We start from the raw sequence: 57,671 nt of genomic DNA on the forward strand, positions 1-57,671 counted from the left end.
CTTTCATTAATAAGTTTCTCTGTACTTAGATATTTATACTTATTGAGAAATTATAGGAGCAACTATATTTAAGCCAGTTCCGGATAAATTTTTTGATTCACTTCGTCACCAATTTGGAATTGGATAAATTAGATGAAGTGGATATCATCTTGCTTCAAGAAAAGAACTACTTTAAATATATAGACAATATGATCTTTAATTTTTTACAACCCTAAAAATTTAATTAGAAATTAAAGACCTTTAATGCTCTTATTAAAAGGCGATTAAATTTATACTTGAGCATTCCTTTAAGATTCTATTAACACTACATTTGTTCACCTGATTATATTAATTCTTTCTCCTGGTGTTCTTCTTTTCAGGTGTCCAATTCCTGTGTATCGACTGATATAATTCAACCAATTCATACTGGAAAAATCTTCAATGTTCTTTCGTGTTATCAACCCGGAATCCATAAACTTTTACACAAAAATTATCAAAATGAAAAGAATTAAACCTGCTATGAAGTATTTATGTTGTGCCCTGTTGGGCATTTTGTTTTTTAGCAGTGCGCAGGCACAAAATGTCGATTTCAAACAACCACGAAATGGAAAGGAATCGCCATGGCCAATTGCGTGGGTTAATAGTGTCTTGAACAAGACGCATTCAACGTATGAAGAAGGCATGTCGGTTCCTCAAAGAATCATTATCACTGGCGTAAAACCTACTAGCGATGGTGAGCACACACTTACTTTTAAGCATGAAATTAGTAGAGGTACCGCTTTTGCCTACGACTTTCTAACTTCATGGGATCAGGCGGTGTCAACGAGTGGGGGGAAATTGGACCAGCTAATGTCAGCCGCCTGCAATGATGACAATACTACGTGCTCGGATTTAAGAAAAGGGTCGAACATAGTAGCAGGTCAAATTAATGACAATGGAGGTGACCCGATAAACGGTCAGAGTATTTCTGATCGAATGGCTGCTTATGAAGCCTCTAATAGTGCACGGACGTTTAAAATTTATGGTGATGCCGGCTTTACCGGTATTCCTAGTATAAATTTAATTGCTTATGAGAAAATAGGAAATAACTGGTATGCTAACTATACTGTCAAATGGAATTCGTCCTCTTCAAGGGTTATGATTGAAGTTGCCGGCCATTTAGCTAAAACAGGAGATGGAACAGGTGAGACTTATACTTCTGGGGCCGGAACAATTAGCGGTGCTCCTTACCATTTTAAATTAGAAAAATTGGATGGTGCTTCCGTAGGATCCCGTGATAACCAAATTATGATTTCAAATTCTTCAACTACCACACCTTGCCCCGATATTGTTGCTAATAATCAGAACTTAACAGAATGTGAGACAAGTACTGTAGATCATACAGCTAAATTTAATTTATTTGCAACAGAAAATGACATTACAGGAAATGTAGATAACGTGACGTTGGAATGGTATGACGACAATAGCAATCAAATAACTTCCACATCTTCCTACACAGCGTCTAACGGCACAATTGTATATGCTAAAGTGTTTCCTACTGATCACCCGGATTGCTTTGCTTTGGCGATCGTTACATTAAACGTAAATCCACAAGCAACTGTAAGCACAGGTTCACCTCAAACTATCTGCTCTGATGGTACTGTTACATTAAATGGTTCAATCGGCGGAAGTGCCAACTCTGCAAAGTGGACAACAAACGGCGACGGTTCGTTTGACAATGATAGTAAACTAAACGCTATTTATACACCTGGTACTCAGGATAAGGCAAATTATTCAGTTACATTGACTCTTACAACTAATGATCCCGACGGGCCTTGTACAGCAACCCATGCTGATGTTATGATCACTATCAATCCGCAAGCAACAGTTAGCGTCACCACTCCTGCTACTAAGAATTGTGCCGGTGGTATTGCTACCTACTCTTTGAGCGGCTCAATAGGTGGCGGTGCTTCTTCTGCTACGTGGAGCACAAGCGGTGATGGAACTTTTAGTTCTACTACTAATCTTAACACAACCTACACTCCCGGCATTAAAGATCTGCAAAAAGGAACAGTTGACATCACTCTGACTACGAATGATCCCGCCGGCCCTTGTGGATCTGCATCAACAAAAGCATCACTATCAGTCGCTCCATGTGGTCCTAATTATTCTTATACTCAGGGTTATTATGGTAACACCGGCGGTACAGCTTGTACGCCTGGAGGTGGTAAATCAACGAGCGCTTTAATTGCTCAAAGTATTCAAAATATGAGCAATGGCAAATTGTCTTTAGGCAGTCTCACAAGATCATTTACAATGGGGTCAACAACCACAGAGATTTCAAATTTGATAAAATATATGCCTGGTACTCAAGCCGCCGGACTAATTACTCCGAATACCGGCACTAATTTATTGACAAACATCACGAATAATCTTCCAAAATTAAACAGTGGTAAGATATCTAATATTCTTCTTTCGCAATCTATTGCACTCGCTTTAAACATAAGTATAACTGGGAATACTTTAGGAAGTTTTGTGTTACAGGACGGCTATTTGACCACGATAACAAAATCTGGAACTTCATGTACATCGCCCGCAGCAACTTGTGCAACCGGTGGTACCTTAAGCAGCAAAAAGATTACAAGCAATACCACACTGATGAACTTGTTAAAAGGCAAAACAGTTAATGATTTATTGGCAATGGCAAGTAGTGCATTAGGTGGAATTCTTCCAGCCAACGTTTCATATACCGATATATCAAGTGCAGTCGATGTAATTAATAATTCTTTTGACGGTGGCCGTTATGCCTTAGGCTATTTTGGGGTGCAAAAAACTTGCAGCAGTGTTCTAGCTAAACCCGCATCGAATTATGTGACAACTGATCCAACCAGTAAAGACATTAGTGTTTCTGCTTACCCAAATCCTTTTACAAACCAGGTTAAATTCACTATTCAATCTCCTGTTTCCGGCAAGGGTTCTTTGGATATCTATAATCTTTTAGGACAAAAGGTTTACAGCGTTTACAAGGGATATGTTTTAGCAGGAAGAAAAGAAACAATAGAACTTAATGTTCCTTCTAAAAATAGTGGCAACCTGATCTATTCTTTTAAAGTAGGTGGTCATCAGGTAAATGGAAAACTTATACAGAATAAATAATTAAGGTTTTTATATTTTTAAGAGGCTGTCTCAAAAGGTCAGCCTCTTATGTTTTTATTCAATTCCGCTGAAGCAGACCCAGATGTCATTGAAAATTTTAAAAGCCCACCTTTGCCTTTGACCCATTTGTTCTAACTGGCTAGTGAGTTTTTAGAGGTGAATGATTTTATATTAGATGTAAAAGCAGTTTCAATAAATTCCTATACTTTTTGTTCTTTATCTTACTACTAATTTCACAGCTGGTGTTTTTAATAAAGTACCAAAAACAACGTTTTATATTATTAAAGTAATTAAGCAAGGTCCGTAAGTAAAAAAGTGATTTATAGCAATGATGAAGAATTTTAAATAACCAATCTTAGTCAAAAATGGGATTATTTTCACGATTTTTAGGTAATGCCGGAGTGGCAAATATGGATGAGGTACAGAAAGAATATGCAAAACTGCTGGCAGAAGAAGAAACTATTGAAATTGCTTTTAAAATATATCGTGATCTTATCATATTTACCGATAAACGATTAATACTGGTAAATAAACAAGGACTAACGGGAAAAAGAGTTGAGTATCTTTCTGTAAAATATCAAAGCATTTCAAAATTCTGCATTGCAACGGCTGGACATTTTAATTTGGAATCAGAGTTGAAAATCTGGATAACAAGTGAGGTTAAACCCAGTGTTGAAAAAAAATTTAACAAGCAGGTTAATATGTTTGACCTGCAAAAGATACTGGCACAGCACGTATTTCAATAAAACGTTTCAAAAAAATGTTCTATAATTATTAAAACTATTACGCAACTGATCCTACCGGATAGAATTCATATTACATCCAGCTCTTTTATTTCTGCCTTATATTCCCTGGGTAATATTACAGATTTTAAAAACCAGTCCATTTTTATCTTCCTTGCCAGTTTATAAATGGCAAGCACAGGCGTTAGAAGTGAAACTTTTCCGAGCTTCAACAATCTATTTACTTTCCCTGGCACTACAAGTTTTTGCGCTTCAACTAATAGCCAGAAACGCAAAGGCCCTAAATGTTTTTTATATTGCTTGTAAAGGTCAACAGTATAATTTCCCTTTACCAGATCCTGGCTTAAATGCTGCTCACGCATTACCAGCCATTCATCATAACTCTGAGGTAGTCCTTTTAAATTCATCCTGCTTCCCACCCTGTAAAATACATCAAACACCTCGTCCTTTTCAGCATTTGTCAGTTTTCTCTCAAGCACTTCGAAGGAACTTATTGAATAACCAATTAGCATAAACAAGACATCGCGGTAAGCCCAGTCAGGAATTTTAGCTCCACGTTTTGCTTCAACTGCGGAATGGATTGCGGAAATTTTATCAATAGCACAATAAGCAGCACTTATTTCAGAAAAAACAATTTCTCTTGCATAATTCACCGTAGAGAAAAGCCTTCCTAAAGGGTCTGCAGGAAGCCGGCCGGTAAAGTACAGCCAGTCGACCGCTTTGTTTAAGGCGAACTCAGCAGAAGCACCTGCGAAAATGAAAAGAATAGTATCTCCTTTTCCCCATATCTCTCTTACAACAGAGTTTTCACTTACAAAAAATTTCATATCTATATAAATGTAAAGCCTGTTTTTTAAACTATCAATTATCAAAACAAATTTTAGATTTTTTATAATTTACGAAAAGTGGTTAGAGATTCATTAAATGCGATAATTTGTACATCTTATCTAATACGGTACTTAAAGTAATTCTTAATAGAAACAAATTTTTAAATATGTTTTTGGCATAAATTTCTAATTTTAAATAGTAATGATAAAAGCTTATAAAATATACACGGGCTCTGACGGACATTCTCACATCGTTTCCGGCTCTGTCAGTGAAAGCTATTTAACAAGCGTAACTGCCATCAGTTTCAACGAGACTAAGGCATGTTCTTCTTACGACTGGCATACTGCCCCTCTCACACAATATGTCATCTGTCTGACAGGCACACTTCTGTTTGAAACCCGGCCTGGTGAAACATTTATACTTCGGCCTGGTGAGATTTTAATTGCAATGGACACAACGGGAACAGGGCATAAATGGAAGTTGATAGATGACCAGCCATGGAGACGCGCATATGTTATTTTTGACGACACTGCACAAATAAACTTTGTAGAAGACGAGTGAAAACGAAGTTTTCTATTGCCAATAATTATAATCCCCTGTCATATTTTATCCTCTTTTTTCTCAAAAATGTCATTTCTGCAGATTATTTTTTCTATTATAAACAACGGTTAAGTACAACTGTTAGAAATTCGTTATAAGTAATGTTCGAACATTAATTATGCATATAAATTGCTTTCATAATCATGTAAAAAATTAATTATGAAAAAAATACTTATAGCATTGCTCTCAATAGGATTGACATTGGGGGCATCAGCTCAACCAAAGATTGGTGGAGGGTTTCGTGGAGGTGGTAGCATAGGTGGAGGCGGTGTACATTACGTAAGACCAAGAGTAACAGTAATAGCTCCTTATACATATGTCTCACCTTATTATGGTTTAGGATACAGATTTGGATATTCACCTTTTTATGATCCTTTTTATCGATATCCCAGATACGACGAAAGACCATCGCAGTTAGACTTGCAGATAGAAGATATCAAAAATGATTTCAGCTACCAGATCTCTACTGTGAAACATGACAAGAGCCTGGCTAAAGATGAAAGAAAGCAAAAGGTGCGCGATTTGAAACACCAGAGAGAAGATGCTATTATCGAAGCAAAAAAGAATTACTACGCGCAAAAGAATAATGACAAAACAAGCTAATCCCCCAATTACAAAAAATAGAGATCCGCTTTTTTAGCGGATTTTTATTTAATAAGAAATTTTAGTTGCGATACAAGTATTTGATACAAGCAAAAATTTTTTAAACGACTTTTTTCTATTGACTCATTGTGGTAAGAATGTCTTTTTCGCAAAACCAATCAATTCATCACCAGCTTGAAATTTGAATACTAAATCTACTTCTCCTTATTAGTTTAGTTAGGTTCTGATAAATTCTTCAATTGTTCTAACACATTAACCTGTATATCCCTCAACTACAATCATTTTTGTATTTGAAGAACGTTGGCGAATTTCTTTCGCAGGCAAATACTCGTTTGAATTCCACCATTCTTTTGCTTTTTCTACTGAGGGAAATTCTAACATCACTATTCTTTCCGGATCCCAATCGCCTTCCAGTGTCTCTGTCTCCCCTCCTCTTACTATAAACTTTCCGTTATAAGCTGCGACGGAGGCAGGCGTCAATTTCTTATAATCATCGTAAGCTTTTGCATCATTTATTTGCACATCAACAATTATATAAGCTGGCATAAGGGATATTTTATATTTAAAGTGACGTTTTGCCGATGGGTTGTACGAATAAGTTGTGTCTTACCCATACAATTTTGAATAAACTATTGCCTGATACAAAATTTTCAAAGCGCGGTAGTGTTTTTCCATTTTCAGGGCAAAGAACTGAAAGATCTGCTATATAAACATTTAAGCTTCCGAGGTCTCAGCAGGCAGCGTTATGATAAAAGTAGAACCTTCATTGAGGTTGCTTTGCGCCGTTATAAATCCGTTGTGCTTTTCAACTATTTTTTTACATATTGATAAACCAATACCAGTGCCCTCAAATTGATGATACGTATGCAGCCTTTTAAAAACTACAAATATTTCTTCCGCGTATTTTGAGTCAAACCCAATACCATTGTCTCTTATATATATTTTATAAAAATTCTGTTCAAATAATTTTCTGTCGATCTCAGGTATCATTGCTCCCTTTGTAACTTCTGCCTGAATATTTATTTCAGGAGTGTTGTCTGGTTTAGAAAATTTAATAGAATTACTTATCAGGTTTTGAAACAATTGCCGTATCTGGCTTGGAATTGCATAAATAACAGGCAGATTATCGGCGACTATTTTTACATTCTTTTTTTGAATATCAGTTTCCATGTCTGATAAGACATCATTTAAAACGTCGCTTAAATTTGTCTGTTCAAAATCTGTATCCTCACTCGTTTGTCGCGAAAATTTAAGGAGATCATTTACCAACTGCTGCATTCGCTTTGATGCACTTCCAATCTTCTGCAAATACAATTTAACTTCATCATCCAGCCTCTCACTCATTTGGTAAATCAGCTTATCTGTAAACAATTGTATTTTACGCAGTGGCTCCTGCAGGTCGTGAGACGCAACATAGGCAAAACGGTCTAACTCCTGGTTGGTTGATTGAAGGTGTGCATTATTCTCTATCAATTGCAGGTTAAGAACTCTTATTTTTTCCTCAGATATTTTTCGTTCCTCTATTTCTTTTTCTAAACTTTTATTTGCAGACAAAAGCTTTTTTTCCTGCTCGAGCAATTTGTGGTTTCTCCTGTACAATTCTACAAAAACACCCACTTTTACTCTTAACAATTCAGGATTAATGGGTTTGTAAATGTAATCGACCCCGCCCATCTGGTATCCCTTAAAAATATATTCTTCTTCGTAGTTATGCGCAGTTATAAAAATAATAGGTATATGCTTCAACTTCTCTCTTTCAGAAATAAGCGTAGCGGTTTCAAGGCCGTTCATGCCGGGCATTTGTACGTCCATCAGTATGAGTGTAAAATCATGCTGGTGCAACAATATCTTTAGGGCCGCCCTTCCAGAATTTGCTTTGACCAATGTATAGCCATCTTTTTCCAGGATGGTTTCAATTGAAAACAGGTTATCTTCCCTGTCATCAACAACCAATATCCTGACATCCGATTGCCGGAAAGGTGTTTCCTTTGTTAATTCCATTTCTATCATATATTATTTATACAGCCATACCCGCATCAAAGATAGTAACTGATCTATTTTTACAGGTTTAGTTATATAATCAGAAGCGCCAGCTTCAATACATTTTTCACGGTCACCTTTCATTGCCTTAGCAGTAACAGCAATAATGGGAAGATTGTTATTCTTATGTTCGCGCCTTATTTTTTGGGTAGTCTCATATCCATCCATCTCAGGCATCATTATATCCATAAGCACAATATCGATCTTATTATTCTCTGCAAGAATATTTATTGCTTCCTGCCCACTTTCTGCAGTAATAGTATTAACTCCGTAACGTTCAAATGCTGTAGTAAGTGCAAAAAGATTTCTCACATCATCATCAACAATAAGAACATTTTTATTGGTAATAACATCTACACGTGAATTTAAGTTGTCTATTATTTTTCTTTTTTCGGGCAAAAGGTCTTTGTGGTCAATATGCAATTGCATTATTGTTTCTTCAAGCAGTAGATCAAGTGAGTTAACGTCTTTTAAAAGAATTCGATTTGCATATTGTTTTAACTGGTTTTTCTCTTTATTAGAGAAGTCTTTTGCAGAGTAAATAATTATAGGTGTAAGCTGTACCTTACTCATGTGGTTGATTTCCGAAACAAACTCCATTCCGGCAATATCAGGAAGCATAAAATCAACAATAATGCAATCAAATGAATTTTTATTTATAAGTTCTAATCCTTCCTTGCCCGTGCTCGCTATTTTGATATCAATCAGTTCGCCATTGTCCAGCATCTTAGCTATTTGGGAAGACTCTAATTCGTTGTCTTCTACAATAAGAACATTTTTTGTTTTTCTTGCATGAAATGTTACAATATCATTAAACAATACGTTTAATGCTTCATTCTTCAGTGGCTTCAGGTTAAAGCTTCTTGCACCCCGCTGCATAGCGAGCAACCTGTTTTCTTCACCTGAAATAAGGTGAACTGGAATATGTTTAAAGTTGATGTCATTTTTAAAGAGATCTAATATTTTCCAACCGCTGGCATCCGGTAGCTTTACATCGAGTGTCACTGCAACTGGGTTGAACTTATTCATCAACTCAAATACATCACCAAATCCTTTTGCAACAACTACTTTCAGGTTCATTTCATGCGCCTTCTCAATCATAATCTTTGCAAAACGCATGTCATCCTCTACAACCAACAATACCTTGTCGTGACTGAGAATATTATTTCTATCATCACCTGTTTCATTAATGATCTCATTTAAAAGGTTCAATTCCTTCGTTTCTGACACTTTTATAGTAGGCACTGATTGAATAGCGATGTTTTCATCATTTTCTGCCAATTTATATTGACTTATGGTAAGACTACTCTGCTTTTCTTTTTTTACATTGGCTGGATTATAATTAATTGGCAGGAACAAGGTAAACGTACTTCCTCTTCCAGGTTCACTTTCCAGTTCTATAGTACCTCCTAACAGGTCGGCCAATCCTCTGCTGATAGACAAACCTAAGCCTGTTCCTCCGTATTTGCGGCTGGTAGATCCTTCGGCCTGCTGAAAAGCTTCGAATATAATATTTTGTTTGTCTTTCGAAATTCCAATCCCGGTGTCTTTAATTTCAAATGCTACTACTTTACCCGCATTATCAAGACTGAATGTACTTGATTTCCAATTATGCCTTGCTTCGTATATTCTGAGTTTTACTTCACCTTTGTCGGTAAATTTAAACGCATTTGATAACAGGTTCTTCAATATCTGGTTGAGCCGTTGTATATCAGTTTCAAGACTATTTGGTAATTTTTCATCCATTTCAATACCAAAACGAAGATTCTTACTTTCAGAAATATGTTTAAAAGTCGTTTCAACAAAAGAAGTAATCTCGTTAAACCTCACGTTTATAAAGTCTGTAGAAATATAACCAGATTCAATCTTGGACAGGTCAAGAATATCATTGATTAACTGGATAAGGTCATCACCGCAACTGTGAATGGTTTTAGCGTATCGCACCTGTTTTTCTGAAAGGTTGCCTTCCTGGTTTTCGAACAACTGCTGTGCAAGAATTAATAAAGAGTTTAAAGGGGTTCTCAACTCGTGAGACATGTTTGCCAGAAACTCCGATTTATACTTTGAAGTAAGCTGCAATTGCTCCGCCTTTTCTTCAAGAGATTTTCTTGCTTCCTCCACTTCTTTGTTCTTTGCTTCCACTTCTTCTTTTTGTTTTACAAGAAGGTGGGCTTTATCCTGCAATTCTTCGTTTGTTCTTCTTAATTCATCGGCCAGGGATGTGGATTGCTCCAGCAGGTCCTCAGTTCTTGAGTTAGCTTCTATCGTATTGAGTACAATACCAATACTTTCCGTAAGCTGGCTTAAGAAGTCAAGATGTGTTTCGCTAAATGCATCGAACGACGCAAGTTCAATTACTGCTTTGATTTGAGATTCGAACAATACCGGAAGTACAATTAGGTTTAATGGTGTTGCACCGCCTAACCCCGATTCGATTTTAATGTAATCTCGCGGTACTGAGGTCAGCAAAATTCTTTCTTTCTGCAATGCACACTGTCCAACCAATCCTTCACCAAGCGAAAATTCTCTTGACGCATCTATTTCTTTACCGTAAGCATACGCTGCAAATAGTTTTAATTTTTGATTTTGTAAGTTTTCGTCCTGTTCCAGGATGTAGAACATTCCTTTTTGTGCATTTACCACTTGCGCCAGCTCCGAAAGGATTCTGCGGGTGACAGTATTTAAATCTTTCTGGCCCTGCAGCATTTGGGTAAACTTTGCCAAATTCGATTTTAACCAGTCCTGCTCCTGGTTAAGCAGCGTTGTGCTCTTAAGGTTTGCAATCATCTGGTTGATGGTATCTTTTAATTCTTCCACCTCACCCTTCGCTTCTACACGAATCATCTGTGTAAGATCCCCTTTTGTTACCGCTGATGCCACTTCAGAAATTGCCCTTACCTGGGTTGTAAGATTTTCAGCTAGCTGGTTCACGTTTTCCGTCAAATCTTTCCACGTACCGGAAGCACCTGGCACCGATGCCTGTCCACCCAATCTCCCATCCACACCCACCTCACGTGCCACAGTAGTTACCTGATCAGCAAACACCGCCAGCGTATCAATCATTTCGTTAATTGTATCTGTCAACTGAGCCACCTCACCACGGGATACAATCGAAAGTTTTTGTTTTAGGTTACCGGTCGCAACCGCTGTTACCACCTTCGCAATGCCGCGTACCTGATTGGTAAGGTTCGACGCCATCATGTTCACAGAGTCAGTCAAGTCTTTCCACGTACCTGCCACACCTTGCACCTCTGCCTGTCCACCGAGTTTACCTTCGGTACCTACTTCACGCGCCACACGCGTGACCTCGTAAGCGAACGAGTTCAACTGATCCACCATTGTGTTAATGGTATTTTTCAGGTCGAAGATTTCACCCTTAACGTCGATGGTTACTTTTTTAGAAAGGTCACCTGATGCCACCGCTTTCGTTACCTCCGCGATGTTACGCACCTGGGAGGTAAGGTTACCAGTCATCTGATTTACAGAGTCAGTCAGGTCTTTCCATGTTCCCGCAACGCCTGGCACGAATGCCTGACCACCCAATTTACCTTCAGAACCTACCTCACGCGCCACCCTTGTTACCTCAGATGCAAACGCCCGAAGCTGATCCACCATCGTGTTTAGAGTTTCTTTCAATTGAAGGATTTCTCCACGTACGTCCACCGTAATCTTTCTTGACATGTCTCCGTTCGCCACCGCAATAGCCACATCGGCAATGTTACGTACCTGGGCTGTCAGGTTACCAGCCATTTGGTTTACCGAGTCTGTCAGGTCTTTCCATGTACCACCCACTCCAGGCACGTTTGCCTGTCCACCGAGTTTACCTTCTGTACCCACCTCACGTGCAACCCTTGTTACCTCCGATGCGAACGCACGAAGCTGTTCCACCATCGTGTTGATGGTATTTTTTAATTCAAGGATTTCACCTTTTACGTCCACCTCAATTTTACGGCTAAGATCACCGTTTGCCACCGCTGTTGTTACCTCGGCGATGTTACGTACCTGTGCGGTAAGGTTAGATGCCATTTTATTTACCGAGTCAGTTAAGTCTTTCCAAAGTCCTTCCACACCCGGTACGTCCGCCTGGCCTCCCAATCTACCTTCAGAACCAACCTCACGAGCCACACGAAACACCTCTGAACCGAATGAGTTCAACTGGTCTACCATGGTATTGATGGTGTTTTTTAATTCCAGGATCTCACCTTTTACGTCCACCGTGATCTTACGGCTAAGGTCTCCTTTCGCCACCGCCGTTGTTACCTCGGCAATATTTCTTACCTGGGCAGTAAGGTTACTACCCATTTGGTTTACTGATTCTGTTAAGTCTTTCCATGTACCACCCACACCCTGCACTTTCGCCTGGCCACCCAATTTACCTTCGGTACCTACCTCAAGTGCCACACGTGTTACCTCAGACGCAAATGAGTTTAACTGGTCCACCATCGTGTTAATGGTTCGTTTCAGTTCAAGGATTTCTCCCGCAACGTCAACCGTAATCTTTTTAGACAAATCACCGTTTGCCACCGCAGTTGTTACCTCAGCAATGTTACGTACCTGTGCTGTAAGGTTTCCCGCCATGTTATTTACCGAGTCCGTCAAGTCTTTCCATGTACCACCGACTCCCTGCACTTTCGCCTGGCCACCCAGTTTACCTTCTGTACCTACCTCAAGCGCCACACGTGTTACCTCAGACGCAAATGAGTTGAGCTGGTCAACCATCCTGTTAATTACATCCTTAATTTGAAGGATTTCTCCCTTCACATCAACCGTAATTTTTTGTGTCAAGTCACCATTCGCAATCGCTGTTGCAACTTTTGATACGTCACGAAGCTGAACGGTAAGGTTACCCGCCAACTGGTTTACGTTATCTGTCAAATCTTTCCATACACCGCCCACTCCTTTTACTGTAGCCTGTCCACCCAGTTTACCTTCAGAACCTACCTCTCGGGCCACACGCGTAACCTCAGCAGAGAATGAGTTCAACTGATCTACCATCGTGTTGATAGTGTTTTTCAACTCGAGGATTTCTCCTTTTACGTCCACCGTAATTTTTCTTGATAAATCTCCACGAGCCACGGCTGTTGTTACTTCGGCAATGTTACGCACCTGGCCGGTAAGGTTACTTGCCATCTGGTTCACGGAGTCGGTCAAGTCTTTCCATGTTCCGGCAACACCTTTTACTGTTGCCTGTCCACCCAGTTTACCTTCAGTTCCCACCTCACGGGCAACCCTTGTTACCTCCGAGGAAAACGAGTTCAACTGGTCCACCATCGTATTGATTGTATTCTTTAACTCAAGGATTTCCCCTTGTACGTCCACGGTAATTTTCTTTGACAAGTCTCCCTTTGCTACCGCGGTGGTTACCTCTGCGATGTTACGTACCTGCGCGGTGAGATTACCTGCCATCTGGTTTACTGAGTCTGTTAAATCTTTCCACACACCGGCAACTCCTTTTACACGTGCCTGCCCTCCCAGCTTACCCTCAGAACCTACTTCGCGGGCCACACGAGTTACCTCCATCGAGAACAAATTCAACTGCTTCACCATGTCGTTTACCTCTCGGGCAATACGTGCAAACTCTCCCTGTAGCACGTGGTCGCCAATTTGGAGAGGCATCTCTTGTGATAAATTACCTTTTGCCACAGAGCCAATTACGTGTGCAATTTCCACCGTAGGGTGTACAAGGTCGGAGATAAGATTATTTATTGAGTCAACACCAGTGTTCCAGGAGCCTTTTGCAAAAGGAAGTTCTACACGATGATTTAACTTACCCTGTTTACCAATAGTTTTGCCGGCGAGGGTAAGTTCCTCCATCAACCTTTCATTCAGGTATATAATATCGTTTAGAGTATCGCAGATTTTTCCGTCTATGCCCAGAAGATCAATAGGCATCCTGACATTGAAATTTCCATTTTTTACTTCTGATAACACCCGTAGTAGTTCGCGTCTGTCTAAGTCATCGGCTCCAGCGGAATTTTCATAAGCAGGCAGAGGCTTATGTTTAACCTTACCATTGCTATTTCCATTGCTTTTCTTTTTTTCTGATCCGGCAACAGAGGCAATGTCATCTGAAGTAATCGTATCTATGGCAGGAACATTACTGTTAGATGTTGTCTTTTTCGTATTCATATACAAATGGATTGGAATTCAAACCTACATAAAAAGTTAGTAGCAGGTTGAAAACGATCAATAATTAATGATTATTATACAATTATTATTTTTTTGTTACTTCTTTAACCCTTATCGAAGTTTTTATAGATAAATCAATATCCGTTTTTGTTTAAGATACCACGGTTGCTACTAAAATCAATCTTTTTCAAGGTCTGTATTTTAAACCGTTGTTGTTTGCACCTGTTAGGTTTATTAAATCTCGTTTGAAAACTTATCCAACTTTTAGCGGGCAGGCTACTTAACTTACATCTTGAAATTACCAGAAATTATAAGAAAACAGAAAGTTTATAATTAAAAGTATATTAAAACAGTTTAAGAAGCGAAAAAAAATATCTTCTAATAAAACTTATACAAAGCTAACTTTATTAGTTGAGGGCTATGAGTGTAGAACATTTTACCTTTTATCTCATCACAGGTGCAACTATATCTGCTTTTTTTTCATGGAAACTTGTAAAGCACTGACATTCATTCAGTTTATACCAACATCAGCTGCCACTCTAGCTTCAAAATTTGGTTGGATAAATTTTTGATAAGTATTATTAGATTAAAGAAAAATATCTTCTTCGCAACTAACAAGGATACAACGTCAGTTGCAGGTGTTTATCACAAATATTATAAAAAGGGATTGATAACTTTTTTAAAGATGGTGTTTCAGAAATTTTTTAAACAAGTGTAAAAATCCTTGTTTATACGTTACTCATTATTTTTTTTAACTTAACCGATACAAACACATTTTATTATTATGAATTTAAATAACTATACGATTAAATCACAGGAAATCATTCAACAGGCGCAGGAAATCGCCTTCAATAATGGTAACCCCAATATTGAAACCAACCATGTGTTGAAAGCTCTGCTTGACGATGAAAACAGCCCTGTCGAATTCTTGCTAAAGAAAAACAATGTGAATGTTGCTTTTGTAAGAAGCAAAGTAGAAGAATCTATTAGCAAATTACCGAAAGTGTCAGGTACAGAACCGGCACAAAATGTTAGCCGGGACTTGAATAATGTACTGTTGCGGGCTAATAGTGTTATAAAAGATTTTAAAGATGAATTTGTAAGCGTAGAACATCTACTTCTTGCTTTAGTGCACGGCAATGATGATGTTGCCCGATTGCTGAAAGATGCCGGTGTAACAGAAAAGGGTCTGAAAGCGGCAATTCTTGATTTACGGAAAGGCTCTACAGTTAACTCTCAGACGTCGTCTCAACAGTACAATGCTTTGCAAAAATATGCCCGGAATTTAAATGATATGGCAGGTGAAGGGAAACTTGATCCCGTTATTGGACGAGATGAAGAGATACGTCGAACTTTGCATATTTTATCGCGTCGAAGTAAAAACAATCCAATATTGGTAGGTGAACCGGGCGTAGGTAAAACTGCAATCGCAGAAGGACTAGCACACAGAATAGTAAATGGCGACGTACCTGAAAATCTTAAGAGCAAAATAATTTTTGCCCTCGATATGGGACAATTAATTGCGGGGGCAAAATACAAAGGCGAGTTTGAAGAGCGCCTGAAAAGTGTGGTAAAAGAAGTGGCCGAAAGCAATGGTGATATTATATTATTTATTGACGAAATTCATACATTAATAGGTGCCGGCGGCGGCGAGGGTGCAATGGATGCTGCAAATATTTTAAAGCCTGCTCTTGCACGTGGTGAACTTCGGGCAATAGGAGCAACTACTTTGAATGAATACCAGAAGTATTTTGAAAAAGATAAAGCACTTGAACGTCGTTTTCAGAAAGTAATGATAGATGAGCCAAGTGTAGAAGACGCAGTTTCTATTTTACGTGGTTTAAAAGACCGCTATGAAACACACCACCATGTGCGAATTAAGGACGAAGCTATTATTGCTGCTGTTGAATTGTCTAGCCGTTATATCACCGATCGTTTTCTGCCTGACAAGGCCATTGATCTTATAGATGAAAGTGCTGCAAAGCTTCGTCTTGAAATGAACAGCATGCCTGAAGAACTGGATGAACTGGAGAGAAAAATTCGCCAGTTAGAGATTGAACGTGAGGCAATCAAAAGAGAAAATGACGAAGACAAGCTGAAGCAGCTCGCATTGGATATAAGCACGCTGAGTCTTGAAAGAGATACACTAAAGGCTAAGTGGCAACAGGAAAAAGAACTGGTTGAAAAAATACAAAATGCTAAAGCAGAAATTGAGAATTTAAAGCAACAGGCTGAGCAAGCCGAGCGTAACGGTGAATATGGCAGAGTAGCCGAAATTCGATATGGCAAAGTACAGGAACAGGAAAGAATAATTAACGAAAATTCCCAAAAGCTTGAGGAAATAAGTGAAAATAAGCGTCTGCTTAAAGAAGAAGTCGATGCAGAAGATATTGCGGAAAATGTTGCAAAGGCAACGGGTATACCTGTTTCTAAAATGCTGCAAACTGAAAGAGAAAAGCTATTAAATCTGGAAGACGAACTTCACAAAAGAGTAGTTGGGCAGGATGAAGCGATTGAGGCTGTAGCTGACGCAATAAGAAGAAGCCGTGCAGGTCTTCATGATCCTAAAAAACCTATAGGTTCCTTTATATTTCTGGGCACTACAGGCGTGGGTAAAACTGAATTAGCCAAGGCGTTAGCAGATTACCTGTTTGATGATGAGAACATGATGACCCGTATAGACATGAGTGAATACCAGGAGAAACATACTGTAAGCCGGCTGGTAGGTGCTCCTCCCGGATATGTGGGATACGAGGAAGGAGGCCAGCTGACAGAAGCTGTTCGCCGCAAACCCTACAGCGTGGTTTTGCTCGATGAAATTGAAAAGGCTCACCCGGATGTATACAATGTGTTGCTACAGGTATTAGATGACGGACGTTTAACTGATAATAAAGGTCGTACGGTTAACTTTAAAAATACGATCATCATTATGACCAGCAATATGGGAAGCCAAATTATCCAGGAGGCTTTTGAAGACGTGGATGAAAGTAACAAAGAAGAGGTTGTCGAAAAGGCAAAAGTCGAGGTAATTAATTTGTTGAAACAAACCATTCGTCCTGAGTTTTTAAACAGGATTGATGAAGTAATCATGTTCCAGCCTTTAATGAAAAAAGAGATAAAAGGTATCATAAAAATTCAACTAGAAAATCTAAAAAGATTGGTAGAGCAAAATAGTGGAATTCAGTTGGAATTTAGTGAATATGCTCTTGATTATCTTGCTCAACACGGTTACAATCCTCAGTTCGGTGCGCGTCCATTGAAACGCTTAATTCAAAAGGAAATTATTAATCCTCTAAGTAAAAGAATCTTAGCCGGAGATATTGATAAAACAAAACCGGTACTGGTAGATGTCTTTGACGGAGTAGTTGTTTTCAGAAACCAGGAAGTGCATGAAGTAGTATAAACAACAGAAGAGATAGTAAGAGCCTGCAGATTAATACCTGCCGGCTCTTTTTTATTTTAAATAAATTTAGTCTACTGTGAGATATGTTGTTGCAACCAGATATTGTAATAAAACAAACATTATTCTTGGTTTTGTTTGCACGTGTACTTTATAAACGTCAACTTGCTTTTTACAACGAATACTAAAATGCTGATATATCTTTGAACAACAACAAATTTTTATTGTTGGATCAGTATTGCTGAATTAGCATCAATAATAAAATATCAATACAAAATTCATTTATGAAAAGCAAAGCAAGCATTAAAAGTCATCCTCTGCATCCTATACTTGTAACTTTCCCTATTGCGTTTTATATAGGTACACTGTTGTTTGATGCTTTGGCTGTATTTTTTGGTGATGGAGGATTTAGTATTACTGGCAAATACATGCATATCTCAGGAATAGTTGGGGCAGTACTTGCAGCAATTCCCGGAGTTATTGATTATTTGTCTGTTGTTCCGCCAGAAAGTTCAGCGAAAAAGAGAGGAGCTACTCACGGATTGATCAACGCATCTGTTCTTTTCATTTTTGCGATTGCTTTATATTTAAAGTACTGGGTTGATATTAATCCTTATATTATTTTACTAATTGAACTTATAGGGGTCACGCTGACATTTGTTGCAGGATGGATGGGTGGAACTTTGGTGTACCGAAACCAGATTGGTGTAGATATTAGATATGCAGGAGCAGGAAAATGGAAAGAACTTCATATTACTGAAAACACGGGTCCCTTTGAAGTCTGCAATACGAATGAACTGGATGTTGACCAAATGAAACTAATTCACACCAAAAATCAACGAATCGTAATTGCACGTACAGATAATGGTTATGTTGCTTTTGAAGACCGTTGCTCACACAAGGGAGGATCGCTTGCAGGAGGAGCTATGATTTGTGGTACAGTACAATGCCCATGGCACGGCAGCCAGTTTGATGTAAAGACTGGTGAGGTAAAAGCAGGACCGGCAAAGGACAGTATAAAAACATACGAGGTTAAAGAAGCAGGTGGAAAAGTATTTTTAATCATATGATCCGGTTCCTCTTTTTCATGCAAACAGATAAATTAATTTTGTTTCTCGCATTATTTTTTAAATAATTATTATGAGCTTAGGATATTTCAGTTACCCTGTTCCCGTAAATGAACCGGTATTAAATTATGCACCCGGAAGTCCTGAAAAAGTGGCTTTAAAAAAGGCTTTGGCAGAATTAAAAAAAGATGAGATTGATATACCGATGTATATAGGCGGAGAGGAAATACGCACAGGTGATAAAAGGTCATTACATCCGCCGCATGAAAAATCGCATGTTTTAGGTCATTATCATTTTGGTAATGAGCAACATGTAAGGCAGGCAATAGACGCAGCATTAAAAGCAAGAGAGACATGGTCTAACACCAGTTGGGAGACAAGGGCCCACATTTTTTTGAAAGCAGCTGACCTGATAGCAACAAAATACAGGCCCTTTATGAATGGTACAACCATGCTTGGTCAAAGTAAAACAGCTTACCAGGCAGAAATTGACAGTGCATGCGAGCTTATCGATTTTTTACGTTTTAATGTTTATTTTGTAACCGAGATATACAAGCAGCAACCAATATCCAGTTCCGGTATGCACAATCGTACGGAGTGGCGCAGCCTGGAGGGATTCGTATTGGCTGTAACGCCATTCAACTTTACCGCAATAGCTGGTAATCTGCCTGCAAGCGCTGCAATTTGTGGCAATGTAGTAGTGTGGAAACCAGCCGACACACAGATCTTTGCCGCGCAAATGTTTATGCGGATAATGAAGGAAGCGGGCCTTCCGGAGGGTGTTATAAATCTTGTTTATGTTGAGGGGACGGTACTGGGAAAAGTATGCTTTGCTCATCCTGATTTTGCAGGAGTACACTTTACAGGCTCAACAGCGGTTTTTAATAACATGTGGAAGACCATCGGTGAGAACATTAGCAAATACAAAGGTTATCCGAGAATTGTTGGTGAAACGGGCGGCAAAGACTTTGTAATTGCACACAAAAGTGCACAGGTAGATGTTGTTGTTACTGCACTTGCCCGTGGCGCTTTCGAATACCAGGGGCAGAAATGCTCTGCTGCATCCAGGGCTTATTTGCCCAGCAATCTAGCTGAAGAAATTAAGTCGAAACTGGTAGCAGAAGTAAAAAGCATGAAAATGGGAAATGTTGAAGATTTTACTAATTTCCTGGGGGCGGTCATAGATGAAAAGAGCTTTGATAAAATAAAAAGGTACATAGACAACATTGATGGAAATACGGCAAAAATTCTCGTTGGTGGAAACTGTGATAAAACAACGGGTTATTTTGTAGAACCAACAATTATTGAAACAAATGATCCGCGATATGCAACTATGTGCGAAGAAATTTTTGGTCCTGTCCTTACCATTTATACTTATGATGCTGACAAATTTGATGAAGCGCTTGAGTTTGTAGATACTACTTCACCTTATGGACTTACCGGTGCTATCATATCGCAGGATAGGCAGGCAGTTGAATTGGCTACACAAAAATTAAGACATAGTGCAGGTAATTTTTATATAAATGATAAACCAACCGGAGCCGTAGTAGGTCAACAGCCTTTTGGCGGAGGAAGAAGCAGCGGCACAAATGACAAGGCGGGAAGCATGATTAATCTATATAGATGGCTGAGTGCAAGAACTATTAAAGAAACATTTAACCCAGCAACCGATTACCGCTATTCTTTTTTGCAGGAAAGCTAATTTAACCATGTAAAGGAAGATGCTAATACTAAAGAGGCTGCTACAGGAGTAACAGCCTCTTTAGTATTAATATAAAGAATTTCAACGTTCGAGCTAATCCTTCAAACCAAGATATTTTTTAACCTCCGCATAATTATTCCAATCGACACCATTTGGTTTGCGACCTGCAGCAGTGCCGCCGGGAATAAGAATGTATCTATATTGAAAATGGTTATAACTGTTTGATGTAAATGAGCTGGCATTAGCTGTTGACGCAAGTGTAATTTTTTGAGGGGAAAAATAAGCGTTTATTATAGCACCTACGACAAATGCATCATAAATAGGAAGCGGGAAAACAAACTGATCTGAGGTGGAATCACTTCCCGCGTTCAGGTAAACTTTTATCTCCCCTTTATTCAAAATAGAATCTACCAGGTTTGGAGCATCAATCTGGGCTGTCCAACCGGTACTGTCCGTGCCCTGGTATTTTACATTTAACCACGCTGAATAAATTACATTAGCCGTTCCCGGATCTCCTTTAACACCGGGCGCGCCTGCTGCACCGGCAGCTCCGGCTGCACCTGCCGGTCCTTGTGGTCCTGCCGGGCCTTGTGGTCCTGCCGGTCCTGTTTTACTACATGAAGCAAAGAATAATGGAAGTGCTAATAATAAGTAAAGAGACTTACTAAAATTACATTTCATAAAGGAGCTTTTTAATTGTTTTTTAACTGAAATAATTTAATTGTAAAATAACGTTTTATTCTGACAAAAATTTATTTAGCAACAATTATTGCCAGCTTAACCACGATTTTCCATCCAAAGCGCTAACCATATCAAAAGTGTTTTGACTGGTTTGAACAAAGTAATAACCTCTTCTGATATAAAGTTGAGTCGCCATTTCAAATGCTGGTCCCGAAGCCGGGTAATTTCCATACGTACCTAATTCTGTAAAAATCGCTCGTCCATCACCGGTAAAAGATGGCGCGGCGGGAGCACTGGCGTAGTGAAGCGTAAGAGAATTAGATGTATCGACCAAAGCTGGTCCGTATAAATCATTACCGGCTGCGTATTTAGGCCAGTAAATCCAGTAGTAATAAGGAAGGTTAGAGGAAGTTAAGGTGTCTAAACGATAAGCATTATCAACTCCATTTACATGAAATCCACCAAAAGAAAACCAATATGGGGCGTTAGGGTCGGAGGCTTTAAAATTATACCATTTTGCCGGTGCATTTATGTCAACTTTTAATGGCACTATAACACTACTAATAGTGGCAGCAGCATTATTTACAGTACAACTTATTGTTTCATTTGAAGGATTATAATTAATATTACTAATTCCTGTGATGTTCTGATTGTTAGCAACTAAAGGTTTTACAAATCCAACGCCTCCGAAAGTCATAAAATACCGTGTGGACAATAATGTGTCTAAAAGGTTTCCGGTAGCATCAACTAACGAAATGGTACGCGTTAAAGAATTGATATTAAAATCAAGCTTTTCAGAACCAATTGTGAGACGTTTGAAGTAAGTAAGAATCTTATTCAATAGAAAACCTTCTGCCAACTGGCCACTAGTAAATCCCGCAGCTTCCTCAGGAGTCGCTTTTACCAGTGTCGCCCTACTTCCATTAAGCCTGCCTACCAGGTTGATGGTATCAGCAGAGCTTGAGTCAAAATAAAATTCAAAATCTGATTGCAACCCTACACCTACGGTACCGCCATTTACATTTGGATTAGGATCGGCAAGAACATGCAAATAAGAATACGTATCAAATAAAAGGCTGGGTTGCTGTAACGCTTTTAACCGGTAACTGCTTTCTTTTAATGTAATTGCGGAAACTGAATCGAAACTAGATAACATACTTACCCGGTTAGAGTCATTAAATCTGAAATAGAAAGTGTAGACACCCCCGCTTTTGGGGTAAATAAATCCTTTCCATCCGTTGGGGGCGGTGGTAAGTTGGGTTTGATAAGCTGCCAATGCTTCATTTATACGTTCATCAGGAGATTTACTAAATAAATGGCTGTCATCTTTTTTACATGCTGAAAATGTCAATATTGCTAAAACGATAAAGGCAATAGTTTTTCTCATATTTAATACAGTAATCATTTTTTTAAAAAAGAAGTTGATCGATCGCACCTTTCGTTTTTGCCTGCAAATTGTAAAAGTCAATATTCCAGGCTTGTTTAAAATAGCTTACAACAGACGCCTCCTTCTGTCTTAATCTTGCTTTTGCCTGCTCCGCCGTTATTCCGTTTGCAGTTGTACCTGTGTAGTTGATGCTGTTAACCAGGCTATCGAACCATGGCTTGCCGTGTACCAACATCATAGAGACCATTTCTGCCCAATCGTCATCTTTTCCGGAAATTGAATATTGAGTTATAAAACCTTCATCTAAAGCATCTTGTTTTGAAACATTCAGCCAATCAGACGTATAAGATGATGCACTTGGAGCGCTAAATTCTATCGGAACTTTTACATTTTGATCAAGAATATGGGAGAATTCATGTTCAATAACATGAAACATATCTATAACAGTACTTGTATCCCGTACTGTATAACCTGGCATTCCTTTAATGCGAAAACTATTAATATTGTAAAGTACTACTTTACGTCCGCCTTCTGCAGTTCCTAATTTTACGGCTCCTCTTTCATATGCGGGGCTGCCTACAAGAATAAAAAACTTCGGGCTTATTTTTTTAAAAAAAAGATTTCCCGCCTCAACGACATAGGTGTTTATCCATGCTTCTTTTATTGCTGACATTACAGGTATCACTTTTTCTTCCATTGGCGGTACAAGTGTTTTATCAAGATCAACTTCAGATTGATCCCATTTATATTTTACCCCAATATTATACGGCGTTGTAAGGTTAGCATAGATCCAGTCATCAATAGGACCTTTAGCCCAAACATCCCCTCCAAGACCGGGAATGTTATCCACGTTTCCTAAAGCATCTTCTTTTTTACAAGAAATTGCAACAACAGAAACTGAAAGTGTAAAAAAGATGAATTTTAAGATTTTCATATAAGTTACTTTAAAAACTACCTCGGATTTTGTTCCAGACCTGCAAGGGAGGTTGATTGCGGTAGCTGTAAGACTCTTCTTAGATCATCAGCTGACAATGTTATCACTTGTCCGTCTTTTGTAGTATGTACAACTGGTATTTTATACCTTAATATATCAAACCATCGCATACCTTCATGAATAAACTCTGCCCTTTTATAAAACAAAATAGATCGTATCAAACCAACCTGGATATCTGAAGTACCGGTCACCGATTTGATCCTTGCTTCAGTTAAAGTATTAGTGGCAGGAGAATAATTATTAATGCGTGTGCTTGCATAAGTGTTGAGATCTGATATAGCGCCGGTAATATTTCCTGTATAAGTATAAGCTTCCGCTCTGTTAAACAAGACTTCTTCTGTTGTAAAAAGCGGAACCATTACGTATGCATCTCCAATATTAGCGTTTACTGAAACTTTTACGAAATACTCGTCAATTTTTGGCACCAACTCGTGAGTACCTTCAAATACAGAATATAGTTTAAAGGCAAAGTTCCCTCCGGTTAGTGGATCTGGCTTCGGAAATATTTCACTTTGTTTCTGTTCACTTACACCATACCTATTTGTGTAGTAGTAACGCGACCAGTAGGATTTCGTTTCCTGTAAAAGCAGATTTGCCGGCTCGGTAGCCTTTGCATAAATTTTAAACAATTCATTTACATCTGTGATATTTTGATAAGTACTATTCCAACCGCGTAGATGCCCTGCAAAATTTCCCGGGACTGCTTCATTAGCATATTGAATAACCTTTGGATAGTCTTTTTTATATAAATAAAAACGGGCGGCAAAGGCATTTGCCGCAGCATGGTTAAAATGATATTTAGGTACATTATAAATTTTATCTTCTATTAATGGCAGCCCTTCCAACAGATCTTTTTCCACCATGTCGTAAACATACTGAACTGTTTTTCTTTCGTACTTTTTAAATACAATAGTTTCTGGAGAGGTAACGTATGGTATACCCGGATCGGTAGATGCAGTCGAGGCGTCATAAAATTTCGAAAAGAAGTTGACAAGCATGAAGTGAGCATAGGCCCTGGCCACTAAAGCCTCACCTTTTTGAGCCTTGTAATTTTCCGGATCTGAAACCTTACTAATGGTTTCTAAGGCCTGGTTTGCGGCCGCAACTGCTGCATAGCAGGAATCCCAATAGTTTTCAGGGGAATCCTCCTGGGTCTCACGGCTGTCAACAAAAAAATAAGGATCATGTATAACATTGTTTGTAATAGGATCTCCGCTGCCAATATCCGTTACATTATCTGTCATTGTCTCCGCAAAAGCTTGGTAATTAGCCTGGGGATAGGCAGTACCTAATAACTGTGAGACTTTTTCAGGTGTATTTAATTTAACCCTGTTATCTGGTTCTTTATCGAGGTATTTGTTACACCCCCCATTTAATAAGAGGCAGAATAAGGAAATATATAATGATAATCTTTTCATTATTTTAATTTATAGTCCCAATTTTAGCGAAAGTGTAAATTGTTTTTGAATGGGTTGAGCAACTCCGCCCGAATTGAAAAACTCCGGATCCTGGCCTTTCAATTTTTTGTCAGAATAAATTAGCCAGGGGTTAGCGGCAACAGCTGTAACAGATAATGAGTTGAACACGCTTTTCTTTAAAGCTTCCGAATTTAGATTATATGTTAATGAGACTGTTTTAAGTCTTACAAAGCCTCCGTCAGCAATCCGGACATCAGAATAATTATAATTATTATATGGAAAACTTCCTTCTGCGTTGATAAGATATCTCTGATACGCATCCAGCACTGAAGGAACATTGGTTACTTTTTCATCTCCCGGCATTACCCATCTGTCAGTAAACTCTCTTGGTAATGCATCAAAGTCTGTGTAAGCAGTTTTAAAGGATGGATTTAATCTTATCTTATTACCAGCCTGGTAAGTGACGAAAATATTTAGGGAAAAAGACTTATAATTAAATGTATTCGAAAATCCGCCTGTTAACTTAGGATCAACAGATCCCGAAAATACGAGGTAAGAAGTAACCTGGTCCTGAAGGTAAACATTAGAACTTACTTCTCCTTTTTCATTTACAAATAAAGGTACTCCCGTTGTATGGTCCAACCCAGAAAACCGCAACGAGAAGATGCTGTTTACAGGGTAGCCGCCGGTATTTCCACCTTCAGCTTTAACCAGATCAAAAATTGTGGGAACATTTCTTACATTCGTTATTTTCGTTTCATTATATCCTGCAGTTAAATTTATCCGCCATCCCCAGTTTCTTTTTCTGATTATTGGTCCGCCGATCACTGCTTCCGCACCTCGCGACGTCATGTCCGCATAGTTGGCAGCCTTATATGCTTCGCCACCGACGCCAGACGTTTTTATGATGCTTATCAGGTCAAAACTTTTTCTTTCGTAAATATCAAAGCTCGTACTTAATTTTCCTTTAAATAAACCTGCATCTAATCCTACGTTTGCCTGGTAGTTCTTTTCCCAGGTCAGATCAGAGTTTTCAAGGTTTGCTAATCTTATAATTGATTCTCTTTCGCTAGGATAAGTTCTGTTTGTAATCTGACTTCTTAAAACGATATTTGAGTTAGTTGCAGGACCGAGGCTTGCAGTAAGTCCGTAGCTTGCTCTCAACTTAAGGAAACTAATCCAGTTTACATCCTTTATAAATGATTCTTCCTCCACATTCCATGCTCCGCCAAAGCTCCATGTTGGCAGCCAGCGTGCTTTGGGCGACGATCCCAATTTGTTCGATCCATCATATCTTACTGTTCCGTAGAAATTATATTTTTTTTCGAAAGTATACTGACCATTAAGGTAAAAGGCAGCGAAACGATCATAATCTTTAGTCATCTCGTAATAAGGAAAACTGCTTTCGATCGTTTGTTTTAAAATACGATAATCAACAAAAGGAATACCGCCGTTATCATATTGATACCCATAACCGGTGTTAGTAAAATTTTGCCGGTCTGCGTACTTTACCTGTTGGCCAAGCAAAATATTTATATTGTGCTTTTCATTAAAAGTGTTGGTGTAAGTTAAACTATTGCGAACATCAAAATTCAATAACTGATTTTCTGTTCTGTTATAAAAACCTCCATACGGCAAAACAACTACGGGCTGTGCTGCGGGATTATCTGGATCTCGATACAAGAATTTGTTATTCGCGGCAATCGTTGCATTTTCATTAGCCCTATAAGCCTCAGCCATATTTGCGTTTTCGGTAATTTGATGCTCTGAAGTTGATCTCACATACCTTAATGCTCCAATAAATTCGTATCTTAAGTGGTTATTAAATTTATAACCTAACTCGCCTTGCAATTTCAGATCGACAACAGTAATATTCAGATAGTTATTTTGTAACTCATTAATAATATTGAAAGGGGCAAAATTTCTCCTGAAATATTCCAGTTGACCGTTGTCGTCATAAGCGGTTAAAGTTCTGCTTGAGTTTAAGGCATAACTGAACGGATTAATATCGAAATCGCGGTCAAATTGTCCTGATACAGGATTGCTTACACGACTTAAAGCGCCGGGAGCTCTTTGCTGGCGAACTGAACCTACTGTTGTAAACCCTGTTGATAATTTGTCGGAGAAATTATAGTTGTTGCGAAAGTTAAGTGTGTAGCGTTTTACGTTATCAGCTATTGTCCATCCTTTATCATAATAAAAACTGGTCGAAAAGAAATTTTGCGATTTTTCAGTGCCTGAAGAGATGCTTAGAGAATGTTCCTGCGTCAACGAATTTTTAAATAAAACATCAAACCAATCTGTGTTTGCTTTAGCATACTTTTTTAAAAATGCAGCTTTAGCTTCAGGAGTATTCATTAAGGCAAAGTTGCCATTTGCATCAGGGGTGTTGATTAGATCGTACATTTTACCATAAACTCCATAATCGGCGCGACTCAATATATCAGGAGCTAATATACCTTTACGGTCCAGTTCACCTAAAACAGACATCTGTTCGGCGGAATTCATTATATTGTAATTGCTGTAGCTCGGTTTTAACTGAGTGCTGAAGTTCCCGGTATAATTAACAGAAGGTTTGCCGGCACGTCCCTTCCTGGTAGTGATCACCACAACACCGTTCATTGCTCTTGCACCATATAAGGCTGTTGCTGCGGCATCTTTTAGAATATCAAAAGTTTCTATATCATTAGCGTTAATGCCAGCGACAGATGAACCTAATAAGGTAGTAGGATCACCGCTTGATAATTGTTCGTTTGAAATATTTACAATGTCTTCAAGCACGACTCCATCTACCACCCACAGGGGCTTGTTTTCTCCATTTATCGATGTAGCTCCACGAATGTGGACTTTAGGAGCGCTGCCAAAAGTGCTGGAAACATTTTGAACAGATACACCTGCTGCCCGTCCCTCGAGCATTCTGCTTACATCTATAACGCCTTCTGTTTTTACATCTTCGGCTCTCAGCGTTACCGCCGCGCCGGTAAACTTTTTCTTCTCAATTCGTTGAAAACCTGTTACAACTACCCCCTGCAGGTTGCTTACATCTTCATGCATTACTACATTTACTGCTCTTTGACCCGCAGTCAGCCTCACCTCCTGTGTTGTTAATCCAACAAAACTTATTACCAGAGTTGATCTGGCTGGCACCTGGTTTAAAACAAATTCACCTGATGCATTTGTGCTGGTACCTATTCTGGTTCCTTTTACCAGTACAGATACGTCTGACAAAGGCTTTCCAATTGAGTCTGTTATTTTGCCACGAACTGTATTATTCTGTGAATTAGCGGCAAAGCAAAATAGCAAAAAAAATGAAATGTTCAGGACAAAAAGAAAATCCTTCAATTGTAGATTTTGAAGAATAAAACATCCTAACATTTTTTTAATCATAACTTTCTTATTAATTAAGATAATAGATACAATTTTATGTAAGGCAACAAAGGGATTTTTCTTCTATAAAGAATTTAGAAACGAACCCACAGTTTTTTTTGAACACAAGTATTATTTAAATATAATATTTTGAAGCGATTCATTAATAAGAATAAAAAGTAATCCAGAAATAACTTCTCAAAGAATGATTTTCATAAGAATAATACAACTTCTTTTTTATCATTCACCTCTTAAACCTTGCATCTCCCTCATTTACATGTATAAAACATAAATACAAAACCATTGAAGAAAAATTAAAACCTCTTCCAATAATTTCTAAGGAGGCGATACAAGACTTAGATCTCTCTATTCAGTAAGTATACGCAAAAAATAATTTTGTGTTTACCCGCCTTAAAAAAGTTAAGGTTTCTATCTTATTAACAGAAAAGATAACAGCCAAAAATGCTGCTTTTAAGAAGAAAAATTACTAAAAGTAAATGTTTATCATTTCCTGAATTTTTTATAAGTATTAATTAAACCGTTTGTAGATGAATCGTGGTCCACTACCTCACTCTGGCTTTCAAGTTCAGGAAGAATTTTATTTGCCAACTGCTTTCCTAATTCAACCCCCCATTGATCGAAACTGAAAATATTCCAGATAATTCCCTGCACAAAAATTTTGTGTTCATACATGGCAATAAGGCTACCAAGGCTTTTAGGTGTTATCTCTTTTAAAAGAAAAGAATTTGTGGGTTTATTGCCTCTAAACATTTTAAATTTAAGCAGCTTCCTGATTTCTTCTTTCGATTTGTTTGCTTTTACGAGTTCGGCCGTTACTTCCTCTTCTGTTTTTCCATTCATCAAAGCTTCGGTCTGCGCGAAGAAGTTGCTCAACAATTTTAGATGATGATCGCCTACCGGATTATGACTTATTGCGGGAGCGATAAAATCACAAGGTATAATCAGGGTGCCCTGGTGTATTAACTGGTAAAAGGCATGCTGGCCATTTGTACCCGCTTCACCCCATATTACCGGGCCGGTCGAGTAATTAACCTCATAACCGTTTCTATCTACACTTTTACCATTACTTTCCATATTTCCCTGCTGAAAATAGGCTGCAAAACGATGCATATACTGGTCGTAAGGCAAAATTGCTTCGCTTTGTGCTCCATAGAAGTTTGTATACCAAACGCCCAGGAGGGCCATAATAACAGGAATATTACTCGCAAACTTTGTACTTCTGAAATGTTCATCAACTATAAAGGCTCCCCTGAGTAATTGTTCAAAGTTGTCGTATCCTATTGTAAGCGAAATTGACAACCCAATAGCACTGCATAATGAGTATCTTCCACCTACCCAATCCCAGAAAACGAACATGTTTTCTGCAGCTATCCCAAAAGATGTCACTTCCTTTTCATTGGTACTGAGAGCGACAAAATGTTTTGCTACATGGCTTTCGTCTCCCGCTGCTTGTAAGAACCAGTCTCTTGCCGTTCTGGCATTGGTCATGGTCTCCTGAGTTGTGAAAGTCTTTGATGCTATTAGAAAAAGCGTTTCTTCAGGAGTTACTTTTTTGAGTGTTTCAACTATATGCGTTGCATCCACATTGCTTACAAAATACGCCTCAATACCTTCGTGCCAGTATGGCCGTAACGCCTCAGTTACCATAACAGGCCCTAAATCACTTCCACCTATTCCAATATTTACTATGTATTTTATTTTTTTCCCTGTATATCCCTTCCATTCGCCTGAGTGAACTTTTGCAGTAAATTCGCGCATGTGTTCTCTTACTTTTTCAACCTCAGGCATCACATCCTTTCCATCTGACATATAGGGCCTGTCGGAGAAGTTGCGCAAGGCTACATGTAAAACAGAGCGATTTTCTGTTTCATTGATTTTTTCTCCCGAAAACATTGCCTCGATACCTTCTTTTACACTACATTCATCTGCAAGTTGAAACAGTAATTGAAGCGTTTTATTATTGATGATATTTTTGGAGTAATCAAATAATATATCTTCAAAAAATATAGAGAATTTTTTAAAACGCTCAGGATCGGTGGTAAATAACTTTCGCAAATGCGTCCTTTGCATTTCTTCATCATAATGCCTTTTTAAAAGAAGCCAAGCCTGCGTATTGGTGGGATTTATTTTTGGGAACATTATTGATTTTTTGTTTTTTCTCCTTTATTATAAAAACTAAAGACCTTCAATTATTTTAATCGTTCTTGCTACCATATCTTCCGTTATACCTAAATGCAAAACAATTCTTACCTGTGTTTTTGAGATCGGGGTTACTTTTATATCATCTTCCAGCACCCTTTTGGTAAACGAAGCAGGCGTAAATTTTCCATTTACGTCAAAAATAAGAATATTGGTTTCTACCGGAAGAATAGTACCTGTAAACTCTTTTTTTTCTAAAGCGGCGGCGATCATTTTAGCATGACGATGATCATCGGCAAGGCGCTCTACATGGTTGTCAAGGGCATATAAACCAGCAGCAGCAATATAACCAACCTGTCTCATTCCACCACCTAAAACTTTTCTTATGCGCCTTGCTTTTTTTATGAAATTTTTTTTACCGATCAAAATACTGCCAACGGGAGCTCCAAGCCCTTTACTTAAGCAAATGGAAATGCTATCGAAAATGTTTCCAAATTGTTCGGCCTTTTCCCCTTTTACAACAATTGCATTAAACAAACGAGCTCCGTCGAGATGCAGGGAGAGATTGTTTTTTAAACATACTTCTTTAATTTTTTCTATTTCAGAAAAGTCATAACAACTGCCACCTCCCCTGTTCGCTGTGTTTTCCAGGCTTACAAGACTTGTTCTTGGTTTATGAATGTCATCAGGATTTATCGCATCCGCTACCTGATCTGCTGTTATTCTTCCACAGTTACCGATAATTGGCCTTACAGAACTTAAAGAATTAAAAGCAATGCCTCCGCCTTCATAAATATAAACATGAGAAAGTTGATCACAAATAACTTCATCTCCCGGTTGCGTATGACATTTTATTGCTATCTGATTAGTCATCGTTCCGCTGGGACAAAATAGGGCTGCCTCCATTCCAAACATATCCGCAGAGTACGACTCAAGTTTATTTACAGTAGGGTCTTCTCCATATACATCGTCTCCTACTTCAGCTTTAAACATAGCTTCAAGCATGCCGGGAGTCGGTTTGGTAAACGTATCCGAACGAAAATCAATCATAAAATCACGAAATTAAGTGAATAGGATTTATTTTACATTTTTTCGGGTATGCTTTTTGAATAATAAATATTAGTAATATTCATCGAAACAAATTCTAAGTAAGTTAAAAAGTGCATTATTATTGGTTAAGGTATAGACAAAAACGGTAGTGTTTTTCTGTAAAGACTCGCTTTTCTGCTACTGTGGGCGTACCTTTGCAACTACTTTAGTGATTTTCTTATCTTTTTCTAACTGAATATATACACTTGTTGTTAAAGGTTTTTAAAATTTTAAAATATTTTACATTATGAGGCAACTCAAAATTGCTACCCAAATTACCAACCGCGATTCTCAGGCAGTAGAAAAATATCTGCAGGAAATCTCTAAAATCCCCATGATCACTCCTGAAGAGGAGACCATTCTTGCTCAAAAAATAAAAATGGGAGATCAGAGAGCTCTTGAAAGGTTAACAACAGCTAACCTGCGGTTCGTAGTTTCTGTAGCAAAACAATATCAGCACCAGGGTTTGTCCCTTAGTGATCTGATAAATGAAGGTAATCTTGGTTTAATTAAAGCGGCTCAACGTTTTGATGAAACAAAAGGCTTCAAATTCATATCCTATGCAGTTTGGTGGATTCGTCAATCTATTTTACAAGCTCTGGCTGAGCAAGGCAGACTGGTAAGATTGCCACAAAATAAAATCGGTACTTATAATAAGGCAAATAAAGCTTATATGGCTTTTGAGCAAGAGCATGAGAGAGAGCCTAGTACTGAAGAATTAGCGGACATTCTGGAGATGAGCGAAACTGAAATCAACAATATTTTTCAGAGCAATACGCGTCATACATCATTAGACGCGCCGGTACATGAGGCTGAAGATGTGGCTATGGGTGATTTACTGGAAGGTGGCGATGACACAGATGACGATGTGATGAAAGATAGCCTGAGAGAAGAAATCCGCCGCGTACTTAAGTCTCTTTCTCCAAGAGAGGCTGAAATTGTAAACGCATATTTTGGTTTAGATGGTGAAAACGGAGTTACTATCGAGCAGATCGGTCAGAAATACGATCTTACAAAAGAGCGTATTCGCCAGATAAAAGAGAGAGCTATTAAACGCCTGCAAAAAGCGCGTTATAGCAATGCTTTAAAAGCATACCTGGGGTAAGAACAATAATTTATTTGTAAAAAAGCCACTTTATTTTGAAGTGGCTTTTTTTGTGTATGAAAGTCTGGTAATATAAGGCGATGAGTAAGTTTTACTGCTATATATATCATTAATAGAATAAAACCTCATAAACAAAGAAGTAGCTATTTCCCTGATAACAAAAAAGCCATTTCTAATGAAACAGCTTTTTTGCCTAAAAATTTATCATTCCGTTACTGAGACGACGTAGGTTGAGCAGTACTGTCAGATTGAATAAGTTGCATCAACTGGTCTAATTTTGGCTCTAAAATAATTTCTGTACGACGGTTTTTTGCTCTTCCTTCGGCAGTCGCGTTACTTTCTACAGGCTCCCAGCGACTACGGCCGCTAGCTGTAACACGCGTAGGATCAACTTTATAAGTTTCAGTTAGAATACGTACAATTGCAGTTGACCTGGCCACACTCAAATCCCAATTGTCCTTAAACTTACCCCTGATTGGAATAGAATCTGTATGGCCTTCAATTTCTACATTGATGTCGTTGTTTGCATTTAATACATCTGCAAGTTTGCTTAGTGCCTGTTTGCCTTTAGGATTTACTACCGCACTTCCCGATGGAAAAAGTAAATTTTCCTGGAGACTTACATATACCTTACCATTTTTTGTAGAAACAGTAAGTTCATTTGAACTAAAACCTGTCAGTGCATTATTTATTTTAGCCCTCAATTCCTGCGTGTTTTTCCTTTGCTGGTCTATCAAAGCCTGGAGTTGCTCTAGCCGGCGTTGCTGTTCGGCGATCTGCTGCTGACTCATGTTAAGCCTGGATGATGCATCTTGTAAGCGACTGGTCGCCTCGGTACGTGTAGCCTCTAATTGCTTTTGCAGGTCCGACTTGTTACTTTCTAACTGGCTTACACTTTGCTCCAAAGAACTTACACGGGTGGCAAATTGAGTACTGTCAGATTGTAATCTTTTTACTGTTTCCTGCGCTGATAAAAGCTGTCTTTTAGGTACACATGAACTTATAGACAAGACAGAGGCGATAAGCAGCGCAGATACTGATAAAAGTTTTAATTGCATAAGCTATATTTTAAAGTTTTAATGAAATTATTATGCCAAGTTATTAATAATTAAACGATTATCACCTATTTCAAAAATGCGGGTTGTTGAAATTGTATGTGTAATTTTGCACGATGAAAAATTTTTACAACCTTCTTCTCATCTTTATTTTTGCTGGTTGTGAAAAATCTATAAACATTCAACCAGAGTCGCAAAAGCCTCTTCTGGTAGTTGATGGAACTATAGAAAATGGACAACGGCCTTTTATTCTATTAAGTAATTCTCTTAATTATTTTAGCAAAATTGATCCGAAAATATTAGTTGCTTCCATTGTAACAAACGCAAAAGTTACTCTTTCCAATGGAGTAACTACTACTACTTTAAAAGAGTACCATCAGTCTATAGGAGGTCTTTATGAGCTAACTTATTATAGTAGCGATACGTCAGCCAGTTCGTCTTCTATAATAGGTGAAACCGGTAAAACTTATAAACTTCAAATTGAATATAACGATAATCAATACACTTCTGTTACTACAATTCCTCGGGTTACAAAAACCCTTGATAGCATTTGGTGGAAACCGGCGCCACACAACAGCGATACAACAAAAGTAGTATTAATGGGAAAATTTACTGATCCTAAAGGATATGGAAATTATCTCAGGTATTTTACGAAAGTCAACAATAATCCATACTTACCTGGGGCCATTTCTGTCTTCGATGACCAATTGACAGATGGAACAACGTACGATTTTCAAATTGACAGGGGAATCAACCGTAATGATCCTCCTAAGCAGGATGAGTATGGATTTTTTAAAAAGGGTGATACCGTAACTGTTAAATTCGCAAATATTGATAAAGCAACTTTTGATTTTTGGCGGACCCTCGAGTTTGCTTATCAAAGTGTTGGCAATCCCTTTTCGAGCCCGGTTAAAGTTTTGGGAAATGTTAGTAATGAAGCGTTAGGGGCTTTTTGTGGCTACGGGGTACAATACAAGACCCTGGTAATCCCAAAGTAAATGTAAATGTTACAAAAATCGAAAGCCTGTCAATTGTAAGGTTTTTATTTTTGGGACCGGATTTTGTAAAGTTATTCGAATTGTTTTGTTGAATACTTGTACCCTAATAAAAAAAAACAGCAATTTTGATTTTTTAGGATGTTGATCGGTCTTGCCAGTGTATGGTTTATTATGATTGTTTTATTATAAAAAGAAAGAATGGAAAATAATACAGAAAAAGTTCAATGCTTGATTATAGGGTCAGGACCAGCAGGTTATAGTGCAGCTATTTATGCTGCACGTGCTAATTTAAAGCCGGTACTATACCAGGGCATTCAACCTGGAGGCCAATTGACTATCACGACAGAGGTGGAAAATTACCCGGGCTACCCTGATGGGATTTCAGGCCCCGAAATGATGATACAATTCGAAAAGCAGGCAACTCGCATGGGTGCCGACATCAGGTACGGATTAGCTACGAAAGTAGATTTTATGGAACCACCGTTCAAGGTATGGATAGATGAAGAAAAACTGATATTAGCAGACACAGTCATCGTAAGTACAGGCGCTTCAGCAAAATGGCTGGGGCTTGAAAGCGAGCAACGTTTAAATGGATATGGAGTAAGTGCTTGCGCAGTGTGTGACGGCTTTTTCTTTAAAGGGAAAGAAGTTGCCATTGTTGGTGGTGGTGATACTGCTGCAGAAGAAGCTTTGTATCTATCCAAGCTCTGCAGCAAAGTACATATGTTGGTAAGGAGCGACAAAATGCGGGCATCTAAAATTATGCAGGACAGGGTATTAAAAGCGCCGAATATAAAAGTTTACTGGAACTCCTCAACTGATGAAGTATTGGGTGAAAATAAGGTTGAAGCGGTAAGGATTAAAAACCACCTTACCAATGAGTTATTAGAAATACCGGTCAGTGCCTTTTTTGTAGCAATTGGGCATCAGCCTAATAGTGAAATTTTTAAAGGATGGCTTGATATGGATGAAAGCGGTTATATCACCACTATTCCAGGTACTTCAAGAACGAATATTGAAGGAGTTTTCGCCGCTGGAGACATACAAGATAAACACTACCGCCAAGCTGTTACAGCTGCCGGAAGTGGATGTATGGCTGCCTTGGATGCAGAAAAATACCTGATGTTGCAAGGTGAGCTTTAAATTGAATTATAGCTTCTAGCCTATTTATTTGTTTTTGTTTTAATAAATATTCTTTTGTCAAAAGGTCAGAGGTTTAGATAAAGAAGATTAATCAGGTTATTTCCGTCATTGATAACAATGACAGAGTAACCTGATTAAGTTTTCATTTAATCTTCATCTCTTTATCCTAGTCCTGAGTAATTAAAAGACATTTTACCAATGAATGCCGAAATGCAAATTCATTTACAGAAAGTAAGGTTATTTGGCTATCATGGCTTGAATGCAGGAGAGGAAATAGCGGGAGGAGAATTTGAAATTAACCTGACAACTCATTATTTACCGGATAAGTTGCCGATATTAAACATACAGGACACATTAGACTATACCTCTTTATTTGCTATTGTGAAAAACCGGATGAAGAAGCCCGTTTTTTTGCTGGAAACGCTTGCAAGCGAAATCGCAAGTGAAATAATTGCAAAATTTTCAGTAGTTACAGAGGTAGAGATTTCTATATATAAATTGCATCCACCTATCGAAAATTTTGAAGGATCGGTTGGAGTTACTTTTAAAGTAAAAAGAAATTAAATGAAGAAAATTTTTGTGCTTGTGTTTGTAATGCTGTCTGTCCAGCTTTTTTCTCAGGATGTAAACGTACTTTTAAAAGAAGCCACAAACTTAGAAAGATCGCTAAAAGAAGAAGCAGCTTTGGCGAAATATAAGCAAGTATTGGCAACAGATAAAAACAATATCACGGCTTTGGTGAGAAGCAGTGAGCTTTCTTCTGCGGTCGGTGCAAGACAAGCGGATAAAAATGCTAAAACAAGCTACTACAACCAGGCGAGAGATTATGCAGATAAAGCTATCTCTATTGACTCAAACAATGCAGATGCTTATTACGTGAGAGCAGTAGCTGCGGGTAAATTAACAGAGGTGGAGACAGACAATAAAAAGCTGGTTGAAGATGTAAAAGACATCAAAACTTTTTCAGACAAAGCTCTCTCTATAAATCCTAACCACGGAAAAGCATATTACATTTTGGGTAAATGGAATTTTGAAGTGCTGACATTATCGTGGGCAAAAAAAGCTGCCGTAAAAGTTTTGTTTGGAGGTATGCCAAAAGCCACAATCGAAAACGCGTACAAATACATGGAAAGGAGTAAAACCCTTGAGCCGTATTTTGTTCTTAACTATCTAGACCTTGCAAAAGCTTATAAATACGATCACAAACCTGCACAGGCAATTGAGGTACTTAATCAACTGGTAAAGCTGCCGACGAGAACAGAAGATGACGTGGCTTTAAAATCAGAGGGAAAAAAAATGCTTTCTGAAATGCAATAAATCTTTGTAAACCTACCTGCTTTTAATTAGCTAATTATGTTAATCAACTACCGGATTATTTTTTAGTATAATTGCAGTTGCAATCAAAATTTCATGTCTAATAAGAGTTTTAGTATTTATAGTTCGGGGGAGGAAGGCATATCAGACATACATGACAGGCTTGTTTTAGAAGTTGGCCGTACCCACATGGCTTGTATCAATACAAACGAGCATACTAAAAGCATATCAGCTTTTGAATTATTTAATTTTACTGAAAATGAAGCTACTGACTTTTCAAAGCTTTTTGCGGCAATCGCAGCACAATCAAAGCTTCTTGACAAAGACTACCCCGGAACTGTTGTTTTTATAAACAATGAATTGAGTTTGCTTGTTCCGGTATTTAAGTTTAATACTGAAATAGCGGGGGATTACCTCGACGTTATTTTTGGAGATGATTCTAATTCTGCAATCCATTTCGACCATTTACCGATAGAACCCGGAATGATGAATGCATACCGTGTATCAGAAGATTTATTACGTATTGTACAGGATAAATTTAAAAAAGTCACTTTTCGTCACACCTATTCAAATATTATAAAAACAATTGTTTCTGATCTACTGGCCTACCCTTCCGAATGTATTTATATTCACTTTTATAACACTTTTCTCATTGTAACGGTAGCTAAAGACGAAAAACTGCAACTCATCCAGTCTTTTATGTACCAGGCACCTGAAGACGTATTGTATTATTTATTGAATATTGCAGAACGGTTTGAACTGAATAGGGAAACAGTTATACTCGAAATAAGTGGGATGATTGACCTTCATTTCACTTTATACCGGGATTTAATAACTTACTTCAGGCACGTAGAAGTACAGAATGTTCAATCTTCAAAGATGTTGATTGATATTAAAGAATATCCATTGCATTACTTCACGCCTTTCTTTAATCTTGCTTTATGAGAATAATATCAGGTGAATTTCGCGGAAGAAAAATAAATCCACCCGCAAGTATGCCTCATACCAGGCCAACTACAGACCTGGCTAAAGAAGGTCTTTTTAATATTATACAGCATCGTATAGATCTCGAGGGCATTAAAACACTTGATCTTTTTGGTGGTACAGGAAGCATCAGTTATGAACTTGCATCAAGAGGCGCTGCCGACCTTACCATAATAGAGAAAGATGCAACAATGTACGAGTTCATTAAAAAAAACATGGAAATGCTGAAAGTGAGTAATTATAAAGTTCTTCGCTTAGATGTGTTTTCTTACCTCGCTTCCTGCAGTGAAAAGTTTGATTTTATCTTTGCCGGCCCTCCGTATGCATTAGGCACGATAGATGAATTACCTAAAATCATAGTCGAAAAAAAACTCATCGCCGAAGGCGGATATTTTGTCCTGGAGCATACGCCACGAAATGCTTATGAGAAATTTCCGGGTTTTGAGTTTCAACGTAATTATGGTACAACTGTGTTCTCATTTTTTACAAGCGAAGGCGAAAGAAATGAGGAGAAAGAAGATTGAAATTAGAACTAACGTAAATTTCGAGAAACGCCTGAACGAAGCGATGCAGATGAACGAAATGCGACGCAACAAATGTTATTTACAGATTTTAAGCTCGTATCAAAAAAAATCAAAATGATTAAAGACCTTTTTATATTGAAGAATAATGTTCTTAAATTTTAAAGGGTATTTGAATTTTGAAAGTTGTGGAATTACAATAGAAATGATTGAAAGGAATGAGATAAAAAGTAAAACAGTTGTTTTAGACAGAAAGTAAGTATCGAATAATGAAGGCCTTAAACGAGGTATAATTGATCTTTATCTGTTTTTCCAATTTTTTCAAATTCCAGTTCTTTGATTTGCTGAAGCAAATCATAATCAATTTCTCCTGAACATTTTTCAAGAATTTCTTTTTTGCTCAGCTCTTCTCCCGCTTCTAAAAAAGGCTTTAATTGATCGTAATTCCCTTCCAAAAAATCCGAAAATTGATACCTCATATAATTTTTACTTTAGTGCTTATAAATTCTTTTTAGTAACAATTATGCCAACTATGTAGAGTACAAAAATTGATGTTTATCGGTAAGAATTATATTTTCGGCATACGAATTTTATTTAATATCTTCAATCACATAGGTCATTCCATTTATAGTTGTGTTTTCATTTATATTTAACCCTATTAACTTACTGCCTAGAGGAGATTGGGGTGAAAGTACTATTACTGTAGTTCCTTCCACTGTTATTTTGCCTAATGGTATGCTTACAAACAAATATCCTTTGTTTGTTTTTACTAAAGTGCCGTTTGCAATACGCTGAGGTTGAATAGTAGGAATTATCTTTTCAATAAGCAGTTTTTGTAATAGTAGGTTTTCCAATTGCTTATTTGTATTTTCCTGATCAATCTGTAACATAGCCAAAGCGGTCTCGTGTTTGTCCCCCGCCGTGCTTTTAGTTTCGTTTGACGCACTTTCCTTTAAATCATTCAGCGTTTGACGGAGTAAATGAATTTTATTGTTCAGTAATTCCTTGCACTGGTTATATACATTCTCTTTAAATGTCATGTATTTGTTTACAATAAAAGCATAGTTAAACGTAATTTTTTATCAATTTGTACCATTCGGTCTTACCCAAATCCTAAGAGTAAGAGATCACGGGGCAATTTAAGTACAATAAAACTTTATGGGATGAATTTAGATTCTCATGGTAACTTTTTTCCTCCTGGTTTAATAGTTTCGAACAATGGCAAATATTTCACATCCTGATTAAGACGTTAAGTTAGTTATATTTTTGGGCAAAGAATGTCAATCGAAATTTCAGTACCAGTTATTATTTAGACCTCTGCCATCTCCGCTGCTTCCTTCTTATATGCTTCACTCAGCTTTCTTTGCATCTCAGAAGATACAGGCGCATAATGATGAAATCGCATTTTAAATCTTGCTCTGCCTTGTGTTATACTTCTAATAGTGGAAGCGAACTGGTGCATTTCCGCGTGTGGCACCTGTGCTTTTACTAATGTAAAATGGCCTTCTGTATCCATGCCCTCTACCATACCACGACGTTGCTGAATGTCACTCATTATACTTCCCCTTACATCATCAGGGCATCGTACTTCCACTGCATATATAGGCTCCAGTACTTGTGGGTCAGCCTGCTGAAAAGCTTGCCTGAAAGCCATCATGCCTGCAATTTTAAAAGAGATATCGTTACTGTCTACCGGGTGCATTTTTCCATCAAAAACACAAACACGAATGTCTCTTACATAAGAACCAGTTAAAGGGCCTTGTTGCATTTTTTCCATAAGTCCTTTAAGAATAGAAGGGAGAAAGCGAGCATCAATTACACCGCCAACAATACAATTGTAGTACACTAGTTTGCCACCCCATGGAAGATCATATACGTCCTTACCACGAACAGTAAGACCGTGGGGCTCTGGCATCCCTTCGTACCATGGTTCAATGCGCATAGCCACTTCTCCAAACTGTCCCGCTCCGCCAGATTGTTTTTTATGGCGGTATGTTGCTTCAGCTTCTTTGCGGATGGTTTCCCTAAAAGCAATCTTAGGTTGAGAATACTGAACATCCAACTTATAAATATTCTGAAGTTTCCATTTTATAACTGAAAGATGCATTTCTCCCTGGCAGTGCAATAAGGTTTGTCCAAGTTCTGCTGATATTTCGACCTGCACGGTGGGGTCTTCTTCCTTTAACTGGTGCAATGCTGAAGCAAGTTTTTCCTCTTCTCCTCTCTTTGTATTAGCAATGGCAATACTCATTACAGGTTCAGGAAAAACAACAGATTGCAATTCTAGCTGCTTGCCTTTTTCGTGTAAAGTATTATTGGTGTGGGAGTTGCGCAACTTTAAAGTAGCACCAATATCGCCTGCCACCAATTGATTTATATTGATACGCTTGTTGCCTTCGATAACAAACAATTGATTTATCTTTTCTGTTGTGCCTGTATTTTCATTTACCAGTTCCATACCGCTTTTTATAGTTCCGGAATACACTTTAAAAAAGCTGAGATCGCCAATGTGTGGCTCACTTACCGTTTTATAAATGAAAATGCACGCCGGACCATCTGCGTCACAACTGACTATGGTGCCGTTTTTAGTAACTTGCGGCGGCATTTCAGACGCTGGTGGACAAACATTATCTATGTAACTCATTAGCCTTGCCACTCCCCTGTTTTGTTTGGCCGATAAACAAAAAACGGGGAAGAGATCATGCCGAACCATTGAAAGATGGAGACCTTCTTTCATTTCATCTTCAGTCAGTTCACCCTTTGCAAAATACTGCTCCATCAGCGTTTCGTCATTTAATGCAATGGCTTCGATCAGTTCTTTATGCATTTCTTCGGCTTTTGCTTTTTCCGTTTCAGGTATTGGCAGCTTTTCGGGTTTGCCACCCCCTGAAGTATACCGGTACATTACCATATTTACCACGTCTATTATTGCATTAAAACCTAAACCAGGATTAATCGGGTACTGAACAGCCACTACGTTATTTCCATAGTGATTTTTAGCTTCCTGTAAAGTTTTCGAATAATCCGCCTTCGGATGATCTAATTGATTAATAACAAGAATCACGGGCGTTTTAAACTTCTCAGTATACTCCCAAATTACATCTGTTCCAACTTCTACGCCTGCACTTGCATTTAGCAACATTACCCCGGTATCCGATACGCGCAATGTTGTTAGCACTTCTCCTAAAAAATCTTCATACCCGGGCGTATCTAATATATTTATCTTATAACCTTTCCAGTTTGCGTGTAACAACTTCGAAGAAAGTGAATTACCTCGTTCTTTTTCAATATCAGTATAGTCACTCACTGTGCTTTTTTCTTCCACACTTCCGCATTTGTGAATTAATCCTGCTTCAAAAAGCATGCTTTCAGCGAGAGTCGTTTTTCCACTGCCGGAATGACCCAACAGTACAATGTTTTTAACGTGAGCGGCATCGAAGTCTGGCATAGCAAAGGTTTTAATGGTGAGGGAATAAAAAAATTGGAGATAAACGGATTATTTATTTTACAGTCGAGTAAGACACAAGCTGTAAAAGTTGAACGATGATACATACCCTGCGAAAAAGGATAAATGACAGTAATCATCTTTTTATGCATTTTATTATAAAGACAAGGAATCTTTATAAGTGAGCAATGAAGACTTTAAAAGAAGTGTTACAAATTATGAAAAATCTAATAACAAAAAAAACGTATTTATAAAACTATTACCCCACGTTTCATTTTATAAACCTTTGGAGAAGCATTTGAAAAAAACTCTTGCATAAAATTTCTTACTTCTTTCCGCGCCTCGTTATTGGCTTTCCATATTTCTTCTTCATCAGATCTTTATAGCTCGTCTTTTTATTTGTCTTGCTATTCTTTACTGATTTATCATGAAAAGATGCACCCCGTTCTTCCTTTTTAGGCACTTTAACCTGGATTTCTTTCATATACACTTTCGGCTGTTCATCTTCGGTAAGAACCGAAGATATTTGCAAGTGAGATGGTAAGGGAGATAGTGGAATTGGCATTTTCATTACATCTTCTATAGCCTGTCGGCGGTCCTGTTCCTTTTCTGTAATAAAGCTAATAGCTATTCCTTTTTTGTCTGCACGCCCCGTTCTGCCTATACGGTGAATATAATTTTCGGGAATTTGCGGCAAATCAAAATTGATTACATGAGAGACTTCAGCTACGTCAATGCCGCGGGCAATAATATCTGTAGCGATGATAAATCTAAATGTGCCATCTTTAAATTGTCTTACCGTATTGAACCGGTAATTTTGTTCCTTATTTGAGTGAATGATACCAATGGTACCGCTAAACTCGGGCTCCAGTTGTTCATACAGTTGATCTGCCAGTTTTTTTGAAGCCACAAATACCAACACTTTGGTCATGGTGTTGTCTTCTGTAAGTAACAACTTCAGCAGGTTTACTTTTGTGTAAAAGTTTGGAACTTCATAAGCTTCCTGTATAATATTTTCAACAGGAGTTCCTGCTGGTGCGGCTTCGATTCTAACAGCTTTATCAAAATATTCATTCATCAACTCCTCCACTTCCTCAATAAGTGTAGCAGAGAAAAGTAAATTTTGACGTCGTGGCGGCAAGAGGTCAAGAATATTTTTTAGCTGTGCGCGAAACCCAAGGTTCAGCATTTCATCCACTTCGTCTATCACCAGTTTTTTAATTGACTTCACTTTGAATGCTCCTGCCATTGCCAGGTCATATAGCCTGCCGGGCGTTGCTACCAATACATCACATCCATTTTGAAGTTCAAGTTTTTGTGTATTAATATTAGCACCCCCGTACACACCCACAACGTCAACGCTTATATAGGTTCCCAACTTTTTTACAGACTCTACAACCTGTGTTACCAGTTCACGCGTTGGTACAACAACCAATATTTGGGGGTCCTTATCTTTTGAATATTTCCACAGGTTAAGAAGTGGAAGTAAGTAGGCAAAAGTTTTACCTGTCCCCGTTTGGGCTATTCCACATACATCTGCACCAGCCATAACTACAGAAAAGACTTTTTGCTGAATGGTGGTTGGTGTAGTATAATCCAACTCATCCAAAGCACGTAATAAATGTTTATTAAGATTAAAATCTTTAAAGTTCATAGTGGATTAATGAAGCGCAAAGGTAGTGCATGGCAATCCTCTACACGATTTCTAACTTATGTTGCTAAGAATAGATTAAAAAAAATAATTTGATTTCGCTAATATTATGTCTAGCGACAAGCTCTCACCAACTTATTTCATCAACTTATTATTAAATTGTACGATCAGTTTAAATAAGTCTTCGTATTCATTTAATGGCAACGTTTCTGCCTTATCATAAACGTCATGATAAGCTTTAATGCCGCCCAGGGTATAGATAAAAAAGGCGGGAACTCCTTTTTCGGTAAACCAATAATGATCACTATTAGCAGCTTTACCCCGAACATTTATTCCTATAAGATATTTACCGGCATTATTTGCTTCATTTAAATAAGTAAACTCTTTAGAGAATTCGGTTGCATTGACAACTGTTATGCCTTCAATGCCTGTCCCTTCAAGATCGAGGTTTAGTAAGAAACGAATATTTTTTAAAGGAATTAACGGATTTTCTGTAAAATACTTCGAACCTTTTAAGCCAGCTTCTTCACCCGCAAAACAAATGAAAGCAATGGTGTAAGGCGGAGGATTGGCGGCATAATACTTAGCTAAACCAAGGAGCAAAGAAGTGCCACTTGCATTATCATTTGCGCCCGGAAAATAAGTGTCTTTACCCATACCCCCCAGGTGATCGTAATGAGCAGAAATAACGATAACGGAATCCCGCTTTACCGTTCCTTTTACCAAGCCACATACATTTGAAGCTTTGAAATCGGGTATCGTTTTATTGTCAATATCTGCATCAATAGTTTTAGGTATATCAGAAAACTGCTTTTTATCTACCTGAATGATTGTATAATCTGCCTCTTTTGAAGCAACTGACCAGGTCAGTTTATCTTCAAGTGAAACAATTATCCTGTTTACAGGATCAACAAAATGTGTACTATCCTGCTGATGCAAATTTCCGTGGGAATGGACGCCCCGGCTATCAGGAGAAATTATAAAGTCTTTTCCAGGAATTAATTCTTTTCCATTTATGCTAACCTGCATCTTGTCAGGAAAAGTATTGACAGAATAAGAAAATGTTTGAAAAAAAGAGTTACCAGTCAAAGGTTTTAAACCTAATTCAGCAAACCGGCCCGCTATAAAACCTGCTGCTTTGCTCATTCCGTCTTTTGTATAACCCCTGCCCCAGAAATAGGGAGAAGTTAAGGTGTCCACCAATTTATGAGCGTATTTTACATCTTGGGAATAAGAGAAATTTGACAGCGTTATAACCAGGATAAAAAGACAGATTTTCCGTTTGAAAAAATAGTGAACGCTGTAATTTTCAATGCACAGTCTATAGTAAACCTTACAGATGCCCACTGCCTTGCTGACGAACGAAATGCGACGCAACGATGATGCTATGAAAACAAATGCTCGTATCAAAAGAAATATTTTTAAAACAACCACCGGGAACTTAGTGACCAATAGTTAGCGAATAATAAATGTATAGAAGTGACCAAACTCACGTGACCACGCGGCTTCATTGTGTTTGCCTATAGGAGACACTACCCGGTGCGTCTCGTACTGTCCTTTCTTTTCTATCGCGGCTATCATCTTATCCATATCGTTCACCATTGTTTCGCTTTCTTCCCCACCTGCGTAAAAGTAAAACCTGCGGAAACCGTTTCCCCATTTTGCTGCCACAATCTCATCATAAATTTTTGGCGCTGTGTCGAAAGCGGGAGAAAAAATGCCTGCTCCTCCAAAAACATTCGGATATTTGACCACAGCATACAAACTAATAAGGGCGCCCATGCTGCTGCCTGCAACAAATGTATGGGCAGAGTCTTTTAGCGTGCGGAAGTTTTTATCTATAAAAGGTTTTAATGTAAGTGCCAGAAAGTCTACGTATTCGTTGCCCTCTCCTTTGCCATAATCTTTATAGTAATAGGGATTGTATTCGGTCATCCTTTTTTCTGAACCGTTATCAATTCCAATAATAATTGCACTTTTCCACCCTTTTCTACTATTGAGTCGACAGTTTCATCTACACGCCATTCTCCAAAAGCTGCAGTCTGTTCATTAAAGAGATTCTGACCATCCTGCATATAAATTACCGGATACTTTTTTTTACCGATTGCGTAATCTTTTGGCAGATAAGCCCAAATTCTTCTTGTCCTGTTGAGTTGAGGCATGAAAAAAGCAGTGTCAATTATTTTAACCTGTCGCGTCGCTGTATTAGGTTTTGGCTTTTTGGGATAATCATCTTTCCATCCCAAGATCGTAAAATCTTGAGATACGTCTCCGCTTACATTAATTTCGTGATTTGCCACATCTTCTCCTTTTGCTGTTGTTTCCACTTTATCAAAACTTCCACGGGTAAATTTAAATTCATATTTTCCGGCAGCAACATCTTTTAAAACGATGCCACGCCTTGTTGTGCCAAAGGGTTTTAATTTATATTTTTCATCCTTAGGATTCCAGTTATTAAAAGAACCAGCAACATAAATTTCATCCTGCTTCTTCGTCGCCACACTATTTACAAGAAGACGCAAAGTAAACTGCGCTTCAGATTTGATCAGAGTAAGAAAGCATACCAATAAAAACAAAGTTTTCTTCATTCCGTTAAAATAAATTTTTTCGTAAAAAGCTGTGTAAAAAGATTTTATAATTTTTGCAAATCAGAAACGCCCGAAAGGAGACAACAATTTGTAATGCATAAAAAAACCGCTTTTTTTAAGCGGTTGAAAATTCGTTTAAAGCTTTTAAATATTCCTTTAGCTTTAGATGGACTTTTTCACTCAATGGCACTAATGGTAATCGCAGGTAATTTTTTATCAAACCCATTTCAGCCAAAAAAGCTTTTACACCCGCAGGATTATTTTCTTCAAATAATAAGTCGAAACCGTCTAACAATTTATATAAAAGCCCTCTGCCAGCATATAGATCATTTTGAAGACAGTAACGCACCATCTCAGAAAATTCTTTAGGAAAACAATTAGCGGCGACACTTATGACTCCATCCATACCAGCTGCTATGAGTGGCAGTGCAAGCTGGTCGTCACCACTTGTCACCAAAAACTCGGCAGGCCGGTTTTGGAGTATGTGTAAACATTGGCCGATATTGCCGCTCGCTTCTTTTATACCACGAATATTATCACATTCATTTGCCAGGCGAATTGTTGTTTCGGCTGAGATATTACTGCCCGTGCGGGCAGGAATATTATAAAGGATCAGCGGTTTTGGTGCAGCTTCTGAAATTAATTTGTAATGTTCAAAAATACCTTGCTGAGAAGGCCTGTTGTAATAAGGGCTGGTGCTTAAAATGGCGGCAGCTTGCTGAAGTGGGTAAGTTTCTACCTCATTTATTATTTCGCGTGTATTGTTTCCGCCTATTCCCACCACAACAGGTACTGCGTTTGTAACCCTTTCATATGTGTAATTGATTATATCAATTTTTTCAGACTTCTCAAGTGTTGGAGTTTCACCGGTTGTACCCAGAACCACTAAATATTCTACTCCACCGTGTAACACAAAATCTATCATTGTACCAAGTGCATCAAAATCAACTTCATGCTTTTGGTTAAAGGGAGTTACTAATGCAACCCCTGTTCCTTTTAATGTATCTCTTAATGACATTAGCTATCTGTTAGTTATTAATTATTCAGGCAGTTCTTCCCAAAAGCCCATTTTACCAAATTTTTCTATTCTATTATTTACCCTTTGTACGGGGTCAATTTGTTTTAGTTGTTGTAATACCGGGGCAATATACCCTTTCAAAATCGCTGATGCTTCGTTATAATCCCAATGTGCGCCACCGAGTGGTTCAGGAATAATACCATCTACCAGGCCAAATTTATACATATTATCTGATGTGAGCCTAAGTTGCTCCGCAGCTTTTTCTTTCATATCCCAACTGCGCCAGAGGATAGAGCTGCAGTTCTCCGGAGAGATCACTGTATACCACGAGTTTTCCAACATAAATACTTTATCCCCTACCCCTATTCCAAGGGCTCCGCCACTGGCACCTTCGCCAATAATTATGCAGATTACCGGCACTTTAAGGCGAATCATTTCATAAATATTTCTTGCAATAGCCTCACCTTGTCCCCTTTCCTCTGCTTCCATTCCCGGGTAAGCACCGGGGGTATCTATCAAAGTGATGACAGGTTTATTAAATTTTTCTGCAAGTTTCATTAATCGCAAAGCTTTTCGATAACCTTCAGGATTGGCCATACCAAAATTGCGCAGCTGCCGCATTTTTGTATTTGTTCCTTTTTGCTGGCCTATTACCATAATCGTTTCACCATCAAGCTGGGCAAAACCGCCTACCATTGCTTTATCATCGCCCATATTACGGTCGCCATGCAGTTCTACGAAATTTGTAAATATTTTAGAAATATACTTCAGGGTATAAGGCCTGTCGGGATGCCGGCTTAACTGTACCCTTTGCCATGGAGTAAGGTGTTGAGTAATTTCTTTTCTTTTTTCTAAAATAGAATCCTGCAACTGTACAATTGTGGATGTATAATCAACTTTAGAATTTTTGTCGGCAAGTTTTTTTGTCTGATCAATTTGTTCGTAAAGTTCCTTGATAGGTTGTTCAAAATTCAAAAACTGTCTGTTCGGATATTCGGGCATATCTGTTGGTTGTGATGGTAAAATTAAGTGTTGAATTTTTTTTAAGAAATTTTTGTTTGAAAATAATGTTTCCCCTTATCTTTGCCATCCCAAAATGACAAGTAGTACACAAAGTTATTGAGGAAATTGGATCGGTAGTTCAGTTGGTTAGAATGCCGCCCTGTCACGGCGGAGGTCGCGGGTTCGAGTCCCGTCCGGTCCGCTTAGCAAAGGATTACAGCAATGTAATCCTTTCTTTATTTTACAAAGGTTTACAGTAAAGTCCTGTTTTTCAATTTCTTATAACAGTCTCCTGCCCCTTCTTCGTTTTATCTTTACAATGGTTGACATATTCTTAATCGAGTAAAAAATCGAGTAAATTATGTTATTACCAATCAAACCCTTATGTGAACGGCAATTTGTTCGTAGAGATGGTACAAGTCTTATTTACATTCAATACTGTTACAGTTCTGAAAAACGCACTCTTTTAAATACTGAAATTGCCATTCCTCCAAATTTTTGGAACAAAAAAAAATTGTGTGTTACAAGCAATCTTCCTTCATCACTAGGGAATTTCGACCAGTTGAATAATGAGTTATGGAGAATGGTGAGAATTGTAGAGGACATTGTTTCTTTTGCACTAAAAAATAAAATTCAAAATAGGGGCGCTTTTGTAAAGAATATTTTTCACCCTGACTTCAACGTCAACAGCTTACTTTCTCCGGATACTAGCGATGCTGTTGAGGCCAATGAAACAAAGAAAGTTAATCAGGACTTGTATTTCCAAATAGATGACTATATCAAGTGTAAACAACAAAAAGTTACGAAAGCTACATTATGTGTCTATTCTTGCATGAAAGAACAACTGAAGGCTTATGAGGAATATAGAAAGAAAAAGATAACATTTGGTAGTTTTGATTTTGAATTTTACGAGGGCTTTGTAGACTTTTTAACTTTCGACTACGTAAAAAGAAGGAGAAAGACAATCATTAGAGGATTAAAGCTCAATACAATTGGGAAAACAATTAAGCAACTAAGAATTTTTATTAAGGACCGTGTTCGTCGTAAAATAATAGCCCCTATCGATCTCCATGATTTTAGAATCCCGGAAGAAGAATCTGATGCTATTTACTTAACCTATGAAGAAATTGAGAAAATGCATACAGCTAACTTATCGAGTTATCCCTATTTAACTGAATACCGTGATTTGTTTGTTTTAGCTTGCTTAACAGGTCTAAGGTTTTCTGATTTTTCAATCCTTGAGCCTGAAGATCTAAGAAATGACATGTTGTATAAAAAGCAGGAAAAATCAGATCATTGGGTTGTCATTCCTTTAAGAAAAGAGGCTAAGGTTATATTTTCAGAACAATTCAAAGAAAAAATACCGCAACTAACAAATCCGGAATTTAACCGCCACATAAAAACAATAGGAAAATTAGCTGGTCTGTGTAAAACAATAAAGTTTTCTTACAAAAGAGGAAATAAAAATATTGAGATAATCAAGCCTAAGTATGATTGGATAACATCTCACACGGCCCGAAGATCATTTTGTACCAATGAATTTTTAGCAGGGACTCCGATAAAATTAATTATGAATATAAGTGGTCATAAAAATGAAAAGGACTTTTACAAATACATTAGGGTCACACCTGAGGAGGCCGCACAAAAGATAAAAGAATTATGGCTGGAAAGAAATGATATGAAAACATTCGACACTGACCTAAAGAAGGTCTCATAATTTGATTCATAAGTTGGACGAGCAAGGCAATATCAAGGAGTAAAATGAAAGGTGAGAGAACAAATAATCTGAGAGTTATTTGAAGAAAAGGGGATTTAAGTAAAAAAACAAATGGACAAGGCTTTCATCATTTTTAAACCCTCTGGCCGGGTTAACATCTTTGTTTGATAAAGGGTGTAAAAAACGGTAATTATTGTAACTTAGCACGGTTCCGACCTTCTTCCAAAAAATGACATTGTAAAACAGCGCAGTAGTAATAGAAATAAAGATCTTCCATCTTCTCAGCCATTATGAAATTGGTAATAGTTGTTGAATATCCTGCCAAAGAAAATAAACCCTTCGTCTAATTTTGTATGGTTTTAGTTTGCCATCCTTTATCCACTCATAAATTGTAGGTCGGGTAACACGGAAGACATTGCAGACATCAGCAATTTTAAATAAGGGGTAATAAGTTAATCCAGGTGTATCTGACACTGGGGTTGAGGGTTTTTCTTTTTTTATTTTTGAAATTTCCTCCCGTATTATTGAACGTATATGTTCCCAAAATTCCTCCTGGCTATAAGGAAACAAGATGGGCGTAGTGGTACTATTATTCATGTCCTCATTTTTTGTAATTTTCATTTAAGTTACACTTCGGGTAAAACATGTGCACCTTACTGCATTGATTCCGTTTAAAAGAAGGCTCATATCTAATATATCCGTATTCACTTAAATCCTTAATAATTTTGTGATAAGTGGCTCTTGCTGAAATCTTTGCCAACTTCATTATTTGGTAACTGTAGGCCGAAAATGGACTATTATAATCGTGATCCTTCCAATATTGAAGTAATGCTGCATATATCCCGATATGCGTAATACTTATGCGAGGGTCATCATCGATTGCGGCAAAAAATTCAGATAACGGATTTAACTGCTCCATCTCAAAAAACTTTTATACTCTTAATTGAAATCATTATCATATTACTTATAATACAAATAAGACATGGCTTATTATAGGTCACATCCCATGCCTTTGCTTCCTTTTACTATTTTTGACAGCTTTAGGAAGTTCCAGGTTATCATCTGCTTCATTTTGCTTGTGGTTTTCTTTTTTGGCGTCGTGTGTTGAGGTATGGGCGTAACTCTGTGTTTCCCTTTTAGATTGCTTATTTACAACACGGTGCATACTAGCATCGTAAACATTAATAGATTTAAATTGAGGATTTGCTTCGATGAAACATTTAACCTCTCTTCTATCATCAGTAAACGTTACCGATTGCCTATTGCCTTTATTTAATGAATCAATCAGTCTTGATTTATCCTGTTCATTACTCAATTCTTTTATTGGATGATTTGAAAGCACTTTCTCTAAATCGTAACCGTAATTTTGATGATAATGTTTTATTTTGAAGTTCCCGCTTGCATCAGTCTCCTTAAAATCCATCTGCATCCACGCATTATAGACCTGCCCTTCCTTATTCATCAAGTCTTTATTTACGGACCTTCCACTCATAAGGTTGTAAGCCTCTTTTAATGTAATGTTATTACCCTTATTAATATAAAAGCTTTGTTGAATGCTGTCTGCACTTTTTTCCTTTTTCATCCTTAGATCATATTTATTGAAAAAGTACATATCGCTTTGCTCCGATTTTTTGAAGTGCAGTGTAGCATCAGCAGTGTCGTTTCTAAATTTTGCTGTATGTAATATTGCAAATTCAGGAGATTGCTTTGCAATCCTTTCTTTAAGTTCATTTTCTAATGCCTCTCCAAAACCTGTAAACTTTACCTGGTCTTTTAGGTAATCAAAATTTGTCTGGTTCATAAAATTTAATTTTTAATTGATTGAAATTTCGAGAAAATCAGAAGAGTAATTTTGCTTTTATAATTGTTCTATTTCGCACCAACAGTTGTAAATTCCTTCCCCCATTTTTCTCCATTAGCTCTATCAACAAGTACTTGTCATCAGGAATAGTAAATTTTGGTACAGCAAAAACGACTACGTTTGTTGCATCGCCTTTTATTGTTGAAGTATCACCATAAACATAGAGTGGATCCACTTGGAGTTCTTGGCTTGCTGTCCGCTTAGATTTCTTTTCGTCCTTAATAAAGAAGCGAAGCATATCTACATCATAATTGATGTTTGAATAATTTGCGATTTTAACTCTAAAAAAAATTACATCAGTCTTAATATAAATTCCATCCAAAGTGAATTTGACGTCGTAATTGTAAGCTGTTACTCCATGTGTTTTTTTTCCTTTGCCGGCAATTCTTTCAGCGTCTATCTGTATTTCAGCTTCGTTATAAATCGGTTTTAATAAGTGTGGTTGCCCAACATGCATCCCATTTGTAAAAGATAAATTGATCACAGATGGGTTGCTTACGTAATCAAGGACGAAAGAGTAAAGCTTCCCGTCGGCTGTGATAACGCTTAGATTTGTCTGAGGAAAATTTTCTCTACCAGCCTTTACTAACAAAATATTTTCAACACCCTTAGCTTTTTGAGCCAACACATCCGCACTTCCTCTGTCTACACTTTTTATAGCATATTGAAAAATGAGGTTAGTAGTTTTATTTAAGGTTATCTTGAGAGGATAAGGTTCTATGATAGTAGGAAGAAATTCTCCGCCTGAACTTTGAGAAAATAAAGTATCGCTGGTGAAAAGAAAAAATACTCCAACTATCATTATTACACATATTCGTTTCATTTTGGCAGAGTATTTATGGTTGATAGTTGATGTTGTTGGAAAGAGATTGAAAAATTTGGGATGATGCTTTTTTTTCATCCCTAAGCAAAACCTGGTATCCTGCTTTAACGATAACTTTTATAAGTTTGGCTTTCCCATTCAATAGTGTTTTGGCAGCTTCCAATCCTGCAGTAGCGGCCTGCGCTTTAAAAGATGGATCTAATGTTGTAATTCCCATTTCTTGCATCGTCCGCTCCGTAGCCTTCTTAGCAAAATCATGAGTAATTGCTCCAGGTATATAAATGCCATCAATACCATCCATGTCAACTACAGATAATTCGACTGGGTAAAGAGAATTTTTATAACGAATACTAGTAATCTTAACTATTAATCGCTCTCCGTTTAAAGTTGCCATGCCAAATACAAAACTGTTCTTAGGAATAAGATTGCCGTTAATAAAAATTTCATCCAGCAACCTTAGCTTTACGATTGAGCCATCGACCAGTACTTGCTGTTGATAAACAACTGCCTTAATTGCATTTTCAACAACCAGTTTCGTATCAACGTCTTCATTCAGTGCATAAAATCTATTTGTTGTAAGCCTGGATTCATAAGCAGCTTTGTCACTTATTAACAAACTATTAAAATCATTATTAGCGTTAACATTAACTTCAAATATCTGCCCCTTATTTGCTTCCGAAGTTTGTCGTATCCTTTCGTTCACCCTTTCAGGATGTTGAATGTCTAATATCTTTTCCATCACTCCATTTAATTCCTTCATCTCCGGGTCTTCATTACCAGTATCGGGTTTGTTTACTGTCATCATTTGCTCTAGTCGATTGATTTCAGAACTACCCATAGAAGGAAGTGGTACTCTTTCTACGTTTCCATAATTACGGGATTTCTTTATAGACTTTGTTGAAACCTGGTTCATTACTTTATCTAATTGTTCAAGCTTGCTATAAACTTTTGCTTCATTTGAATCTTGATCAGTACTGGCGTAAGGGTAAGCATCGATTTTGTTACTCCTGTAAGAAAATGTCGGTTTGTATCGTATAGCTGATAAACTATCGTTTGTCAACGGTCCTCTCCTTCCTGAATTTATTTCACCTGAATAGTATGGATCATTCTTGATTAGCCCCTTAAGCTTTGCAGAATCGGATTCGGCTTTTTCATAGTAACTCAACTTATCTAAGGGCTTATCATCTTTTAAGTTGGCATCCGGCAATTGCGTGTTCAACCCTTGATTCGAACCTGCTTGTTCACGCTGACCATCATTTGTCTTTCCTCCACCTAATGTCCAAAATAACAGGGTTACAAATGGCAATACCAGTAACGGCAGTCCAAGTAAAAACTTACGTTTTCGTAACAGCTGAGGCGAGAATGTTTCTGTTTCCATAACTCTATTTTTTGGATGATTGTGATTGAACAAGATTTTCAATGAAAGCCAGGCTGTCTAATAGACCATGTCTATTCTTAATAATGCCATCATATATTTTCCTTCCGGAATCGCTTTGAGCAAGACTGTCTAGGTAAACTCTAAACTTTTTAATTTTTTCAAACTCATCTTTAGATATACCTATCGATGGGTTTATTTGTGTATACTCTTTAGCTATTATTTGTTTAGGTATTCTTATACTTGTAGTAAATAAGGATCGTATGGAATGGGTACCAGAAATGCTGACAATTATTAAGTAAGCAGAAATACTAAAAGAGACTAAACAATATCCTACAAGAATAAACCTTTTAGTATTTGAGGGCAGCTTTTCAAATTGAATATGAAGGAAGGATGAAAATCGTTCCTGTTTTTTACATATATTCAAAGGAAACATGATTAACGATTTTCTGTTTTAACATCTCTGTTATCAATTGTATTCCAACGTTCTATTAAGAAGCCATGGGAATTATTATCCGACCTGCTTACATTTCGCAAATAGCCTTCTGTCACGAGACTTCTGAAAACTATACTGGTAGTTCTTATAATTTTTTCGGTTGCATAGCAACGGAAGTAGTAAGGGTATCGATTGATATCTATTTGAATACTGTCGACATTTACCTGCTGGCTAATATTACCTGAAATAATATTAGAATAATAAGAGTTCTCTTTTAAGTTATCATAAGCTCTTTTTGCAGAACCATCAGCTAAATACAACGCTTTAGTTATGTTAGTTTGAATTACTTTTTCGTCCGGGTCGAGAGTAAAAAAATTTTGATGGAAGCTTTTAATGTGGTCCTTAGCTTCTACAATTATATTATCCTTTCTATCAGAAGCATAAGCCTCAAGCGCTTTCCCATTCGCGAGGATATACACCTTGCCCTGCATGCTGCCTACCAATCGATAACTTTTATAAAGAACAAAACCGCAAAGCATAATACTGGCAACAATTACTATTAATGTAAACATTCGAACGTACCTAAATGCAGTATCTATATTTTTCATTTGCGTAAACATGGCTAATCTTTTTTATTTGCCTGAAATTTTATCTTTGAAATAGTCGCTACCCTTTGAACCCGCAACTCCGTTTCGTAACATATTAGAAGCATCTCCGTAAACATCTTTAACCATTGTCGCAGCAGACGTTGCTGTCGTGCTGGCTGCAAGCTTATTGGAAGAGCTCATAAAATTGCTTACTTTATAAAGAAGAGTATTTCCACCACCTGCATGAACAATATAATTAGCAACTGAAGGAACGGTGAGATAGCCCGCAATTCCTATTAGCATAAAGACCAGATATGCCATGTCCGTAGAGCTAAAAAATGTATCACCTGTGTCCTGCACCTGTTGAAGATCCAGTATCAACATCTTTTCCTGAATCTTCGCTATGATTGAACCAAAAATGTTTGCGACAGGCAACCAAAGAAATGTATTAATATATCGGGCAATCCAAACGGTAATGGTGTGTTGAAAACCATCAAAGACAGCAATTCCAAATACAAGGGGGCCAAGTATTGCCAATACAATTAAATTGAAAGTTCTTATTGTATTTATACAAAGTGCAGCAGCTTCATATAACAATTGTAATACTTCGCTCATCCATTCCTTAACCGAGTTTCTAAAATTGTACGAAACTTTGGCCAAGGCAAATTTGATGTCATTGCCAATGCTTTCAAACATATCTTCTCCCCTTCCACTCTTGTCATCCGGATAGGTGTACTTATACCATTTATCTCTATCACCAAATCCAGTCTCACCTATATACATTTGCCATGCGCCAGAGGCTTTTGTCATTTCTTCCTTTTGTTTAAGAAGCACTGCTATAGATTGATCAGAATCTTTCATCATTGCTGCAGTAGCAGTAACCGTAGGATCCATTATTCCATTAATCATAGCAAGAACAGAAGGAAAGATCATTACTGCAAAACCTATTACAAAAGGCCTGAACAAGGGATACAAATCAATTGGTTCTGCATTAGCAATATCTCTCCAAACTCTTGATGCTATGTACCATGTGGCTGCAAATCCTGCTATGCCCTGTCCCACTCCAATAAGCTTGCTGCATAAAGGCAGCATATCTTTGTATAACTGGTCCAGCACAGCATGTAATCCCTTTACGTCATCCGAGAATCCTTGTGCTTCGGATAAGACAGGCAATAAGATGCCTATTACCGCCCAAAGGGCAGATTTTCTATACATTGTCATTGCTTTTTAATAATTTATGCCGTACATATTTTTTAGGCTTTTTGCATCGTTTCTTTCCCTGGCTCTTTGTATAGCGAGTATAGCAGTGTTATCGTTAAAGTCACGAAGAAACACTAGTTTATCTTGCATTTCATTATAAATGTTATCGATGGCTTTTAACCTGTCTTCATCCGACATGCGAAGTTTGTTTGCTGTAATTATGGTTATTAGGGCATCCAAATTTTTCAGGCTAAGATTAAAGAGATTTGAATAAACTTTACTTAAGTAATTTAGTTCGTTCATACTAAAATTTCCATTACGACTAAACCTGGAATAAGCGCTCTTACTTTCCTTTACTATTGAAACCTGAAAGGTTATGATCTCTCTGACTTTGCGATATTTTTTTACTGCGGGACTAACAGCTAGTAAGCCATCTAAGAAAGATTTATGTAAATAAAAGTTTCCTTGAGACAGATCTTTGATAGTATTATACCCGGTGCTTACAATAACATATCCCTTTTTTAAATTAGTTAGAATTTCCTTTAAATAAGCCAGCCTTTCTACATTCAACAATAACTGCTGTGCTTCTTGTGACTGTGCTGATAATTGTACTAAATTTCCTACATTCAGAAATAAGAATATTATTGCTTTTTTCATGACTGCTATTTTTCAATTCCATAAATGCTGCGGCTTGTTTCGATGTTATTTTTTTCTTTACTTCTTGCAACTGCTAAAACTTTTGCTTCATCACCGAAGCTTTTTGCAAATAGATATTTATCCTCAAGAGTGTTATAAATACCCTCAATTCTTTCCAGCCTTTCATCATCTTTCATGTCCAATTTACCCGCTGAAATAACTGCAATAAGCTCATCGATGTCATCTCCACAACTATTGATGAGATTAGCAAACACTTTAGAGACAAAGTCAATCTCAGATTTACTATATATGTGGTTTGTCTGAACGTACTTATAAGTCTGTTTGTAAATTTCCAATACTTGTTTATGTAATGAAATAATATCCGCTACTTTAGAATACTCTCTTATTGTCGGATTAACATTTTTTAATGAGCTAAAGAAATCATCGTGGAGATTAAAATCACCTTTTTTTATGTTACCAATTGTTGTTAGTCCATTCCTCGCTATTACGTATCCTTTTTGTACATATCGGAGGTACACTTTAAAAGCTGTAATTTGTTCCAACAAATATTTTCTCTGTGTCTTCTTTTGCTTGAACCACTCGTCAAATGTTTGGCCTATGCTTATCTCGTAACTAAATGTGATTAGAATAGCCAAGACAACTTTTTTCATGTTATCGTCCTTTTTTACCTTATTGTTCAAGCCCATACAGTTCCCTTACAACAGCTATGTCATTCTCCGTTTTCGCTCGTTGCAAACTCATAAGTACATTTTGCTGATTAAAATTGATGAGGTCGCCATAATTTGTTTCAACCTGCTGATATGCCCTGTCTATTATTTCTAATCGCTTAGCGTCAGACATCTGGGTTGAAAAAGAATTTATTACTAAAAA

General features: G+C 37.6%; 45 protein-coding genes, 1 tRNA gene and 1 pseudogene (1 of these 47 running past the window's edge). 16 read left to right on the forward strand and 31 right to left on the reverse strand.

Translation table 11 applies throughout. The features are described 5' to 3' along the window. Window positions 1-477: 477 nt before the first annotated feature. Window positions 478-3,114 (forward strand): T9SS type A sorting domain-containing protein, encoded by a 2,637-nt coding sequence (locus B154_RS0117785; protein WP_026260279.1) that lies wholly within the window; start codon window positions 478-480, stop codon window positions 3,112-3,114. Between the two features lie 365 nt (window positions 3,115-3,479). Further along, a complete protein-coding gene (locus B154_RS0117790) occupies window positions 3,480-3,860 on the forward strand; it encodes a PH domain-containing protein (protein WP_018615627.1) in 381 nt (126 codons plus the stop codon). 65 nt (window positions 3,861-3,925) lie between these two features. On the opposite strand, the gene B154_RS0117795 is transcribed toward B154_RS0117790, so the two are convergent. After that, the gene (locus B154_RS0117795; protein WP_018615628.1) at window positions 3,926-4,684 is read right to left on the reverse strand and encodes an oxygenase MpaB family protein; all 759 of its coding nucleotides are present in this window, start codon (window positions 4,682-4,684) and stop codon (window positions 3,926-3,928) included. 202 nt (window positions 4,685-4,886) lie between these two features. Here B154_RS0117795 and B154_RS28950 point away from each other — a divergent pair, with 202 nt between their 5' ends. Both B154_RS28950 and B154_RS0117805 read left to right on the forward strand, forming a co-directional pair. Continuing rightward, entirely contained in the window at window positions 4,887-5,246 is a 360-nt protein-coding gene (locus B154_RS28950) for a cupin domain-containing protein (RefSeq protein ID WP_018615629.1), read from the forward strand. A 198-nt stretch (window positions 5,247-5,444) separates the two neighbouring features. After that, the gene (locus tag B154_RS0117805) at window positions 5,445-5,888 is read left to right on the forward strand and encodes a hypothetical protein (protein ID WP_018615630.1); all 444 of its coding nucleotides are present in this window, start codon (window positions 5,445-5,447) and stop codon (window positions 5,886-5,888) included. 252 nt (window positions 5,889-6,140) lie between these two features. Here B154_RS0117805 and B154_RS0117810 read toward each other — a convergent pair whose 3' ends face one another. The 3 genes from B154_RS0117810 to B154_RS0117820 form a co-directional block, all read right to left on the reverse strand. Then, the gene (locus tag B154_RS0117810; protein ID WP_018615632.1) at window positions 6,141-6,434 is read right to left on the reverse strand and encodes a DUF1330 domain-containing protein; all 294 of its coding nucleotides are present in this window, start codon (window positions 6,432-6,434) and stop codon (window positions 6,141-6,143) included. A 168-nt stretch (window positions 6,435-6,602) separates the two neighbouring features. Beyond that, on the reverse strand, window positions 6,603-7,889 hold the full coding sequence (locus B154_RS0117815) for a sensor histidine kinase (protein WP_157580853.1): 1,287 nt from the start codon (window positions 7,887-7,889) through the stop codon (window positions 6,603-6,605). 12 nt (window positions 7,890-7,901) lie between these two features. After that, a complete protein-coding gene (locus B154_RS0117820; RefSeq protein ID WP_018615636.1) occupies window positions 7,902-14,057 on the reverse strand; it encodes a HAMP domain-containing protein in 6,156 nt (2,051 codons plus the stop codon). Window positions 14,058-14,841: 784 nt separating this feature from the next. Between B154_RS0117820 and clpB the strand changes: the two genes are divergently transcribed. The 3 genes from clpB to pruA all read left to right on the forward strand — a co-directional run bounded on the left by clpB (window position 14,842) and on the right by pruA (window position 20,226). Then, a complete protein-coding gene (clpB, locus tag B154_RS0117825) occupies window positions 14,842-17,460 on the forward strand; it encodes an ATP-dependent chaperone ClpB (protein WP_018615639.1) in 2,619 nt (872 codons plus the stop codon). 281 nt (window positions 17,461-17,741) lie between these two features. Then, a complete protein-coding gene (locus B154_RS0117830) occupies window positions 17,742-18,527 on the forward strand; it encodes a Rieske (2Fe-2S) protein (RefSeq protein WP_018615640.1) in 786 nt (261 codons plus the stop codon). A 70-nt stretch (window positions 18,528-18,597) separates the two neighbouring features. Beyond that, complete coding sequence (gene pruA, locus B154_RS0117835) at window positions 18,598-20,226, forward strand: L-glutamate gamma-semialdehyde dehydrogenase (protein WP_018615641.1); 1,629 nt, start codon at window positions 18,598-18,600, stop codon at window positions 20,224-20,226. Window positions 20,227-20,319: 93 nt separating this feature from the next. On the opposite strand, the gene B154_RS33125 is transcribed toward pruA, so the two are convergent. The 7 genes from B154_RS33125 to B154_RS0117870 all read right to left on the reverse strand — a co-directional run bounded on the left by B154_RS33125 (window position 20,320) and on the right by B154_RS0117870 (window position 31,282). Continuing rightward, complete coding sequence (locus tag B154_RS33125) at window positions 20,320-20,907, reverse strand: hypothetical protein (RefSeq protein WP_018615642.1); 588 nt, start codon at window positions 20,905-20,907, stop codon at window positions 20,320-20,322. An 85-nt stretch (window positions 20,908-20,992) separates the two neighbouring features. Then, on the reverse strand, window positions 20,993-22,312 hold the full coding sequence (locus B154_RS0117845; protein ID WP_018615643.1) for a DUF4302 domain-containing protein: 1,320 nt from the start codon (window positions 22,310-22,312) through the stop codon (window positions 20,993-20,995). A 4-nt stretch (window positions 22,313-22,316) separates the two neighbouring features. Then, a complete protein-coding gene (locus B154_RS0117850) occupies window positions 22,317-23,228 on the reverse strand; it encodes a zinc-binding metallopeptidase (RefSeq protein ID WP_018615644.1) in 912 nt (303 codons plus the stop codon). Between the two features lie 17 nt (window positions 23,229-23,245). Next, entirely contained in the window at window positions 23,246-24,706 is a 1,461-nt protein-coding gene (locus tag B154_RS0117855; protein ID WP_018615646.1) for a RagB/SusD family nutrient uptake outer membrane protein, read from the reverse strand. 9 nt (window positions 24,707-24,715) lie between these two features. After that, entirely contained in the window at window positions 24,716-28,093 is a 3,378-nt protein-coding gene (locus tag B154_RS0117860; protein ID WP_018615648.1) for a SusC/RagA family TonB-linked outer membrane protein, read from the reverse strand. A gap of 483 nt (window positions 28,094-28,576) precedes the next feature. Then, on the reverse strand, window positions 28,577-30,232 hold the full coding sequence (gene pgi, locus B154_RS0117865; RefSeq protein WP_018615651.1) for a glucose-6-phosphate isomerase: 1,656 nt from the start codon (window positions 30,230-30,232) through the stop codon (window positions 28,577-28,579). Between the two features lie 36 nt (window positions 30,233-30,268). After that, on the reverse strand, window positions 30,269-31,282 hold the full coding sequence (locus B154_RS0117870; protein ID WP_018615653.1) for a threonine aldolase family protein: 1,014 nt from the start codon (window positions 31,280-31,282) through the stop codon (window positions 30,269-30,271). Between the two features lie 286 nt (window positions 31,283-31,568). Here B154_RS0117870 and B154_RS0117875 point away from each other — a divergent pair, with 286 nt between their 5' ends. After that, window positions 31,569-32,426 carry a sigma-70 family RNA polymerase sigma factor gene (locus B154_RS0117875; RefSeq protein WP_018615655.1) on the forward strand — a complete coding sequence of 286 codons (858 nt, stop codon included), beginning with the start codon at window positions 31,569-31,571 and terminating at the stop codon, window positions 32,424-32,426. Between the two features lie 212 nt (window positions 32,427-32,638). Here the strand turns inward: B154_RS0117875 and B154_RS0117880 are convergent, their stop codons facing one another. After that, a complete protein-coding gene (locus B154_RS0117880) occupies window positions 32,639-33,484 on the reverse strand; it encodes an OmpA/MotB family protein (protein ID WP_018615656.1) in 846 nt (281 codons plus the stop codon). Between the two features lie 113 nt (window positions 33,485-33,597). Between B154_RS0117880 and B154_RS0117885 the strand changes: the two genes are divergently transcribed. The 6 genes from B154_RS0117885 (at window position 33,598) to B154_RS0117910 (ending at window position 38,444) form a co-directional block, all read left to right on the forward strand. After that, the gene (locus tag B154_RS0117885; RefSeq protein WP_018615657.1) at window positions 33,598-34,479 is read left to right on the forward strand and encodes a DUF4249 domain-containing protein; all 882 of its coding nucleotides are present in this window, start codon (window positions 33,598-33,600) and stop codon (window positions 34,477-34,479) included. A gap of 198 nt (window positions 34,480-34,677) precedes the next feature. Further along, window positions 34,678-35,622, forward strand: coding sequence for a thioredoxin-disulfide reductase (gene trxB, locus B154_RS0117890; protein ID WP_018615658.1), 945 nt, complete (start codon window positions 34,678-34,680; stop codon window positions 35,620-35,622). A gap of 198 nt (window positions 35,623-35,820) precedes the next feature. Beyond that, complete coding sequence (locus B154_RS30845; protein WP_018615659.1) at window positions 35,821-36,186, forward strand: dihydroneopterin aldolase; 366 nt, start codon at window positions 35,821-35,823, stop codon at window positions 36,184-36,186. Continuing rightward, window positions 36,187-36,939 (forward strand): hypothetical protein, encoded by a 753-nt coding sequence (locus tag B154_RS0117900; protein ID WP_018615661.1) that lies wholly within the window; start codon window positions 36,187-36,189, stop codon window positions 36,937-36,939. Between the two features lie 93 nt (window positions 36,940-37,032). Beyond that, complete coding sequence (locus B154_RS0117905) at window positions 37,033-37,881, forward strand: DUF3822 family protein (protein WP_018615663.1); 849 nt, start codon at window positions 37,033-37,035, stop codon at window positions 37,879-37,881. Further along, window positions 37,878-38,444 (forward strand): RsmD family RNA methyltransferase, encoded by a 567-nt coding sequence (locus B154_RS0117910; protein ID WP_018615665.1) that lies wholly within the window; start codon window positions 37,878-37,880, stop codon window positions 38,442-38,444. Before B154_RS0117905 ends, B154_RS0117910 begins: the two co-directional genes overlap by 4 nt. 275 nt (window positions 38,445-38,719) lie before the next feature. On the opposite strand, the gene B154_RS0117920 is transcribed toward B154_RS0117910, so the two are convergent. The 8 genes and pseudogenes from B154_RS0117920 to B154_RS0117955 form a co-directional block, all read right to left on the reverse strand. Continuing rightward, entirely contained in the window at window positions 38,720-38,920 is a 201-nt protein-coding gene (locus B154_RS0117920; protein WP_018615667.1) for a hypothetical protein, read from the reverse strand. 111 nt (window positions 38,921-39,031) lie between these two features. Next, window positions 39,032-39,481 (reverse strand): hypothetical protein, encoded by a 450-nt coding sequence (locus tag B154_RS0117925; protein ID WP_018615668.1) that lies wholly within the window; start codon window positions 39,479-39,481, stop codon window positions 39,032-39,034. Between the two features lie 269 nt (window positions 39,482-39,750). After that, on the reverse strand, window positions 39,751-41,889 hold the full coding sequence (locus B154_RS0117930) for an elongation factor G (RefSeq protein ID WP_018615669.1): 2,139 nt from the start codon (window positions 41,887-41,889) through the stop codon (window positions 39,751-39,753). A 322-nt stretch (window positions 41,890-42,211) separates the two neighbouring features. Continuing rightward, window positions 42,212-43,540 (reverse strand): DEAD/DEAH box helicase, encoded by a 1,329-nt coding sequence (locus tag B154_RS0117935; protein ID WP_018615671.1) that lies wholly within the window; start codon window positions 43,538-43,540, stop codon window positions 42,212-42,214. Between the two features lie 132 nt (window positions 43,541-43,672). Continuing rightward, the gene (locus B154_RS0117940; RefSeq protein ID WP_018615674.1) at window positions 43,673-44,737 is read right to left on the reverse strand and encodes a M28 family metallopeptidase; all 1,065 of its coding nucleotides are present in this window, start codon (window positions 44,735-44,737) and stop codon (window positions 43,673-43,675) included. Between the two features lie 255 nt (window positions 44,738-44,992). Continuing rightward, window positions 44,993-46,125 (reverse strand): annotated as a pseudogene (locus tag B154_RS33935) (alpha/beta hydrolase). A 115-nt stretch (window positions 46,126-46,240) separates the two neighbouring features. Continuing rightward, the gene (gene dapA / locus B154_RS0117950) at window positions 46,241-47,143 is read right to left on the reverse strand and encodes a 4-hydroxy-tetrahydrodipicolinate synthase (protein ID WP_018615676.1); all 903 of its coding nucleotides are present in this window, start codon (window positions 47,141-47,143) and stop codon (window positions 46,241-46,243) included. A gap of 21 nt (window positions 47,144-47,164) precedes the next feature. Then, a complete protein-coding gene (locus B154_RS0117955; protein ID WP_018615679.1) occupies window positions 47,165-48,145 on the reverse strand; it encodes an acetyl-CoA carboxylase carboxyltransferase subunit alpha in 981 nt (326 codons plus the stop codon). A gap of 128 nt (window positions 48,146-48,273) precedes the next feature. On the opposite strand from B154_RS0117955, the gene B154_RS0117960 reads away from it, so the two are divergent. Together B154_RS0117960 and B154_RS0117965 are read left to right on the forward strand one after the other, a co-directional pair. Then, a tRNA-Asp gene (locus tag B154_RS0117960) sits at window positions 48,274-48,347 on the forward strand. 360 nt (window positions 48,348-48,707) lie between these two features. Continuing rightward, window positions 48,708-49,862, forward strand: a complete 1,155-nt coding sequence (locus tag B154_RS0117965; RefSeq protein ID WP_483826380.1) for a phage integrase SAM-like domain-containing protein — start codon at window positions 48,708-48,710, stop codon at window positions 49,860-49,862. Between the two features lie 288 nt (window positions 49,863-50,150). Here the strand turns inward: B154_RS0117965 and B154_RS0117970 are convergent, their stop codons facing one another. The 11 genes from B154_RS0117970 to B154_RS0118020 form a co-directional block, all read right to left on the reverse strand. Then, window positions 50,151-50,483, reverse strand: coding sequence for a helix-turn-helix domain-containing protein (locus tag B154_RS0117970; RefSeq protein WP_018615682.1), 333 nt, complete (start codon window positions 50,481-50,483; stop codon window positions 50,151-50,153). Continuing rightward, the gene (locus B154_RS0117975) at window positions 50,464-50,781 is read right to left on the reverse strand and encodes a hypothetical protein (RefSeq protein WP_018615684.1); all 318 of its coding nucleotides are present in this window, start codon (window positions 50,779-50,781) and stop codon (window positions 50,464-50,466) included. The genes B154_RS0117970 and B154_RS0117975 overlap by 20 nt, the downstream gene beginning before the upstream one ends. 78 nt (window positions 50,782-50,859) lie before the next feature. After that, entirely contained in the window at window positions 50,860-51,663 is an 804-nt protein-coding gene (locus B154_RS0117980; protein ID WP_018615685.1) for a hypothetical protein, read from the reverse strand. Between the two features lie 37 nt (window positions 51,664-51,700). After that, complete coding sequence (gene traN, locus B154_RS0117985; RefSeq protein ID WP_026260283.1) at window positions 51,701-52,546, reverse strand: conjugative transposon protein TraN; 846 nt, start codon at window positions 52,544-52,546, stop codon at window positions 51,701-51,703. Window positions 52,547-52,559: 13 nt separating this feature from the next. Then, window positions 52,560-53,924: a conjugative transposon protein TraM gene (gene traM, locus B154_RS0117990; RefSeq protein ID WP_018615688.1), complete on the reverse strand. Its 1,365-nt coding sequence runs from the start codon at window positions 53,922-53,924 to the stop codon at window positions 52,560-52,562. Between the two features lie 4 nt (window positions 53,925-53,928). Continuing rightward, window positions 53,929-54,357 (reverse strand): hypothetical protein, encoded by a 429-nt coding sequence (locus tag B154_RS0117995; protein WP_018615689.1) that lies wholly within the window; start codon window positions 54,355-54,357, stop codon window positions 53,929-53,931. Between the two features lie 2 nt (window positions 54,358-54,359). Continuing rightward, window positions 54,360-54,977: a conjugative transposon protein TraK gene (traK, locus tag B154_RS0118000; protein ID WP_018615691.1), complete on the reverse strand. Its 618-nt coding sequence runs from the start codon at window positions 54,975-54,977 to the stop codon at window positions 54,360-54,362. 12 nt (window positions 54,978-54,989) lie between these two features. Beyond that, window positions 54,990-56,159 carry a conjugative transposon protein TraJ gene (gene traJ, locus B154_RS0118005; protein ID WP_018615692.1) on the reverse strand — a complete coding sequence of 390 codons (1,170 nt, stop codon included), beginning with the start codon at window positions 56,157-56,159 and terminating at the stop codon, window positions 54,990-54,992. A 12-nt stretch (window positions 56,160-56,171) separates the two neighbouring features. Next, window positions 56,172-56,801 carry a hypothetical protein gene (locus B154_RS0118010; RefSeq protein WP_018615693.1) on the reverse strand — a complete coding sequence of 210 codons (630 nt, stop codon included), beginning with the start codon at window positions 56,799-56,801 and terminating at the stop codon, window positions 56,172-56,174. Window positions 56,802-56,806: 5 nt separating this feature from the next. Further along, window positions 56,807-57,451, reverse strand: a complete 645-nt coding sequence (locus tag B154_RS0118015; protein WP_157580855.1) for a hypothetical protein — start codon at window positions 57,449-57,451, stop codon at window positions 56,807-56,809. Window positions 57,452-57,470: 19 nt separating this feature from the next. Further along, window positions 57,471-57,671, reverse strand: partial view of a hypothetical protein gene (locus B154_RS0118020; protein ID WP_018615695.1) — the end only. Its footprint extends 480 nt past the window's final position; 201 of the gene's 681 nt are visible here — the last part of the coding sequence; the start codon falls outside the window, past its right edge; its stop codon occupies window positions 57,471-57,473.

The sequence above is a fragment of the Segetibacter koreensis DSM 18137 genome (assembly GCF_000374045.1).
In the GTDB taxonomy this organism is placed as follows: Bacteria; Bacteroidota; Bacteroidia; order Chitinophagales; family Chitinophagaceae; genus Segetibacter; species Segetibacter koreensis.

What these genes read in the sequence shown, in the direction of transcription:
- B154_RS0117810 (WP_018615632.1), bottom strand. Translation starts at nt 6,434, where the DNA reads ATGCCAGCTTATATAATTGTTGATGTGCAAATAAATGATGCAAAAGCT.
- B154_RS33125 (WP_018615642.1), bottom strand. Translation starts at nt 20,907, where the DNA reads ATGAAATGTAATTTTAGTAAGTCTCTTTACTTATTATTAGCACTTCCA.
- B154_RS0117900 (WP_018615661.1), top strand. Translation starts at nt 36,187, where the DNA reads ATGAAGAAAATTTTTGTGCTTGTGTTTGTAATGCTGTCTGTCCAGCTT.
- B154_RS0117795 (WP_018615628.1), bottom strand. Translation starts at nt 4,684, where the DNA reads ATGAAATTTTTTGTAAGTGAAAACTCTGTTGTAAGAGAGATATGGGGA.
- B154_RS0117870 (WP_018615653.1), bottom strand. Translation starts at nt 31,282, where the DNA reads ATGATTGATTTTCGTTCGGATACGTTTACCAAACCGACTCCCGGCATG.
- B154_RS0118010 (WP_018615693.1), bottom strand. Translation starts at nt 56,801, where the DNA reads ATGAAAAAAGCAATAATATTCTTATTTCTGAATGTAGGAAATTTAGTA.
- B154_RS0117910 (WP_018615665.1), top strand. Translation starts at nt 37,878, where the DNA reads ATGAGAATAATATCAGGTGAATTTCGCGGAAGAAAAATAAATCCACCC.
- traM (WP_018615688.1), bottom strand. Translation starts at nt 53,924, where the DNA reads ATGGAAACAGAAACATTCTCGCCTCAGCTGTTACGAAAACGTAAGTTT.
- dapA (WP_018615676.1), bottom strand. Translation starts at nt 47,143, where the DNA reads ATGTCATTAAGAGATACATTAAAAGGAACAGGGGTTGCATTAGTAACT.
- pruA (WP_018615641.1), top strand. Translation starts at nt 18,598, where the DNA reads ATGAGCTTAGGATATTTCAGTTACCCTGTTCCCGTAAATGAACCGGTA.
- B154_RS0117815 (WP_157580853.1), bottom strand. Translation starts at nt 7,889, where the DNA reads ATGGAATTAACAAAGGAAACACCTTTCCGGCAATCGGATGTCAGGATA.
- clpB (WP_018615639.1), top strand. Translation starts at nt 14,842, where the DNA reads ATGAATTTAAATAACTATACGATTAAATCACAGGAAATCATTCAACAG.
- B154_RS0117920 (WP_018615667.1), bottom strand. Translation starts at nt 38,920, where the DNA reads ATGAGGTATCAATTTTCGGATTTTTTGGAAGGGAATTACGATCAATTA.
- B154_RS28950 (WP_018615629.1), top strand. Translation starts at nt 4,887, where the DNA reads ATGATAAAAGCTTATAAAATATACACGGGCTCTGACGGACATTCTCAC.
- B154_RS0117850 (WP_018615644.1), bottom strand. Translation starts at nt 23,228, where the DNA reads ATGAAAATCTTAAAATTCATCTTTTTTACACTTTCAGTTTCTGTTGTT.
- B154_RS0117880 (WP_018615656.1), bottom strand. Translation starts at nt 33,484, where the DNA reads ATGCAATTAAAACTTTTATCAGTATCTGCGCTGCTTATCGCCTCTGTC.
- traK (WP_018615691.1), bottom strand. Translation starts at nt 54,977, where the DNA reads ATGTTTACGCAAATGAAAAATATAGATACTGCATTTAGGTACGTTCGA.
- B154_RS0117930 (WP_018615669.1), bottom strand. Translation starts at nt 41,889, where the DNA reads ATGCCAGACTTCGATGCCGCTCACGTTAAAAACATTGTACTGTTGGGT.
- B154_RS0117875 (WP_018615655.1), top strand. Translation starts at nt 31,569, where the DNA reads ATGAGGCAACTCAAAATTGCTACCCAAATTACCAACCGCGATTCTCAG.
- trxB (WP_018615658.1), top strand. Translation starts at nt 34,678, where the DNA reads ATGGAAAATAATACAGAAAAAGTTCAATGCTTGATTATAGGGTCAGGA.
- B154_RS0117970 (WP_018615682.1), bottom strand. Translation starts at nt 50,483, where the DNA reads ATGAAAATTACAAAAAATGAGGACATGAATAATAGTACCACTACGCCC.
- pgi (WP_018615651.1), bottom strand. Translation starts at nt 30,232, where the DNA reads ATGTTCCCAAAAATAAATCCCACCAATACGCAGGCTTGGCTTCTTTTA.
- B154_RS30845 (WP_018615659.1), top strand. Translation starts at nt 35,821, where the DNA reads ATGAATGCCGAAATGCAAATTCATTTACAGAAAGTAAGGTTATTTGGC.
- B154_RS0117845 (WP_018615643.1), bottom strand. Translation starts at nt 22,312, where the DNA reads ATGATTACTGTATTAAATATGAGAAAAACTATTGCCTTTATCGTTTTA.
- B154_RS0117855 (WP_018615646.1), bottom strand. Translation starts at nt 24,706, where the DNA reads ATGAAAAGATTATCATTATATATTTCCTTATTCTGCCTCTTATTAAAT.
- B154_RS0117820 (WP_018615636.1), bottom strand. Translation starts at nt 14,057, where the DNA reads ATGAATACGAAAAAGACAACATCTAACAGTAATGTTCCTGCCATAGAT.
- B154_RS0117785 (WP_026260279.1), top strand. Translation starts at nt 478, where the DNA reads ATGAAAAGAATTAAACCTGCTATGAAGTATTTATGTTGTGCCCTGTTG.
- B154_RS0117975 (WP_018615684.1), bottom strand. Translation starts at nt 50,781, where the DNA reads ATGGAGCAGTTAAATCCGTTATCTGAATTTTTTGCCGCAATCGATGAT.
- B154_RS0117885 (WP_018615657.1), top strand. Translation starts at nt 33,598, where the DNA reads ATGAAAAATTTTTACAACCTTCTTCTCATCTTTATTTTTGCTGGTTGT.
- B154_RS0117805 (WP_018615630.1), top strand. Translation starts at nt 5,445, where the DNA reads ATGAAAAAAATACTTATAGCATTGCTCTCAATAGGATTGACATTGGGG.
- B154_RS0118015 (WP_157580855.1), bottom strand. Translation starts at nt 57,451, where the DNA reads ATGAAAAAAGTTGTCTTGGCTATTCTAATCACATTTAGTTACGAGATA.
- traN (WP_026260283.1), bottom strand. Translation starts at nt 52,546, where the DNA reads ATGAAACGAATATGTGTAATAATGATAGTTGGAGTATTTTTTCTTTTC.
- B154_RS0117955 (WP_018615679.1), bottom strand. Translation starts at nt 48,145, where the DNA reads ATGCCCGAATATCCGAACAGACAGTTTTTGAATTTTGAACAACCTATC.
- B154_RS0117830 (WP_018615640.1), top strand. Translation starts at nt 17,742, where the DNA reads ATGAAAAGCAAAGCAAGCATTAAAAGTCATCCTCTGCATCCTATACTT.
- B154_RS0117905 (WP_018615663.1), top strand. Translation starts at nt 37,033, where the DNA reads ATGTCTAATAAGAGTTTTAGTATTTATAGTTCGGGGGAGGAAGGCATA.
- B154_RS0117790 (WP_018615627.1), top strand. Translation starts at nt 3,480, where the DNA reads ATGGGATTATTTTCACGATTTTTAGGTAATGCCGGAGTGGCAAATATG.
- B154_RS0117995 (WP_018615689.1), bottom strand. Translation starts at nt 54,357, where the DNA reads ATGTTTCCTTTGAATATATGTAAAAAACAGGAACGATTTTCATCCTTC.
- traJ (WP_018615692.1), bottom strand. Translation starts at nt 56,159, where the DNA reads ATGTATAGAAAATCTGCCCTTTGGGCGGTAATAGGCATCTTATTGCCT.
- B154_RS0117925 (WP_018615668.1), bottom strand. Translation starts at nt 39,481, where the DNA reads ATGACATTTAAAGAGAATGTATATAACCAGTGCAAGGAATTACTGAAC.
- B154_RS0117860 (WP_018615648.1), bottom strand. Translation starts at nt 28,093, where the DNA reads ATGATTAAAAAAATGTTAGGATGTTTTATTCTTCAAAATCTACAATTG.
- B154_RS0117980 (WP_018615685.1), bottom strand. Translation starts at nt 51,663, where the DNA reads ATGAACCAGACAAATTTTGATTACCTAAAAGACCAGGTAAAGTTTACA.
- B154_RS0117935 (WP_018615671.1), bottom strand. Translation starts at nt 43,540, where the DNA reads ATGAACTTTAAAGATTTTAATCTTAATAAACATTTATTACGTGCTTTG.